Source organism: Lichenicoccus roseus (genome assembly GCF_005844085.1).
GTDB lineage: Bacteria > Pseudomonadota > Alphaproteobacteria > Acetobacterales > Acetobacteraceae > Lichenicoccus > Lichenicoccus roseus.
This window is the reverse complement of record NZ_VCDI01000011.1, coordinates 1-56,872: the sequence shown is the minus strand read 5'-3', so window position 1 is coordinate 56,872 and position 56,872 is coordinate 1. Positions and strand designations below refer to the sequence as shown.

Genomic DNA, 56,872 nt, shown 5'->3' with positions numbered 1-56,872 from the left:
CTGAGGATATTCCATATCGCTACATCCTGGATACTCCCCTGTGTTCGAGATGTCGCTCTTGGCGGTTACAGCGTAGCCGAAGAAACCTGCTTCGCTTCGCCACCGAAGTGGTTAGGTCATGGTGAGGCTACCATCGCGTCAACGGCGGCAATATCAGCCGCGTCGCCAGGGTGACCAGACCGCAGCCGACGCTGTACCATATGGCGATATAGAGCGGGTCGTCGGAGGGACAGGCGAATACGAAGACGAATGCTCCCCAGCTGGCCGAAGCAATTCCTACGGTCCACGCGCTGCCGTTGCGATCGGTGGGGGCGCCACCCCGCATGATTACGCCGAGGCCCAGCACGGGTGGGATCGCCAGCAGGACCATCTTGTAGACGCACTGGATCCCCTGGTGCCAGTCCAAACGGGCGGCCAGCACAGCCCATCCGAACCGCAGTTCATCGATGACCCATCCGGCCGCCAGCACAAACATCAGAAGCGCGATCACGAGCTGGAGGCCACGACGGGGCGAGTCCTGCGGCGCGAACGAGATGATGGCCGCGGCACCGCTCGCCAGGGCAATTGCCCCGGCGCCGGCAAGCTTCCACCAGAACGAAGGCTGGCCCATGGCGTGCGGCATATCGGGTCGCATGCCGCCAAGCAGCAGGAAAAGCACAAGCTCGATCACACAGATTGCACCGATAACAGCGGCGTTGAGGCCGCGCGTGCGCGCCCGTACCGGACGCAGCTTCTTCGACAACTGGTCGATGAGCGCTTCATTCGACATCGGCTCGGCTCCCGACCAGAGCGGACAAGCGGCTGAGACCACGGTGGATGTTCACCTTTACCAGAGGTTTGCTCTGGCCGGTTCGCAGTGCCGCCTCCTCGATACTCAGGCCCTGCAATTTGACCAGCCGGATCACTTCGGCCTGCGCCGGCTTCAGCTCATCCAGCAGCCGCTCCAGCGATCGGCCGCCTGCTACCCGTTCACCGTGATCCTCGACGGCGATGTCGTCGTTCAGCGGCTCGGACCGGCTCCTCTTCATCGCGCGCAGTCGATCGATCCATTTGTAGCGGGCGATTGCCGCCAGCCAGGGTGCGAAGGCCCTGGCCGGGTCGTAGGTGTGACGCTTCTCGTGCACTGCAAGCAGTGTGTCCTGCACGGCATCGTCGATCATCGACGGCGGCAGACGCCGCCTGTAGTACGCACGGAGCCACTTGTCGAGCTCAGCGAGGAGCGCCCGGTATTGCAACGCGTCGCCCGCCTGGGCGGCCACCATCATGCTGCTCCACTCCAGGTCCGACACCAAAGCCTCCGCCACAACATGCTGTTCATGTTCTGCGGGTCACTCTGGCCTGCAGCTTAAGGACCGACGATACGGTGCGCCTGTGTAAGACAGAACCGGACCTGACGCGTAACGCGCGGAGCCGCAGCGCCTCGGGAATATGGTGTGCTCTACAGCCGGGTGAGCGCTAACCGCCTTCCTCCCCGTAGTTCGACGGGAACAATGCGCGTCGGGTCGCTTCGTCGTTGACCTTCTTGAAGACGAATTCCTGTCCGACTTGCCGGGCGCGCGCAGCGGCGGGACGCGCGTCGACGGTCTCGAACAGTCGCTTGAGGTTAGGGTATTCCGCGAGTGGGTCCGCTTCGCCTTTGCGGACGCGGGAGGCACGATCCAGCCAGCCCCAGGCCGACATGTCGGCAATCGTGTAGCGCTCGCCGGCGATGAAGGTCCGCCCAGCAAGCTGGCTCTCCAGCACCTGATAATGCCGCTCTGCCTCGCGGCGGTAGCGGTTCCTGGCGTAGTCCAGGCCGTTCGGGGCCGCATATTGGAAGTGCACCGCCTGCCCGGAGAAGGGCCCCAAGCCTGAGGCGATGAACAGGAGCCACGAGAGCAGCTCCGGTCGGTCCCTCGGTGTGCCCAGAAACTGCCCGGTCTTCTCTGCCAGGTAGATCAGGATTGCAGTCGAGTCGAAGATGCGAACCTCCTCGTCATCCGGTCCCTCGGTGTCGATGATCGCTGGAACCTTGCCATTCGGGTTGACCGCGCGGAACGCGGCGGTGTGCTGCTCGCCCTTGCTGGTGTCGATGGGGATCGGCACAAACGAGAGACCCGCCTCTTCCAGAAAGAGCGAGACCTTGGCGGGGTTCGGTGTGGGATGGAAGTAGAAGCGGATCATGAATTTTCCCAGGAAAAGTCGAGGCCGAGGTGGTGGTTCGAGCGGCCGCTTCGACACTGTGTGGCACGGACGATGCGAAGACCGCCCATATGCCGGCAAACCATGGGAAGCCCTGCTTTTCCCAGTGGCCGCCCGGGTAGGTATTCGTCACCTCCATTGCCGTGATCCATTTCGGGTTTTGTAGCCGAGCTTGGTGGACATGCGCAGGCGCAGGCGCAGCGGGAAGCTGAATGGACCGGTGATCGTTTCATTTTAGCATAATCAAGGACCAGCGTCCGCGGCGCTCCAGGCGATGTCGCGGAACAATGCTGCATGAGGCTGCTTGACGCCGAGGATGTAGTAGCCGCCGTCCTCGGCAGGCCCAAGCACAACGCGATCGCCAGGCTCTGCCGGCAGGGCAGCCGCACGGATGAGAAATGCGGTGGGGAGGGTCGGGCCGTCGGAATTCAGGACGCAGGCGGACACGTAGCCGGCGTCCAGCAGGTCGCGTACTGCACCGAACAGGGATCGGCCGAAACCCTCCACGCCGTCGGGCATGACACCTTCACCATCGGCGAGCAGGAGCCCGGAGCCTGCTGCCAGGTATGGCTTGAGCTCCATTTCCTCGCCGGCGGGCGCATAGGCGACGCAGGCGGAGATCGGCGCCGAGGACGCCGCCAACGCAACATTGGTTGTGGTGTCCAGCAAAAAGGCCCCGCTCAGAGCCGCCGCAGCCTCCGCCCCTATGACGGCACCGAGGCGCGTCTTGGATCGACCCGCGCAAGGAACCTTGCCCATCGTCGCAGTGGCGCAGTGGCGCAGCCCGCGATGTCGGTATCAACAAATGGAATACGCAGGGGCCCGCTCCCGTCAAGGTCGATACCCATAGTTCGTCGGAACTGAGGTGAAGGTTACAAAGCCGTCGTCGCAGGGTGCGTCTTTGGCGGCTTTGCCGTTCCCCACCCGCTGCAACAGCCACTGGTAGTAGGCGACCGCCTGCAGCGAGGTATCGTTTGTCAGCGCATAGGAGCCGTTGAGGTTGGCCGTGATATAGCTGTTCGCGTTGGCAATTCGGCGCGGTGAATCGCGCCGCGCCGCGACCACGGGCACCTCGCCGTGGGCGAGGGTGACCGACACCAGGGTATGGCAGTTGGCATTCTTGCGTAGAGAGGTGGTGTATTGCGGGGCCACGCCTACCGAGTGGAAGACCTTCTTGGGCAGGGCGGTATCGTCGATCACCAGCACGGCGTCCGCACCGCCGACCAAGCGGTCCGCCTGCACGAGTAGCTCCGCCTCCAGGGGCGCGCTGTTCCAGGCGCTGGAGGCGACGAAGTGATGCAGCCGGTCCTACTCGCCCGGCGTGAACCGCTCCACCATCGGCTGCCCGCTCTTGCGATCGCCCGGACCGATCAGCTCCGCAATGTAGAGCGGGCACATGCGGCGGCGTTTCGCGTGCCCCAGACGGTCCAGGAACGGCGCAAGCCATTGCTCCAGCCTCTTCGTCCAGTCCTTGCTCGACGCGACCATGGTCGGCTTCCCGAAATCGACCTCCTATGATTTACCCAAACCCCGGCAAAGGATTCTTCAAAAACCAGGACGCTCATACGTTTCTGCCAAAGTAATGCTAGAAGTCTGAATTTTTTGGGACGTTGGCATCCTGTCGCGGCAGCCGTAGGAAATCCAGACGATATGCAAGGAAGATGCGGATACCCGGAGTTATGGATTATTGATTGCGGCAATAACACTGTGTTCTATCTAGTGACGTTGCTGATTATCGATCCGGGCCGAGATAGGTGGTCCAGTCATTGGAGGTCATCATGCAGCAATTAGACAATAAGGTCCGTTACCTTCTGGACCGCCTTGAAATACAGGACAAGATCGCGCTCTACGGACTCGGCCAGGACCTGCACCAGCCAGATGCCGACAACAAGAATATACTCGAGCAGTGGAACGAGCTGTTCACGCCCGATGCGACGATTGATGTCACGAGCCTGGGGCTGAAGGTCTTCACCCTTCATGACTACGCGGAGCTGATGCGGGGCAAGGACCTGAAGGGCGGTGGCCTCGAGACGCCGTTCAAGGCATGGCAGCACCTGGAAGGGCACGCGACGGTTAAGATCGATGGCGACACCGCGACGTCGCTGGCGCTCCACCACCATACGCATGAGACTCGCGACGGCACGGCCAACCTGGTCGATGCAGGATACTGGCATGACGACTGGGTGAGGACGTCCGAGGGGTGGCGGATCAAGTCCCGCCGGCACCAATCGCTCTACACCAACACCTTCCCGGTGATCCCAGGACCCAACTTCCTGAAGGCCTGACGGCTTCGTCGCGACACGGACATTGGCTCCCTGTCACCTATAAAGTGGACGCTGGCGCTCTGCCACCCATAGCTGAGGAATGAACCTTGGACCTACAACTCCACGGCAAGACGGCCATCGTGACTGGCGCCAGTATGGGCCTGGGTCGTGCGACCTCCAAGGCGCTGGCTGCCGAAGGTGTCAAGGTGTTCGCGGTGTCGCGGACGCAGGCGTTGCTGGATAGTCTTGCGGACGAGATACGGGCGGCGGGCGGACCCGAGCCCGTCTGCCTCGCCTGCGACTTCGTGGCGACTGACGGGCCGGACCGGATCGCGTTCGAGGCGGCCAAGGCGATAGGTGGGATCGACATCCTGGTCAACAACGCGGGGGGCAGCCGGCCGACGGCGTGGAACGCGACCGAGGCGGACTGGAACGAGGGTCACACGCTGAACTTTACGCGTCATCGACAGCTTACCCAACTGATGTTGCCGCAGATGATGGAGCGTCGGTCAGGCCGAGTCATCAGCATGAGCGGCTCGCTGGAACTCAAGCAGGTCAACACGGCCGCGGCGGCCAAGGCGGCGCTGGTCGTGTGGTCCAAGGGACTCTCGCACGAGATGGGTCGCTACGGAATCACCGTGAACTGCATTGAGCCGGGCCTGATCGACACCCAGCAGATCCGGCAGCTTTTTCCGGGCGAGGCGCGTTGGAACTATGCGGACCAGCATATCGCGATGGGCGACTTCGGAGAGCCGGAGGACGTCGCGGCGGCGGTGGCCTTTCTTGCGTCCGGCTCCGCGCGCTATATCACCGGCATCACCCTTGGCGTCGACGGGGGCATGCGCTACCGCTCGTTCTGATCCCGCATACGGGACGGGCGGTCGCGGAGGCGTTCTGGACCTTTTGCACGGGATGCGGGTGTTCGTCACGGTCGTGGAGACCGGAGGGTTCGCCTCGGCGGCCTCGGCCCTCGGGCTGACGCGCCCTCACGTGACGCTGGCGATCAGGAGGCTGGAAGAGACGGTCGGCGCTCGCCTGCTTCATCGCACCACCCGCAGCATGAGCCTGACCGCGGAGGGTGGACTTTTTCTCGATCGGTCGAGGCGACTTTTGACCGATGCGGACGATGCCCGCTCCCTCTTCGGAGGCGGTGCTGCGCGAGGAGGGCTACGGGTCGATCTCCCGGTCGCACTCGCCAAAGCGCTCGTGGCACCCCGGCTGGGCGAGTTCATACGCCGCTATCCCGAAATCCGGCTGAGCCTCGGCGTGAGCGACGCGACCGTCGATCTCGTCGCCGCCGGCGTGGACTGCGCCGTCCGGCTCGGCGAGCTGTCCGACTCAAGCCTGGTCGGCAAGCGGATCGCGTCCCTCGCAATGGTCACATGCGCGGCCCCGGCCTACCTCGAAGAGCATGGAACGCCGACGACTGTAGAGGATCTGCAGGCCCACCGTGCGGTGAGCTACTGTCACGGCTCCGAGCGCCGCGTCATGGAATGGCGGGTCAGGTGTGCCGGGGAGGAGCGGACGCTCCGGATGCGTGATGCGGTCCTCGTGAACGACACGGACGCATTCCTCGCATGCGGGCTGGCAGGCGTCGGGCTGATGCAGGCGCTCGGCATCACCGTGGCGCCTCACCTCAAAACCGGCGCCCTGTCGGAGATCTTGAACAGCTACCGGCCGTCGGCGCGATCCGTATGGGTTCTCCATCCCAGCCGACGGCTCCCATCGCCGCAGCTGCAGGCATTTGTCGACTGGCTTACGGAGATCATGTCGGAAGCTTCCAGTTCTTGGGTCAGCCGCGATGGTGGCGCAGATCGGAGGCGAGGCGATTGGTCACGTTCTGTTGACGGAGGCGCATATTCGGAATGACCGCTCGACCGTGACGACACTGGCGCTGGCGCCTTTGTCGGTGGTGCCCGAATTTCAATCGTAAGGCACCGGCAAACGCTTGATTGGCTCAGCTGTAAAAACTTGCGCGGATGCTGCCGGCGAGCCGACTTGAAAGATTCATATACGGCCATACATATAATCTGTGGGTCGGTCTTCCTATCGCGAGAAAATCCTGAGCGCCGGCATCTCCATCGCACACGAGCGTGGCTTCGCCACCTCCGGCGTGCGCGATTTCGTCCAGGCCGCTGCCGTGCCGCAGGGGTCGTTCATCAACAACTTCGGTTCGAAGGAAGCGTTCGGCATCGCTGTCCTCGATCGCTATTTCGAGGGTCTCGACGACATCATCGGCCAGACGCTTCGCGACGAGGCGCGTGGGCCGATCGAGCGCCTGCGCTCCTACTTCGACACCATCTCCGCCTCCTGCGAGCAGGCAGGTTGGCGGCTTGGATGCCTTATCGGCAACATGAGCCTGGAGGCGCCAAACCACAGCGACGCCATCCGTGAGCGGCTTGTCCGTATTTTCGCCGATTGGAAGCAACCTTTCGCAGAAGCCGTCCGGGCCGCGCAGGCGTGCGCCGACCTGAGCGCCGACCTCGACCCTGACGACGTAGCCGAGTTCCTGCTCGCCGGCTGGCACGGCGCCATGCTGCGCATGAAGGTCGACCGCAGCGGGGAGCCACTCGAACGGTTCAAGCGCGTCGTGTTCGCGACCGTCCTTGCGCGGCCTGCGTTTGCCTCAACCTCTACTGGAAAACCATGATGCATCAGCGTCCGATGAAGAAGCTCGAGGTTTTCGGTTCACAGATGGCCTATGTCGATGAGGGGAGCGGACCCGCGGTCCTGTTCCTCCACGGTAACCCGATGTCGTCCTACCTATGGCGCAACGTGATCCCGCATGTGGCGCCACATGCCCGGTGCATAGCACCCGACCTGATTGGTTTCGGCGACTCCGACAAGCCTGACTTGGCTTATCGCGTGCCGGACCAGGCGCGCTACCTCGACCAGTTCATCGAGATACTTGGCCTTGGTGACGTGGTGCTTGTGCTGCATGACTGGGGCTCGGCCCTCGGCCTGGACTGGGCGCGGCGGCATCCGCGCCGAATTCGTGGGTTGGCGTTGATGGAGTTCATCTGCCCACAGCCAACTTGGCTGGACATGAACCCAGTTGTCGCCCAACACTTCCAGGAGTTTCGCGACCCGGCGGGCAGCCGCAAGCTGCTGATCGACGAGAACGCCTTCATCGAGCGGATCGTCCCGGAAAACATCGTTCGGCAACTGCCACCCGAAGATCTCGACGCCTACCGGCGCCCCTTCCTCGATCCCGCAAGCCGTGAGCCGATCTGGCGTTTCCCGAACGACTTGCCGATCGCGGGTGAGCCGGTCGACGTTTATACCATGGCGGTGGCCTACCATGACTGGCTGCTCGAAACGGAGGTCCCAAAGCTGTTCTTCTGGGCCGACCCCGGTGCGCTGATCCCGGTCGAACGCGCCGCCTACTATCAAACTCGATTGAAGGCCTGCCACTCGGTCGCATTGGGCGAGGGAATTCATTACGTTCAAGAGGATCACCCCGACTTGATCGGGCGGGAGATCGCTGGCTGGCTTACCAACCTTCATTCCAGCGCGGAGCTGCGCTGAAACTCAGTTCAACATCCAGGCTCAAGTCAAGCCTACCTGCCCGGAGCACGGCAGCGTACACAAAGTCGACTGCAGGAACGGCTTGCGGCGGCTGAGGCGGAGAACGCTCGGCTGCGTTCCGGACAGCGGGCTGTCAGCCGTGGGCAGGATCGCCACGCTATCCTCGGTGAACTTAATCCCTAGCTTCTGTCCGAGGGGCCAATTTAAGGTTTATCAAGCCCCGTTTACGAACAGACCTAATACGTCCAGCCCTTGGGGAAAACATTAGGCGAAGAGCTAGCGTGCCAAGGTCGCTTTTGGGAGAACCAGCATGACACCGATCGCCAACTTCGGGCAAACCTCGCTCGAACGAATCGCCATCCACCCGCTGCGGCTTGCGATGGTGGTGATTTTCTTCTGGTTCGGGCTCCAGAAGTTCACAGCCTACGAGGCAATGGGCATTGCACCTCTTGTCAGCAACAGCCCGCTGACATCCTGGCTGAACGTGCTCGGCACGCAGGGTGCCAGCATGGTGATCGGGACATCCGAACTGACGTTCGGAGTGCTGCTCGCCATCGGCTTGCGCTGGCCCGGCAGCCTTGCCGCGATGCTCGGAGCGTTCGGATCATGCGTGACGTTCCTGACGACGCTCAGCTTCATGGTGACGACGCCGGGCGTATGGGCGCCAAGCGGACCGCCCCTTCTGTCCGGCACCACGGGTGTGTTCCTCATCAAGGATATCGTTTTGCTTGCCACGTCGGTCCTGCTGCTGGCGCAGGCTTTGGCTTACCGGCGGACGATGGCGACGATAGCGGAAGGTCGCTTCGCCCAGACCGCCGCGGTCACTATATCGCCGGCCCTGTAAGGGAGCGTCTTTCCCTTCTCGAACGAGTGACCGTGGTCGCGATACGTCTGGCCAAAGCAAAGAAAACCAGAGATGTTGCAGCGCATCACGACCATTCCCGACCCTTACGAGCCCTTTCTTCTGTCTCAAGGCATCCGCCTCGGCGACTTACTCTTCATCTCGGGTCAGGCCGGTTATGACGTAGACGGCCAGATCGTCCAGGGGACGGCGCAAGGCGAGCAGGCTTTCGCCAATCTGCGCCGCGCCCTAGTAGCAGGTGGCTCCAGCCTGGCCGATGTCGTCAAGGTGACAATCTTCCTGACCGACATGGGCGACTTCTCCAAGGTTGTCGATCTGCGGCGCAAGTTCTTTACCCCGCCTTATCCGGCCGACTCCATCGTCGAGGTCAAGGGGCTGTATTTGCCCGATGTAATGATCGAGATCGAAGCCATAGCGGCTGCCGGCGGCAATAGGAGGTCCGTTTGACGGTAACGCCGGGCACTGGCGGGAAGGCGGCTTTGCCGTCGCCTTTTCATCTCGGCACGTTAGCCCTGCGCAACCGCGTAGCCGTTGCCTTCATCACCCGCGTCAGCGCGAGCAAACATGCGCGCAAGTACCGATGATGTTGGTAGTCTTCCGTGACCTGAGTCGCAGCTTCTAATGGGCTGGATCTGGCTTCTGCTTGCGAGTGCGTTCGAGGTCGGCTTTACGACAACTCTTCGTCTAAGCCACAATTTTAAGAACTTGTATGCTGTTGCGGGCTTCGTTGTCTGCGTGGCTCTAAGCTTGCTTTTCCTTGAACTTGCGGAACGCCTGATCCCGCTTGGAACGGCCTATGCGATCTGGACCGGCATCGGCGCCGTGGGTACGGTAGCGATCGGCATTATATGGTTCGGTGAGCCTGCAACAGCCGTCCGCTTGCTGCTGATTGCCGGGCTGATTGCCTGCGCGATCGGCCTCAAGATCACGTCCGGTCGGTGATCGTTGCACCTACCGTTCTCTGCGGAGCACTAGCATGAGCGCGACTTGTAACGAAAACACCGACGGCAACCCTCAGCGCCGACTGCCCGGCTCAAATCTTAGGCGATGCTGACCACTGCGTCGTTGGTGGTGCTGGGAGGCGCCGTGGCAGGTAGTTTCGTCGCGGGACTTGCCGGCTTCCGCAATGGCCTTGTTGCGCTCGGCATTTGGCTGCACGTCATTGGGCCTGCCCCCGCGGCGACCCTTGTGGGGGTATGCTCGGTCGCTGGGCAAGTACAAACTAACCCGGCAGTCTGGCATGCAATCGACTGCGCTCGCATCTGGCCCATGCTCTTAGCTGGTCTCCTCGGCGTGCCGGTCTGGCACCTGGCTCTTAAGCCTACTTGGACGCAGACGACTTTCGCCTGTGCATGGGCATCCTGTTGCTGGTTTTCTCGGGTTCTATGCTGCTCGGTCGAGTCCAGACGCGCCTGGTTGGGGCGGTCGCACGGCCGACAGCGCGTTCGGCTTTACCGGGGGTGTCCTAGGGCTTGGCCCATTAGCGAGATTCCCAAAAGCCGCGGTCTGTGATCCTCGTGATGGGGAGGCGCGGATGGCGACGGAGTTCTGGCTGAGCGAGCGGCAATGGAAGCGTCTGGTGCCTCTGTTGCCGCGCAAGTCCCGGGGCGTGCCACGTGTTGATGACCGCAGGGTGATCAGCGGCGTCGTGCACGTGCTGAAGTCCGGTGGTCGCTGAGCTGATGCACCTGCGATCTACGGGCCACGCAAGACCCTCTACAACCGGTTCGTCCGCTGGGTATTACCGGGATATGGCAGCGCGTGTTTCAGACGCTCGCGACAGCAGGCGGTCCTCCTGTCGAGCTTCTCCTCGATAGCACCTACATCAAGGCGCACCGCCGCGCCGCCGGAGGAAAAGGGGGCGCCAGATCCAGGCCATCGGCGTCAGCCGCGGCGGCCGCACGACCAAGATCTATGCCCTGACCGACGGCCTCGGGCGCCTGGTCGCCTTCTGCCTTACCCCAGGCTATGTCGCCGACTGCCGGGCAGCCGAGGGCCTGTTGCAGGGACTGCCGCACAGCGCCTTGGTCATGGCTGACCGCGCTTACGACACCAACGTCATCCGCCCGCAGATCGACATGATCGTCAACTTTTCGTCATCGCTAATGCAAGTTAATATCTAAGTTAACACGAGTTCAATAACTTCCAGCGGGAGGCTTGCGAGACGGTGAGCCAGAACCACTCGACACGTGCTATAACGTTTCGGTATCAAACCTAAAGTACTTAGATGCATCCCGTATTGGGGCTGGCTGTCATGAACCACTTTTCCGAACTATCCCTGCCAACGAACGTCTGTGGGGCTTGCGTAGATGGGATCAAACCGCCGTTCCCCTTCACCATGGCGTTTCAACCTGTCGTAGATCTCGAACATCAGCGCATCTACGCTTACGAGGCGCTGGTCCGGGGGCTTAACGGGGAGTCCGCCTTCTCTGTCCTCAGCCAGGTCACGACCGATAACCGCTATGCCTTCGATCAATCCTGCCGAATGAAGGCTATCGAGCTGGCAGGCCGGCTCGGGTTGATGAAGACGGACGCCTCGTTGTCCATTAACTTCTTACCCGGCGCCATGTATCGGCCAGAGAACTGCGTCCGGGCGACGCTGGCGGCTGCGAAACGGCATCGCGTGCCTCTCAAGCGCCTCATCTTCGAGCTCACAGAAAACGAAGAGATTACCGATTACGAGCATCTGGAGAGCATTTTCCGGGTGTACCGCTCGAACAGCTTCCGGACGGCACTAGACGACTTCGGAAGCGGCTTCTCCGGGCTTGCCCTACTGGCCCGCTTCCAGCCAGACGTGGTCAAGATTGACATGTCTCTGATACGCGGCCTCGATAGTCATGCTAGAAAGCATGCCGTCGTAAGCGGCATCGTGGGAATCTGTCGGACTCTTGGAACAAAAGTCGTCGCCGAAGGCGTGGAGACGCAGGCTGAACTCGCAGCACTCCGTGTGATCGGCGTTAACCTCTTCCAGGGATACTTATTTGCCAAGCCGGGGTTCGAGGCACTTCCGAAAGTAGATTTATAGATCTGTCTTGTCACCAGCTGAGATCCACAAGCCGTGACTGCCACTGCGCAACAAATGAAGCCACTTGACAATGAATGCACAGGCGCTTTGATTTATGTCGGTCTCGTCCACAATAACGGTAGTGTAGCACGACTACAGAGAGGGTTCGTGACTGAATAGTCTTTCGAATGACGCTGAGTAGTGATGCAAGTAGCCTCAGAATTGAGACTCTTCTTCATGATTGAATCAAGGCTCTTGGGCATCTGGTCGATGCCTATCAGGTTGATCAATTCATCGCGGCGCTTGGAGCCTTACGCGAGAAGATGAACGATCCGATCCCATCGCTGCTCGATCCGGTCCCGCGCCTTGGCATCGCTCCGCACCCGAATTGGTGGGTATACGATCCGACAGTGCATGGGAGCGTCCTCGCACTACGCCACCCTCGTTTTGGATGGTTGGGGTTCTTGTTCTCTTCCAACACCGCAAAGGAAATGGCTACAGCGCTGATGCGAGATGTCTAACTGCAGCTCGTCCAGGCTAGGGTCCGGACCCTCTAGTCGGATCCCAACTGCCGAGGTCTGTGGTTCGCTTCCTGCGTTGGGGGGAAAGCCAGGGATGGTGACTGAGTTCTGGCTCAGCGACCGGCAATGGAAGCAACTGGCGCCTCTGTTGCCGCGCGAGTCGCGCGGCGTGCCGCGGGTGGATGACCGCAGGGTGATCAGCGGCATCGTGCACGTGCTGAAGTCCGGTGGTCGCTGGGCTGATGCACCTGCGATCTACGGGCTACGCAAGACCCTCTACAACCGGTTCGTCCGCTCGGGTGCCGCCGGGATATGGCAGTGCTTGTTCGAGACGCTCACGACAGCAGGCGGTCCTCCTGCCGAGCTTCTCCTCGATAGCACCTACATCAAGGCGCATCGCTGCGCCGCAGGAGGAAAAGGGGGCGCCAGATCCAGGCCATCGGCGTCAGCCGCGGCGGCCGCACGACCAAGATCCTTGCCCTGACCCACGGCCTCGGGCGTCTGGTCGCCTTCTGCCTTACCGCAGGCCATGTCGCTGACTGCCGGGCGGCCGAGGGCCTGCTGCATGGACTGCCGCACAACGCTCTGGTCATGGCGGATCGCGCCTACGACACCAACGCCATCCGCCAGAAGATCGAACAGCAGGGTGCCGTCCCGAACATCCCGCCCAGGCGCACCCGGATCTGGAAAAGCTGCTTCAGCCGCGTGCTCGACCTTCGACGCCCTATACTTTCCTGGTCTGCTCACGCCGAGCTTCCGAGGCGGAGCTATTGCGTGACCGCGGGCAAAGGTCTGTCCCGAAGACCTCCGTTGGCAGTACAACTCATAGAGCAAGGCATTTCCAAACCTCCAGCGATCCGAGGGCCCGGTCCGAGTGACGCTGCACCTGCGATCTCGTGAGTTTGGCCGCAAAATCTTACGGCCATCATCTCATCTCGTGTACGGTTTCCAATCGGCCGACAACTAAAGTCAGCTCGGGTCGATTAGGCCATAAGCGTAGCAGGTGTTGTGTCATCTAATTGATCGCGCAAGCTGTTGCGCCCTATAGGAGTAGAATGCGATGGCAAGAATTGCCTCTGCCAGAACGAGCACGTCAGTAGCAAGCCGCCGCAAGCCCGGGCGGCCCAAGGGGTCGACCAACAAGATCTTCACGGGTTCTAGGGAGCCTGCCGCTGAGGCCACGACGATGAAGCGCAAGCCGGGCCGCCCGAAGGGGTCGACGAACAAAGTGGCGGCCCAGTCGAAGCCATCATCACGGTCATCACAGCGGACGCCTAGGGCCACCGTAGCAAAGGCTGCAAAGCCGGTGCGTCGTGCGGCACCCGCCGTGCGCGCAGATGCGGTGCCGAAGGTGAGCAAGGATGAGCTACGCGCTCAGGTGCAGAAGCTGACGGCCTCCGTCGCAACACTGCGTGCGAAGCTGCGGGAGGCAACCAAGGCGGCAAAGCTTGCCGTGGCCCGGAGTGCCGATCTGGAGGAGCAGGTGGCGCAGCATGAGCGGAATGCAGGGCGGGAGCAAAGCAAGGTAAGGAAAATCACGCGTGCCAAAGGCACCAGAGGCAAAACGACCCGTCATGGCTCCGGCGACGCGGTTTCTCCGAGCGGTGCGGTCGAGGGATCGTTTCCGGTTGACGACGAGGCGGAGGCGGCGTGAGAGGATTCCAAGCATCATCTCGGCGTCGATAAGAGCTGGATCCCGCCCGACCTGGTCGCCCCTTTTGATGAAGAGCGGCTGGGTCGGAGCCCGGCGCTACGAGAGCGTCGGTAGCGTCCGCGGACGCTCGTGACAACCACCTGCATCGTGGCGGCTGACCAGAATCGCCTGCAACGCTTCCTCCTGATTCAGGGTCAGCTGACCGTCACGGGCAAGTTCCAGGCTGGCAGCGAACGTACTCGCCACAGCGGACCGGGCCCGAAAGCCGCCCACCTCCTCGACCTTCAGGTCCGGCAGGAAGGCCACCAGCGCGCTGCCATCCGGCAGGACCGCCAGACGCTCGCGGATGCGGGCGATCGACACCGGCACCGGCCACAGGGTGTGCGGCGGCAGCCGATAGGCCTCTGCCAGCTGGTCCGGCAGCGCCAGGGCTACCAGACAGGCCCGCATCAGCTCTGCAAGATCCCCGCCCTCGCCGGGGACACCCGCAACCCCCTGCTCCGACCTGCCTCTCGCCCAGACCTGTAGACCAAGCTGCTGCCGGCGCTCGAGCCAGTCGGCGGCGGCCTGGATGTGGCGCCGGCTGAGCAGCTGCCGCCGCAACTCGTCCGCCTCGCGGATGGCGGCCTGCGCCTCCGGCGTGCTGGTCGGCAGGATCAGCCGCGCGCGCAGCTGGGTCAGCGTTGCCGCCATCACCAGCCAGTCCGCCCAGCGCGACAGCGACGAGGCTGCCTGTCGGACACTGCCCTGCTGCAGCGCCTGCTCCAATGCAGCGGCAAAGGCCTCGACTAGCGCCACGATCGACAACCGCGACAAGTCGAGACGGTGTGTCCGCACCAGCTCGAGCAACCAGTCGAGCGGCCCCTCGAAACCGTCCACCGACAGCACCGGCGCCTCGCTCTCCCGCCGGAGTGCACACGGCGCCTGCTCCCACTCGGCTTCGTCGGGCTGACCATCCTCCACTGCCAGTGGCTCCACGAAGTCGGTCATGCCGCCTGGTCGTAGAGCGACCGGGTCTTGAAGCGCAGCCGCGGCCAATTGTGCGCCATCACCGACAGCGCCCGCCACGGCGTCCAGTCCGCCGACCAGAAGCCGAGCCGCCACGTCGCCTCGGCCGCCTCCTGGTCACGCGGCTCCCCGAGCACAACGACATGCCGCAGCGCCTGGGTGGTGCCCCAGTGCTGCCAGAGCCAGGCCAGCGCCCGCGGGTGGTCAGGCCCAAGTGCCAGAATGCTGCCGGGCACCGGCTGCAGCGCATACAGATCGAACAGGCAAGCCCGGCTGCGCCCGACCTGCGCCACCGCCAGTCCATGCCGCCGTTCCGACGCCTCACGCAGCTGTTGCGCCAGGATACGGGCTCCCTGGGCGCTCAGATTGCGGGACGTTGCTCCCATCAGCCGGTGGAACCAGTCCTCTTGCAGCTGCTCGAAGTCGATCTGCCACGGGATCATCCCGGCGCCGGCTGCCCCCGTGCGGAAGCGCCTCAGCTCCTCCACCGGCCCGCTGATCGTCAGCCGATGCTGCAGCCAGTCGGTGTCGGGCAGACAGGGCGCTCCTGCCGGCTCTGCGATCTCCGGCGCGGCAGGATCGGCTGCAACTGAGTTGGTCACGACGCCGGCTTCTTCGGGCGCAGCCGACGCAGGCTGCGCCGGACAAGGATGCGGCGCAGCGCGTCGGTGCCGAGGCGCTGGTGCTCGAGGTTGCTCCAGCGATCGATCTTGCGGAACACCGGCCCAAACCGGGTCTCCGAGCTGCGCAGCCAGTCCTCCAGCACCCGCGCCGGACACAGCCGGCGTTCCGCCGCACGCGGCAGCGTCACCGCCTGCGTCGCTCCGTCCACCGCCACGATCTGCAGGGTGACGCCCTGGTGGCCGAACTCGATGTGCTCGACATCGAGCCCGACCAGCGCGCCGCGACCAAGCCCGGCGGCGGCCAGCAGCAGCAACGCACGATCGCGCAGTCCGGCGAGATCACCGGGACAGGCGCCGGCCATGCGGGTCAGCTGCGCCGCACTCGGCGCTGGCCGACGTCGCGGCCGTGCTTCCCTACGGGCCTCCCGCAGCACCGCCCGCACGACCGGATCCCGCGCCGGAGCCTGCAACCCGCACCTGCGGTGCTGGTTGACGATCGCCGCCAGCCGTCGCGCCAGCGCCCCCAGGCCAAGTCGCGCCGCCTGGTCCTGCAGGTAAGCCGCCAGCGTGGCCGCATCGGCCGGCAGTGCCGTCTGGTTGCCGTTCCGGCACCAGAGCGCGAATGCGGCCCAGTCGGTGGCATAGAGCCGCCGGGTCTCCGGCTTCAGCACCGTGGGCGCCAGATCGTCGAGCACGGCGACGCGCAAAATGTGCTGCCCGTTCTGCGGTCCGGCCGTCGCTGCCGTCATATCCGCCCTCCCCCGCGCTTGCTTCTATCCAACGGCAGGATTCTGCAGCTTCCAGGCAATTAGGGCAAGGCAGTCTAAGGCGCGGTAAAGGGCCTTAGCTTTACGTATGCCCGATAACTGCGCTTGTCGGGCATACAGTCAAACAGCTAGTCTGGAGTCACAAATCTTCGTCAATCGCCGGATGCCCGGCCTACGGAAGCGCCCTGTCCGATGCCCGAGACCATCACCCTCCCGCCGGTGCAGCTCGAGACCAGGACCAGGCGGCCGCCGCTGCATAAGGTGATGCTGGTCAATGACGACTTCACGCCGCGCGAGTTCGTAGTCCTAGTGCTCAAGGCGGTGTTCCGCATGGATGAGGGACAGGCGAGCAAGGTGATGATGACAGCGCATCAGCGCGGCGCCTGCGTGGTGGCGGTCTTCACCCGGGATGTGGCGGAGGAGAAAGCGACGCTAGCCACCGACCTGGCCCGCAAGCGGGAATTTCCATTGTTGTTCACCACCGAGCCGGAGGAATAGGGCCGGGAGCGCCTCCCGATGCTCGATGACGTCTCGCTTCCCCCGCTGCCTGTGCGGCCGCCGCAACCGGCGCCGGTCGGACACCCGCCGGCGCTGATCCAGGCCTGGTTCGACCATATCGTCGACGCCGTGGTGCCCCAGGCTGACGGCAGCCTGCCCACCGCCCGGCGCGCCGCCGATGCCTACGCCCGTCGCGCCAAGGCCGACAACACCCGGCGTGCCTATCGGGCCGGGGTGCGGGCCTGGTGCGACTGGTGCGACCGCCACACCCTGCCCTGCCTACCGGGACGTGCCGCCGACGTGGTGGCCTTCCTGGCGGCCGAGCGCGGGCGCGGCCTCAGCGTCAACACCATCGACCTGCGACGGGCCGCGATCCGCTACCTGCACTACGTGGCTGGACTGCCGGTGCCGACGGCGGAGGCGCAGGTCACCGAGACCCTGGCCGGCATCCATCGCGAGGCCGCGGACCTTGGCCAGCTGCCGGTGCAGAAGCTCGCCGCTACTGCGTCGATCCTGCGCGAGATCTTGGTCCTGATCCCGGATGACCTGGCCGGGCTGCGTGACCGGGCGCTGATCCTGGTGGGCTTTGCAGGGGCGCTGCGGCGATCGGAACTGGCGGCGATCCGGGTCGAGCACTGCGTGGCGCGTGAGCGCGGCATCAGCCTGACCCTGCCGCGCTCCAAAGGCGAGCGCGCCGGCAAGGCGGTGCCGGTGGCGCTGCCCTATGGCACCACCAGCCTGTGCCCGGTGAGAGCGCTGCGGCGTTGGCAGGACGCCGCCGGGATCAGCGAAGGAGCGCTGTTCCGCAGGCTGTATCTGCCGCCGACCCGGCGCGAGGGTGGGGCCGGGGTCCGTCCGGGTCTTGTCGTGGGCATCGAGGCGTTGGACCCGGGGTCGATCGCACGCATCCTCAAGCTGCGCGCTGCCGCTGCGGGCTTTGATCCGGATCTGGTCTCGGGCCACAGCCTCAAGCGCGGCGCGCTGAGCACCGGGATGGAGCGCGGCGTGCATCCGACCCGGCTCAAGCAGCTCGGGCGGCACCGAAGCTACGCCGTGCTCGATACCTATCTCGAGCTGGGAGATCCGTTCGAGGGGCATCCCTTGAACGGGGTCTTCTGAACGAACGTCAAAGCTAAAGACAATCCAAAAGCTGTGTTAGCCACTTCTCATTTAGGACGACCCCTGCGTCTAGCAGGCTTCTGAAGAGCCTCGCAACTGACGCTTGATCGTGATTTGCTGTGAATGCGCAGCGGAGAGGGTCGATGCGCGGATCGGATGGTCAGTCGGGAGCATTGTTCAGCTATGTAGGCTGCGAGGCTCGGGTGCCGGCCGGCCATCCTCTACGGTTGATCCGTGCGGTGGTAAACGAGGCGCTGGACGCACTTTGCGGCGACTCTGATCGCCTTTATGCCCGGATCGGCCGACCTGGCATTGCGCCCGAGAAGCTGCAGCGGGCATTATTGGTGCAGGCGTTCTACTCGATCCGGTCGAACCGGCAATTAATGAAGCAGCTCGACTACAACCTGCTATTCCGCTGGTTGGTCGACCTGTCGATGGATGCACCGGTTTGGAATGCAACGACGTTCAGCAAGAACCGCGAGCGTCTGTTGTATGGCGACGTGGCCCAACGCCTGCTTACCGCCGTCGTAGCCCAGCCGCAGATGGCGCCCCTGATGTCGAACGAGCACTTCTCGGTGAATGGCATCCTGATCCAGGCGTGGGCCAGCCACAAGTCGTTCCAGCCCAAGCCCGACGACGATCATGGCGACACGCCCCTGGTCTCACCGCTCCGCCGCCAGGGCGTAATGCCGAGCAGGACTGGCGCGGGCAGAAGCGGAGCAACGAGACGCATCGCGACACGACCGATCCAGATGCCAGGCTCGGCCGCAAGTCAGACGGGCAATCCAGCATCCTGGCCCATGCCGGGCATATTCTCATGGAGAACCGCAGCGGCCTGGTAGCGCAGGTCTGCCTGACGCAGGCGAGCGGCACGGCTGAACGGGGTGCGGCGTTGGTACTGGTGGATCGGCTAGCGCACCGGCAGCAGATCACGCTCGGTGCAGACAAGGGCCACGACGTGTTGAGCTTCGTCTTTGCGTTGCGCAAGTGCCGGATCACGGCGCACATCGCAACAGACCGCCAGATCAGCAAGCTGAGTGTATTACGGCGATCAGGGGTGGATCACCGCACCCAGCGACACCCAGTCGTGTTAACAGCTGGCACCCAGCGCACGGAACCCGCCGCAGAAACACCAAGACGCTCCGCAGCCTGACGGCGGGACACGCCTGCCGATGCCGCGGAAATCAGCCGAGAACAAAGGTCGGTGGACAGTGGCTTCACCATGCATGCTAACCCGCTGCCCAGCCTGCATGGTGAAACACAGTGCGGCCGCGTGGGGAACCCCTAACGATATTGGACGGCTTCCGCTCTTACTTATGCGAACACGGCCAAGCGAACTGAAGTAGATGCGTGGTAAACCGCACTGGGGCTACTCAAGGATCTTTCCGACGCTTGGTCCTGGCCTTAGAGGCGCTCGCCATCAGAAAATCGTCGTCGGCACAAGGTCAAGGTATCAAGCGTGACAAGATCCTTATCTACCATTACCCGTAGATACTCGCTTAGGTGCATTCGGCATAACCGGCGCAACAACATGAGATTAGACACTGTCTAATTTGCGCTCTCTAACTGTCGGTATAGACATAGGATCCAGCCTCATGCCACGAAACAGCAGCCGAGCCGGGAGTGTCTTATGGGAAAGATCGTTCTAGTCTCTTCGCCAAAGGGCGGCAGTGGCAAGTCTGTTCTCGCGCGACATCTTCTTGTCAGCGCTCGACAGGCTGATATTGAGGCCATTGGAATCGATTTCGATAGTCAATGCACCTTCGATAAATGGAGTAGGCGTAGAGACATCACCCGCCAGATGTTTCCAGACTTTGTGAAGGCTCCGGTAGAGCAAGCCCGCTTGCAAGACTGGCGTGCAGGATTACGCGTAGCAAAGGCATCGCCGTTCGCTGTCATAGATACTCCTCCCAGCGTCGAAGATCATTTAGCGGCTGTCTCACAGCTCGCCGAGGCGGCCGATATCATCGTCGTCCCGGCCGTTTGTACACAAGACGATATCGATAGCGTCGCCCCCTGGGTGGAGGCGCTGAAGAAACGGCAGCAGAAACTAGTCATCGTTTTGAACCGAGCGAATCGTCGTACGACATCTTTCGCTCGCATGAGGGGTCGCTTAGTCAAGATAGCCGACGTCTGTCCGGTCGAGATCCCGCAGCTTGAAGATGTACACGTACCGAGTAGTAAAGGCCTTACTCTCCTAGATTACACGAAAAGCCGAGGACAAGAGCCATTTGAAGAGGTGTGGGCTTATATCCGGCGGCAGGTGAGAATATGACTGTTAAACAAACCCGACCTAAGAAATCGCTGAAGCAGTTCTTGGCCTCTGATGAAGACATGGGGCTCATCGATGTAAGATCGAACGATCTTGCTCAGCAGATAGTTGTTGACCCTGCTGTTCTGGAGGCCCTTCGAGAGATCTTTGCTGGTACAGAAGTCATAGAAGACCAGGTAAAGATTAAGCGAATCTTGGATGTTCGTGCGGAGATCCAGCGTAATTGGTCTGATGCGAGAGATGCCTTCTTGAATATTGGACGCGCACTACTCTCATTAGAATCAACGTTGTCCAAGAGCGAGTTTCAAAGGCTTCGGTCCAGTAACGACCGTCTGTTTCCATTCTCTGATGCCACCGCAACACAGTTTAGACAGATCGCGCGCGCCGTGGACAGTGGTCGAATTCCGTATGAGGCCTGCCCTGGAAGCTACGGTACGGCGTACCAAATCACGCTACTTGATGATGATCAATTGACCATCGCTCGGGACAGGGGGCTCCTCAGGTCAGACGTCACCAGACGAGAGATCAGCCTTTTGAGGAGCGAGACGAAAGGGTCCGTCTTCTCGACCGGACGACTGGATAAGTCGCAGTTGCAGGACGAACGACGGCGCTTGAACAAGCGCGAGCAACAACTTCTCTCCGAACTGGATACCCTGCGCCGAAGGGTGGCCGAGTTGGAGAGGCTGCTAGATCCAAGCCACTCTGATTAGCTGTAATAGGTTAACTATTCTGTCCGTGTTTGACAGGAATATGGTTCCCTTTGTGCAAAGACTGAGCCGGCCTTGCAGACGACGTCTGCGCCGGCTCTCAGAGCGGTGTTCAAAATTGCGGTTCTTGGCGTTCCTGTTCATCCCGCTCGCTGCTGTTACCTGCCCCCCCCGTCCTCAGTTCGGGCGAGGGTCTCGACCCAATAGCGGGATTCTCAACAGCCGCGGCCTGTGAATCGCTCCTCGTGAGGGGGAGGCGCGGATGGTGACGGAGTTCTGGCTGAGCGAGCGGCAATGGAAGCGTCTGGCGCCGCTGCTGCTGCGCAAGTCGCGCGACGTCCCGCGTGTAGATGACCGCAGGGTGATCAGCGGCATCGTGCACGTGCTGAAGTCAGGCGGGCGATGGGTCGATGCACCCTCGGTCTACGGGCCGCGCAAGACCCTCTACAACCGGTTCGTCCGCTGGGTGCCGCCGGGGTATGGCAGCGCCTGTTCGAGACGTTCGTGGCAGCAGGCGGCCCTCCTGCCGAGCTTCTCCTCGACAGCACGCACATCAAGGCGCACCGCTGCGCCGCTGGAGGAAAAGGGGGCGCCAGACCCGGGCTATCGGCATCAGCCGCGGCGGCCGCACCACCAAGATCCATGCCCTGACCGACGGCCTCGGGCGCCTGGTCGCCTTCTGCCTTACCGCAGGCCATGTCGCTGACTGCCGGGCGGCCGAAGGCATGCTGCAGGGACTGCCGCGCAACGCCCTGGTCATGGCGGATTGCGCCTACGATACCAACGCCATCCGTCAGCAGATCGAATAGCAGGGTGCCATCCCGAACATCCCGCCCAGGCGCACCCGGATCTGGAAAAGCTGCTTCAGCCGCGTGCTCTATCGCCGCCGCAACGTCATCGAGCGCATGTTCTGCCGGCTTAAGGACTACCGCAGGATTGCTACCCGATACGACAAACTCGCTACCAACTTCGCCAGCAGCGTCTATCTCGCCGCCGCCATCAGCTTCTGGTTATGAGTCCAGACCCTAGCGCGCCAGGCAACACGACCTGGCTGCCGCACGTGACGCCGGAGGCGCGGAACTCGCCGTTGCCTGGGCCAAGGCGTCGGCGGGCCTCGCCATGATCGCGCACCAGAAGCTGCGGATTGTCAGGCTGCGCGCCAGCTCTACGGCCCCCGCTATAAGCAGTCCTTCCAGCTCATCGACCAGTAAACGCTGCAGCTGGAAGAGCTGACGGCGAGCGCCCGCGAGGATAAACAGGCAGCCGAGATCGCCGTCGTCAAGGCCACCTATGGTGGCACTGGTCAAGCGCAAGCGCCCCGACCGCTATAGCTTCATCGAACACCTACTTCGCCAGCGCGTGGTGATCGATCCCTCAACCGCTTGACCTTTCCGGGAGCAGTCTTGATCCCATTCGTATTCCAGGACGGTGGGTTACTGGTATGAGGAGTATTCACGCCAACTAATCTTGAGGAGAACGCCCGACGACGGTTACGACCAAAAAGACAATCATCCGCTCGCCCATCGCGATCGAGGTCGTACGTCGCATCGACGCGCTAGTCAATATCGAGAAAGGTATCAACGGAAAGAGTGCCGAGGGGCGGCGCACAGTTCGGCAGGACCTGAACAGGTCGCTCGTCGCTGAGCTCCAACTTTATCTGCGCAAGCAACGCCCCACTCTCCTTAGCTCACGACCTTGCAAAGGACATCGACTACATCCTGAAGCGTCTGGCCGCCTTCACCCTGTTCCCGAGCGATGGGCGTGTCTGTCTATTAAACAATGCCGCCGCCGAATGCGCCATACCTGGCATGGCTCTCAGCCGGAAGTCATGGATGTTCTATGGACCCGACCGGGGCGGTCAGCGAGATGCTGCCATGTACAGCCTTGTCCTCACGGGAAAGATGAGCGGCATTGATCCTCAGGCGTGGCTGGCGGACATCCTGGGCTGGATCACCAGCCATCCGGTCCATTGTCTTGACGACTTGTTGCCCTGGAACTGGAAACCCGCGACATCCGCTGCCGCCGTCGCAGCTTGAATGGCGCCGGTCAACAAGGTCCACCAGGTCTATACGATCGGTCGCGTCGCCGAGATGCCCGGTGAGGACGAGGACTGGTTGTGAGACGTCGCCATCGAAATAGACTAGGACGACGGCTACGGTCGGCTCAGGGACGATCGACGCATGGCTCGATTGAAACGAGCACTAGTTTAAAGGCCTGGCTACCGCAGGTTGAATCGTCGAGGCATGAAAGATAGACTGCGACTGCACACACCTGCACACGAGCCTCAACGGGCTCGAGCTGCCTTTGTAACCCACCGCGAGCAGCATCATACAGATCAGGATCCTGCTTGTGAACGACGGCACGTGCGGAGCAGCGCCACCACCGCCAAGAACGGACGAACGTTGGTCAAGCCTGAGCCTATGGTGATGTGTCGAAACCGAAGCCCTCTGTTATCCCTGCTTTAAGCTCGCACCAATGTTACGCCGCGTGGTCGTGGAGGCAGCGGGTTGGGTGGTGTGGACTCCGGCGGGTCCACACACGTTTGATCGAACCTGTATTAGCCTCGTAGTTTAAAGGTGTGGACTCCGGCGGGGCTGAGGTTGTTTAGCTGCTTTCCGCTTGTGCCCACTCACTACCCCAAATCTCAGCGTTACCTTACTTAGGAATTCGTGCCTATAGTCGAGGCAGAGTGGGGCGACTTGATGGCCTTTCAAGCATGAACCTCTCCATGCTTGACGAGTCGTGACGGTGTGGACTTTGGCGGAGCCTTCGGAGTCGGACGTGAAGGCAGTCGGAGTTGTCCACATGACTGCGTGGACTAGGGCGGAGCTAGGTGTGGACTCTGACGGTTCAGAAGAATTTAGAATTCTTTAAGTTCAGGGCGTTGCGCTGTCTATCCCGTGGACTTTGGCGGGACAAACTATTAGTAAACCTATTAGCCTTCACTAGTAGCTCAGACCCGCCAAAGTCCACAGCGACAACTTCTTCAAAACATTCCATATTCAGATCCAGATGCTTAAGAAGCTGTGGCTCGGGGGTTGGTTCAGTGGCGGAGATCCATGATCTGCTAGAAGCACGTGGCCGGCAGCATGTACTCCAGCTCGACATTGATCGGCGGGTGATTGACGCCGCCAGTGGATACCTGAGTGATGAAGATGCCTCCACTGCCTACATTTATTCCGGATGGGCTCAAGCGGCGCTTCCACATAAAAGGCTGCCAGACGATCAGCCATGGCAGGTGCGACACGATCGTGCCAGTTTGCTTGTCGAGCCCGGGAGAAAGACACTCGCCGACGGAAGCCTCAAATGGGTCGGCGTTCCTTACGGGTCACGAGCACGACTGATCCTGCTATATCTGCAGACAGAGGCCTTGAGGACACAATCCCGAGAAATCGAGCTCGGAAAGTCTCTTCGTAGCTGGCTCAAGAAGCTCAACATTTCGGTTGGGGGTAAGTCGGCAGCCGACGTCCGTGAGCAGGCAGAGCGTCTTACACGATGCCGCCTAAGCTTTGAGGTGCAGCAAGCTGGGAGAAGTGCCCTCGTCCAGCAACTCATTGTAGATCAAGCTCTATTTACAGATGAGGACTCTGGCGGGGGACACTTCCTAGAGCGGACAAAGCTATCAGAAGTTTTCTTCGAACAATTAAAGCGCCATCCTGTACCGATAGAAGAAGCAGCTATCAGAGCAATTAACAGGCATTCGATGGCATTAGATATCTATTGCTGGTTGGCCTATCGCTTACATATACTTAAGGCTCCTACTCCCGTTACATGGCGAGCTTTGCATGCCCAGTTTGGAGGCGGCATTAGGCGTCTCGACCATTTCCGAGAAACCTTCGGCGATCAGTTGGCTCTCGCGGCGGCAGTTTATCCAGCTGCTAAGCTTCAAGTGACTGCGCTGGGAGTGACACTCAATCCGTCAGCTCCTCCTGTAGCTAAAAGGACGGTAATTTCGCTCGTCAGATAGGTTACCCGCCGGAGTCCACAGGTGGTCGGATGCATCCAATAGGTGGCGCCACCCAGTCCGTCAGAAAGTGTTGGGGTCCGTAAAATTCGAGAGGCACGAGAATGCTCTGCAAAAGAGTTCAGGTTCAAATCTTGTCCCCGCAACCACTTTCGCCGAACGATTGAACAGAGATGGAACGCCGGCCACTTGGGCCGGCTCTTTTGCGTTCGGACACCCATCACCCGCCATGCATAGAGCGAGCATTGCCGCGATCTCACCGGTGATGTCGACCTCCAGGCCATCACCGTCCACAGCCGGCGTCAGCGTGATGCGCTCGATCAGACCACGTACCACCTCTAGCGCAGCCTGACCGTCCGTCCCGTGCCTCAGCGCCTCGTGCAGGGCCGCGACCCGGTCCCGATACAGGTTGGCTAGATTGGGACGCAGGCGAGGGGCTGACTGTGCTGGCGCGGCTAGTAAGGCAGTCAAGTCGGTCTTACAGGCCTCGAGCTGATCGAGCTGTGCCTTGATGCCACCCCCTCGTAGCCCATCCGCGATAGCGTCGATCAGGCCAGATAACTTGCGCTCGATCTGGGCCAGCTCGCGCTTTTGCTGCGCGCGGCCGGCCAGCATCGGCTTGCAACCGGTTCCACTCGACAGTGAACTCGCTAATGAACAGCGCCACCAAGCTCGGCTCCATCAGCCGGGCGCGCAGCGCATCCAGCACGATGTCCTTGAGCACCTGCCGGCGGATGGTGCGGTGGTTGTCACACACCGCCTGCATTTTGGCGGCGTTGGAGGCCAGGTAGTCCCGGCCGCTGTTGCCGAACACCCCGCCGCAGCTCCCGCAGAACAGCTTGCCGGTCTGAATGTGCTGCGGGCGGGGCTTGGTGCAGAAGTCGGGGCGGTGCGGGTCGTTGGCGCCCGAGGCGTCGCGGATGGCGCCCAGGCGGCCCTGCACCTGCTGCCGGGTCTCCCTGATCAATGATGCGCAGGTCGGGCACGTCGCGCGTGATCCAATCGCCTGGGGGGGTCATGCGCGACACCCGCCTGCCGCTCACCGGGTCGCGGATGAAGCGCATGCGATTCCAGACCAGCCGGCCGATATAGAGCTCGTTGCGCAGGACCCCAGTACCGCGACCGGCATGGCCACGGATCTAGTGTCCTGCCACGCCTTGCCGCCTGGGTCCGGGATGCCCTCGCGGTTCAAAGTCTTGGCGCTGGCAACAGGGCTGGAGCCGGCGACGAACAGGCTGAAGATGCGCTGCTCGACCTGCGCTTGGTCGGGGTCGTCACGATGCCGCCCACCGCTTCTCCAGGGAGCACGGCGAACTCCGAGATCTCCTTCGTTCCCGCCCTCGTCACAACCAGCCCGTCCCCGCCTCCCGCCGCCGCTTCCGGTTCCGGTTCGCAAGAGGCGCCCAAGTTGCGCTCGGGATCATGCAGAACGCGTAATCTTCCAAGTCCTCATGAAGACTAATCGAAATCCTGGCGCTAGAGCTGACAGAACCCTCTAAATGGGCATTGCGAGGGTCTGCCCGCGGGCCCGCAGGCCCGCTGAGACGGCTCAGGACGTTGTGCTGGAGCGCGTCGATCATGATGACCGCTGGGACCGACACGTCAGAATGCCCCTGTGGCCTGAACCTGCGACGCCGGCGTCGAAAGCCGCATGAAGCTCGTGAACGAGCGCCGGACCAGATCCGGGTCCAGATCCTCGACTATGAAGACGATGCGGGACTGGCGGTCGTCCGAGGGCCAGTCCGGCAGGTGCTCGGGCGGGTGGATCACGTGCTGGACGGCGTGGATCGCGACCGGGGAAGTGCTGCCGGCGACGTCGAGCAGTCCCTTGACGCGCAACAGACGGCCGCCGTGCCGGTGCACCAGCAGGCTGAACCAGAGGCCGAAGGCGCTCCATGGAACCGGATCGGCGCTGGACAGGCAGAAGGAGCGGATCGCGCCGTGGCTTGCGGAGGGATCGTCCTCGGCGGATTGCGCGATCCATCGACGGGGTGTCGTCGTGTCGTCGGGCTGCAGCAGAGCCGGATCGATCGCGCCGTGCGAAGCCTGGGCGATGTCGGCCTGCGGGTTGAGTGCGGAGAGCCGGCGCAGCAGCCGCGGTGTGGTCCCCTCCAATGCGAGGTCGGACTTGGTGACGATGAGCCGGTCGGCGGCGGCGACCTGGCGCAGCATCTGCGGATAGCGCTTGAAACCGGCTTCGGCATGCACGGCGTCCACCGTCGCCACGATGACGCCGACCACGAAATGATGGCGGATCACCGGGTCGGCGGCGATGGTCGACAGGATCGGCGCCGGGTCGGCGAGTCCGGTGGTCTCGATGATCAGTCGGCGGAAGCGCGGGATCTCGCCGCGCTGGCGGCGGTCGTGCAGGTCGCGCACCGCCCGGCTGAGATCGCCGCGTATGGTGCAGCAGATGCAGCCGCTGGCCAGCAGCACCGGCTCCCGGTCGAGCGCGCCGACCAGGACGTGATCGAGCCCGACCTCGCCGAACTCGTTGATGAGCACGGCCGCATCGGAAAACGCCGGGTGGCGCAGGACGTGACGGAGGATCGTGGTCTTGCCGCTTCCAAGGAAGCCGGTGAGGACGATGACCGGGATTCTGGCGTCACCGCCCGGCGGCATCGAGCGTGTCCAGGAAGTCCGGGTCTAGCGGATCGATGATGCGCCCGGACAGGCGCTCCGCCTTCGGCCACAGGTCGGTCAGCGTGCCGACCATGGTCGTGGCCCCCGTGCGAGCCCGCAGCAAGAACTCGCTGCCCTGCCAGTCGGACAGCGTGAGCCCGATCGGGTGCAGGACCGCATTGCCGAGGGCGACACGCTCGCGTCTTGCCTGTCGCCGCAGCCAGGGCACCGCGGCGGCCTGGCCGGTGCCGACGCCGTCGGTCCAGTGGCCGCCGCCGCCGAGGATGCCGCAGAGGCCACACATGGCTATGTCCGGTTTCGCGGCCGGCGGCGGGCGAAGTCGTCCGCGATCTCGTCCATCGTGCAGAACCGCACGCCTTCATGCGAACTGATGTAGGCATGCAGGCGCTCGAGCATCAGCAGCACCTGCGGCCGTCCCGAGACATCCGGATGGATGGTGATCGGGAACACGGCGTAGTCGTATTCGCGGTATACCCAGTCGAACTGGTCGCGCCAGATCTGCTCGATGTCGCGCGGGTTGACGAAGCCGTGGCTGTTCGGCGCCTTCTTGATGAACATCATCGGCGGCAGGTCGTCGAGGTACCAGTTCGCCGGGATCTCGATCAGGTCGGTTTCCTGGCCGCGCACCAGCGGCTGCATCCATTCGTGCGGTTGCCTGGCGTAGTCGATCTTGGTCCAGCTATCGCCGACGCGCACGTAGTACGGCTCGAAATCGCGATGCATCAGGCTGTGGTCGTACTTGATGCCCTTCTTGAGCAGCAGCTCGTTGCTGACCTGGCTGAACTCCCACCAGGGCGCCACGTAGCCGGTGGGCCGCTTGCCGGAGAGTTGCGTCACCAGCTCGATGCATTTGTCGAGCACGGCCTCTTCCTGCTCGGGCGTCATCTCGATCGGGTTCTCGTGGCTGTAGCCGTGGATGCCGATCTCGTGCCCTGCGGCGGCGACCGCCTGCATCTGTTCCGGGAAGGTCTCGATCGAGTGGCCGGGAATGAACCAGGTGGTCTTGATGCCGAGGCGCTCGAAGAGTTTCAGCAACCGCGGGCTGCCGACTTCGCCTGCAAACAGGCCGCGCGAAATGTCGTCGGGCGAATCCTCACCGCCGTAGGAGCCCAGCCAGCCTGCCACCGCATCCACGTCGACGCCGAACGAGCAGAGGATTTCCTTTGCCATGCCTGTCTTCTCCCCGAATGGTTGTCAGCCCGCGATGTCGCGCACCGCATCCGCGATGTTCGTCTCGCCGGCGCCGAGCAGCAAGGCCAGCAGGACGCGCGCCTTGATGCCGCTGAGGTCGCCTGCAAATATTGCCCCGGCCGCAGCCACCCCCTTGCCGCCGCTGCCGCCATAGAGCGGGGTGACACGCCCCTGCGGGCAGCGGCTGGTCATGAGCACCGGGACACCATCCCGCACCGCATCTCGGATCGGCGCCAGCAGGGCTGGCGTCACGTTGCCGCGACCGAATGCTTCCAGCACGATGCCGCGGGCGCCGCTTGCCAGGGCGCAGCGCATGAAGCGTTCATCGCTGCCCATCGCGAGGCGGATCAGGTCGACGCGGTCCTCGATCGCCTCGGTGCGCACGCTGCGGCGCAAGGCCGTGCAGCGCTGCAGGATCACCTGTCCCGCATCGATCTCGCCCAGCTTGCCGTGTTCGCTGGAGGCGAAGGTGCCGACACGCGAGGCATGCACCTTGGTGACGTCGCGGGCCGCGTGGATCTCGCCCTCGAAGACGATCACGGCGCCGGTGCCGCGCATCGCCGGCGATGCCGCCACCAGGATCGCATCTGCAAGGTTGCGCGGGCCGTCCGCGTCCGGCTCGGCGGCGTGGCGCTGAGCGCCGGTGAAGATGACGGGCTTGTCGCCCGACTGCACGAGGTCGGCGAGGAAGACCGCCTCCTCCATCGTGTCGGTACCGTGCGTGACCACGACACCCGCCACGTCGGGCCCGGCGAGGATGGCGTCGATCCGGCGCGCAAGCCGGAACGAGATCTGCAGGTCCATCGCGAAGCTGCCGATGTTGCAGAATGCCTCGGTCGAGACAGGCACCTCCGGCCGCAGCGTGCCGAGCGCTGCCAGCAGGTCGTCGCCCGATGCCGTGCTGAGCAGGGCGTCGGCGTTGCTGTCGGGGAGGGAGGCGATCGTGCCGCCGGTGCTGACCACGACGACCCTGGTGGCAATATCGGACATGATCGGCGATACGTCCCCTGGTGCGGTCGGACCAGCCATCGCCGGTCAAGCCCGCTAACATTGGCGGCGGGCAGCGTCAACTTCGAGACCAATAGTGTCTTGACGTCATCCGGACGGTCGATGCTACCGTAGGATTGTAACATCCGGTGGCATCTGGTCAGACCAGATGCTTACCGGTTCCTGCCGCCACAAAACAGGGAGGCGGCATGTCCGGCCACTCGCATCCAGTCGGCGAACATCCGGGCACAGTAAAAGCGGCAGGCTGGCAACCACGTGCCTTGCTGGCCTCGGAGGTCCGCTTCGGGACCTGGATCGCGTTCTTCGCCTGGGTATTCGCAGTCTATGACTTCGTGCTGTTCGGGACCTTGCTGCCGAAGCTCGGCGCCGAGTTCGGCTGGAGTGCCGCGCACCAGGCCGCGATCGCCACCTGGATCGCCACCGGCACGGCGGTCGTGGCGCTCTTGATCGGGCCGGTCGTCGATAAGGTCGGCCGACGCCAGGGCATCATGGTCACTGTCGGAGGAGCCGCGATCTGTTCGGCGCTGACAGCGGTGGGGGGTGCGGCCGGCAGCGTGGTTCTGGTGCTGATCCGGTCTATGAGCGGTCTTGGCTATGCCGAGGAGGCAGTCAATGCCACGTACCTGACGGAGCTGTATGCCGCGACGGACGACCCGCGGCTCGCGCGGCGGCGCGGCTTCATCTACAGCCTGGTGCAGGGTGGCTGGCCGGTCGGCGCGTTGCTGGCCGCGGCGCTCACCGCCATCCTGCTGCCGCTCATCGGCTGGCGCGGCTGCTTCGTGTTTGCCGCCGTGCCGTCGCTGGTGATCGCGTTCCTCGCGCGCAAGCTGCGCGAGAGCCCGCAGTTCGAGTTGCAGCGCGAGATCGGCCGGCTGCGGAAATCCAGGCAGGAGAACGCCGGTCGCGCGCTCGCGCAGCGTCACGCCGTCGATTACGAGGGACATGCATCGGCCGGCTTCGGCGCGGCGTTCCGTGGTCCCGCCCTGCGGGCGACGCTCACGCTGGGCGGCGGCTTCCTGCTGAACTGGTCGACGATCCAGATCTTCAGCGTGCTGGGCACCACGGTGATCACCAGCGTGCACCACATCTCGTTCAACAACTCGCTGCTGATCCTGATCCTTTCGAACCTCGCCGGCTACTGCGGCTATCTCACGCATGGCTATTTCGGAGATCGTATCGGGCGTCGCAACGTGATCGCGCTGGGGTGGGTGCTCGGCGGCATCGCCTTCACCGCCATGCTGTACGGCCCGGATGATATCGTCTTCGTCGTGGCGTTCTACAGCCTGGGCCTGTTCTTTCTGACAGGTCCGTATGCGGCATTGCTGTTCTTCATGGGCGAGAGTTTTCCGACCGAGATACGGGCGACCGGTGGTGCCGTGATCCATTGCATGGGTCCGGTCGGAGCGATCCTCGCGGGGAGCGGGGCAACCCGGTTCCTCGCCACGGGAGCCGGCTGGCAGAGTGCCGCCTTCTGGTTCGGCGCGGTGCCGTGCGTAATGTCCGGGGTGCTGATGCTGGCCGCGCGGCATGTCGATCCCGCCGAGGTGAAATAGGCCACTGGCCCGAATGGAGGCGCCATGAGCGAACGGAAGGTGGCACTGGTGACCGGTGCGGCGAGCGGCATCGGACAGGCGGTGGCGGTCGCGTATGCGCAGGCGGGTGTGGCGGTGGTGGGCGGGACCTTCAAGGGCGATCCGCACGATCCGGACCGCACCGGCGCGCTGGCGGCGCAGGCCGGCGGCATCTGCGTCATGCAGGAGCTCGATGTCGCGGACACGGAGTCTGTCGAGCGGTTCGCGCAGCTTGCGATCGATCGGTTCGGCCGGATTGATCATGTCGTGGCCAATGCCGGGATCCTGCGTGCATCGCCACTGGTCGACATGACCGACGAGCAATGGCGGCAGATGTTGGAGGTCGATCTCACCGGCGTCATGCGCACCTTCCGGGCGGCGGCTCGACGCATGCGGCAGGGCGGCGGCATGGTGGCGATCTCCTCCATCGCCGGCGGTGTGTATGGCTGGGAGGAGCATGCCCATTATGCCGCCGCCAAGGCCGGTGTGCCGGGGCTGTGCCGCTCGATCGCGGTCGAACTCGCCGGACGTGGCATCCGCTGCAACGCGATCATTCCGGGCCTCATCGAGACGCCGCAGTCGCTCGATGCGGTGAACTCGCTCGGGCCGGTCGGACTCGCCGCCGCGGCGCGGATGATCCCGCTCGGACGGGTCGGCACACCGGACGACGTGGCGCGGCTGGTGCTGTTCCTGGCTGGCGAGGATGCAGCCTATATCACCGGGCAGAGCGTCGTCGTGGATGGCGGGCTGACCGTCCGCTGGCCGCAATAGGGAGCCGCGGATGATGGATATTCTCGCGGGGCGCCGCGCGGTGGTCACCGGAGCGGCCGGCGGTATCGGCGGCGCGATCGCGCGTGCCTACGCCAGGGAAGGTGCGAGACTGCTGCTGGCGGATCGCGACGGGGCGCGGCTCCAGGCGGTGGCGGATGAATGCGCGTCCCATGGCGCCGATGTCGAGAGTGTCGAGGCCGATCTGGGCGAGGTGGCGGGCGCGGATCGCTGCATCGAGACCTGCGTACGGCGCTATGGCGGGATCGATATCCTGGTCAACAACGCCGGCCTGCTGACGCAGGCGCTCTGCACCGACCTGACCGTGGAGATGTGGGACGACATGCTGCGGGTCGACCTGCGCAGCGTGTTCCTATGCACGCGCCGCGCGTTGCCGGGGATGGTCGCGCAGCGCTGGGGACGCGTCATCAACACCGCGTCGCAACTCGGTATCAAGGGCGGTGCGGAACTGTCGCATTACGCAGCTGCGAAGGCCGGCGTGATCGGCTTCACCAAGTCGGTGGCGCTCGAGGTTTCGCAGCATAACGTGCTGGTTAATGCGATCGCGCCGGGGCCGATCCGGACGCCGATGGTGGACGGCATCAGCGAGAGCTGGAAGCAGGCCAAGGCGGCGGAACTGCCGCTGCGTCGGTTCGGCGAGCCGGACGAGATCGCGCCGACGGCGGTGCTGCTGGCCTCGGATCCGGGTGGCAACCTGTATTGCGGGCAGACGCTGGGACCGAATTCCGGCGATGTGATGCCCTAGGAGCCGGACGACCGGCCTACCAGGAACTGCAACGGGCTTCGTCCAGGCCGGAGCGGCCCGCCGTGCGGATAAGGTGCAGGCGCATGTAGTATGCGGCACTGTCGGGATCGCGCAGGTCGAGCGCCTTGATCACGTTGTCATGTTCGATGATCGGCTCCCATCGCCGTGACGGTTCGCCGAGCGGCAACAGATGACTGGCCAGCATGGTCTTCTGCATCGTCTCGTGGATATGCGTCAGGACGCCGTTGCAGCCCGCTTCGATGATGATGCGGTGCAGCAACAGATCCGACTGCGCAGCCCGGTCCAGTTCGCCCGCACGAAGAGCGGCGCGCATGTCATCGTTGATCTGGCGCAGGCGCTGCATCTGCTCGGCGGTGACCTGCGCAGCGGCGAGACGCGTCGCGTAGGTCTCGAGCAGCAGGCGGGTCTGGAAGACGTCGTCCAGGCTGTACTGGTCCAGGCGCGGCAGGTCGATCCGCGCAGCCACGTCCGGCTCGGCGTTCACGATGGCGCCGCGGCCGGGCTCGATGCGGATCAGGCCGGTCGTCTCGAGCACGCTCAGCGCCTCCCGCAGCGATGCACGGCTGATGTTCAGCGTGCTCGACAGGCTGCGTTGCGAGGGCAGCTTCTCGCCGGCCCTGACCCGGCCGTCATCGATCATCTGCCGGATCTGGCGCACGACCAGTTGCGGAACCGCCTCGCGTTCCCTCGGTCGCCCGCCGGGCCGCGTCGTTACGGCCGGTCTGTGCAGCACGGTCGGCTGCCTCCTAGATCATGACGTCGCCGCCGTTCGGGGACAGGGTTTGGCCGACGTAGAAGGATCCCGCGTCGGATGCAAGCAGCAGCGCGGTCGGTGCGATTTCCTCGACGCGGCCGAAGCGCCGCAGCGGCATTTCCCGGCGCTTCATTTCGTGCCATTCGGCACTGAGGCCGGCGAGCAGCTCCGTCTCGACCGGACCCGGGGCGATGGCGTTCACCAGCACGCCGCGCGGCGCCCCCTCGAGCGACAGGGCGCGGGTGAAGCCGACGATGCCGGCCTTGGCGGCGCAGTAGTGGGCGAGGCCCGGCGATCCCTTGTAGGCGAGCTGCGAGGCAATGTTGATGATGCGGCCGTCGCCGCGCGCCAGCATGCCCGCGAACACGCCGTGCGTGACCAGGAACGTTCCGCGCAGGTGGACCGCGATCATGCGGTCCCAGGCTGCGACCGTCATGTCGGTGAATGCCGTCTCGCCGCCGATACCGGCGCAATTCACGAGGATGTCCACCTGTCCGAGCCGGCCGGTCGCGGTGTCCAGCATGCGCGCCACTGCCGCCTCGTCCGAGACGTCGCATGCCATATGCGACGCATCCGGGCCGCTTCCGGCGATCCTGCGGACGAGCCTGTCGGCGCGTTCTTCGTCGCCGAGGTGACAGAAGAACAACTCGGCGCCGTTGCGCGCGAACAACTCCACGATCGCGGCGCCGATGCCTCGGCTGCCGCCCGTCACCACGGCCTTGCGGCCTTCCAGCATACCCTGCATCGAATGCTTCCTACTCCAGCTACTGAACCGGCAATTCCAGAACCGGCTTCAGGCGAACGCGCCGTCCCGGCGTGCATCGAGCCATTCCGCGTAGCCCCTGATGCCGTCCTCAAGGCTAATGGCGGGCATGAAGCCGAGGTCCCGCTGGGCGGCGGCGGTATCGAATTGTGCCTGATCGTCGTCCAGTGGATCCGGACCCGCTTCAAGAGCGATATCGGCGCCGGGCAGCAGGTCGCGGACGATCCCTGCCAAGTCCCCCAGGGTGAGGTAGCGCTCGCCGGTGATGGTGTAGACGCGGCGTGGCAGCGGCGGCGCCTGCAGCGCCAGGACAAGTGCCCTGGCGGCGTCGTCGACATGCAGGAACTGCCGATGGAAATCCTGGCCCCAGGCCAGGCGTGTGATGCGGCCGTGCAGCGCGTCGGTGAGCATGGTGCGGATGACGCAGTCGGTGGTGCGACCGGGGCCGTAGATCCAGGACAGGCGCAGGGCGACGCCGTCCACGCCGTGCTGGCGTGCATAGCCCGCGACCAGGGGCTCCAGCGCCGCCTTGGTGGCGCCGTAGACACTGCTCGGTGCCAGCGCGACGTCCTCCGGCACCGGCCCGGGCACAACCGGCGCGCGTGGCGTCGGGCCGTAGGCGCTGGTGGACGAGCAGCAGACGATACGGCGGCACTTCCGGATCCTGGCCAGCTCGAGCAGGTTCACGGTGCCCATGACATTCACCGAGACCAGGCGGTAAGGATTGTCGATCCCCACCATCGGTCCGGAAAAGGCGCCGCAATGGACGATGCCGTTCAGCGGACCGTCGGCTGTGATGGCGTGCAGGCGGTGTATGTCGGTGAGGTCTGCCAGCAGCACTGCGCGCGACCCACTCGGGGAGGCGACCAGGTCGGTGGCGATGACCCGCTGGCCATCCTGTCGCAGGCGGTCGCACACCGCCCTGCCGAGCAGTCCGGCGGCTCCCGTCACCAGGATGGTCTGGGTCATGCGCTGTGCTCCGATACCGGATTCGCCACGGTCGCGGCTCCTGCGCGGCGTGACGCCGACCACTCGATCGGAAGCTCGGCCGCGAGCAGCGTGCGCGTGTATCGCTGCTGCGGGCTCGCAAAGATCGCCTCGGTCTCGCCGCGCTCGACGATGCGGCCGCGATTCAGCACCACGACGTTGTGCGCCAGCGATCGTACCGAGTTCAGGTCGTGCGTGATGAACAGGGCGGACAGGCCCATGCGCGACTGCAGCGAGCGGATCAGGTCGATGATCTGCGCGCGCACGCGGATGTCGAGCGCGGTGGTGGGTTCGTCGAACACCACGAAGTCCGGCTCGGTCGCCAAGGCGCGTGCGATCCCGATCCGCTTCTGCTCGCCCGCGGTCAGCTCATGCGGGTAGCAGCGTGCAAGATCGCGTGAGAGCTGCACCATTTCCAGCAGCTCCTCGACCCGTTGCAGCCGCTGCGAGCGCGAGTGGTGGCCGAGCAGGGCGAGCGGCTCGGAGACCAGGTCGAGCACGCTCCATCGCGGATTGAGCGCCACGTAGGGTTCCTGGAACACCATCTGCATGCGCCGCCGCAGCGGCCTGAAGTGCGCCTCACTGAGGCCCGCGATCTCCTGGCCGTCGAAGCGCACGGAGCCGCCGGTGGGTGCTAGCAGGCGCAGCAGGCACTGGCCGATGGTGGTCTTGCCGGACCCGCTCTCGCCGACCAGGGCTAGGGTCTCGCCACGCTCGAGCGAGAAGCTCACATCGTCGACCGCGCGCACCGGCGGTTGCGTGCCGCCGACCTGGAACAGCTTTAGCAGGTTCTCGACGACCAGCAGCTTGTCGGCCTTGCCAGCGTGCCGCTGTTCCGCCGGGACCGGGCGGGCCCTGGCGGCTGCAAGCAGGCTTTCGCTGTACGGCGTGTCGGGCCGGCCCAGGAAGCCCTGCACCGGCCGAAGCTCCTCGATCCGGCCAGCACGCATGATCGCCACCCGGTCGCAGTAATGCGCGACGATGCCGAGGTCGTGGGTGATCAGGATCACCGACACGCCGAGCATGCGGCTGCGCTGCACCAGGAGGTCGAGGACCTGCACCTGCACGGTCGCATCCAGGCCGAGGGTGGCGTCGTCCGCCAGGATGATACCGGGGCGGGTGATCAGGGCCATGGCGATGACGACACGCTGCGCCATGCCGCCGGACAGTTCATGCGGGTAGGCGCGGGCGCGGGCGGCAGGATCGACGATGCCGACCTGGCCTAGCAGCTCCACGGCTTGCCGCCACGCCTGGCGGGCCGGGCAGGGCCGATGCGTGCGCAGCACGCGCGCGATCTGCGTGCCGACCCGCGCGACCGGATCGAGCAGGGCCTTGGCGTTGGTGCCGATCAGGGAGATGGTGCCGCCACGCAGCCGCTGGCGTTCGCGCTGGCTCATATCGGCGAGTGCCCGGCCCTCGAACCGCACGACGCCGTCGGTCACCCGGCCGTCGCCTGGCAGCAGGCCGACGAGCGCGTGCGCCAGCACCGACTTGCCAGCGCCGGTCTCTCCGACGATGCCCAGGATCTCGTTGTGCTCGAGCCGGAACGAGACGTCGTGCAGGACTTGCCGGGGCGCACCGGAAGGGCCGAAGCTGACGCCGAGGCGCTCGACTTCGAGTGTGGCGGTCATCGTGCCTTCCCCGGTGCGCGTTTCGTCGGATCAAGGAAGATGCGGAGCTGGTCGCCGAGCAGAGCGAAGCACAGCACCGCAAGCACGATGGCGATGCCAGGGAACAGCGAGACCCACCACACGCCGAGTATGAGCTGCTGCGCCCCGGAGCTGACCATCAGGCCCCATTCCGGGGTCGGCATGCGCACGCCGGCGCCGATGAAGGACAGCCCGGCGGTGAGCAGGATCGCCATCCCGATGCTGATCGAGAGCTGCACCAGGGCCGGCGTCATCGCGTTGGGCAGGATATGGCGGAACATGACGGAGATATCGCCGGCGCCCGAGCAGCGCGCGGCGCTGATGAACGGGCGCTCGCGCAGCGACAGCACCTCGGCGCGCACCAGCCTGGCGAACACCGGCACGAACAGGATCGCCAGCACCAGCGCCACGTTCCAGATCTCCTGGCCGAGCACCGACACCAGCGCCATGCCGAGCACGAACACCGGGAACGACTGGATGAAGTCGAACAGGCGCATCACCAGGGTGCTGGCGATGGTGCGATAGAAGCCGATGAGCAAGCCGACCGGAACGCCGATGAGAAAGGCGGCGGCGACTGCGGTGATGCTGACGAGGAGGTTGATCCGGGTCGCGAAGATGATGCGCGACAGCACGTCCATCCCGGAGACATCGGTGCCCAGCGGATGCTGCCAGGACGGCGGCTCCAGCGAGTGCAGCGGATCGGCCATCGTCGGCGAATACGGCGCCAGCATGCCGGCGAACACGATGGCGATGACCTGCAGCAGCAGCAGCGCCGCACCGAGAGTAGCGGCCGGGCGCCGGAGCCAGAACCGGAACGTCATATTCGTATTCTCGGATCGACGAGTTCGTAAAGCACGTCGACCACTAGATAGACCAGCAGGACGAAGACCGCGGCCAGCATCACGAAGCCCTGCAGCGCCGGATAGTCGCTGTTGATGACCGCCTGCACCGCATACTGGCCAAGGCCGCCCCAGGCGAAGATCGTCTCGACCAAAACCGCGGCACCAAGCAGGAAGCCGAACAGGAAGCCGGCGGTGGTGATGATGGGCGGCAGGCTGTTCTTGAGCGACATGGCGACGATCCGGCATTGCGGCAGGCCGCAGGCGCGCGCATGGCGGATGAACGGGCTGTCGTAGATCCCGGCGAAGGCCGTCTGCGTCATCTTCATCACCCCGCCGGCATTGACGATGGTGATGGTGGCGACCGGCAGGACGAGGCGGCCGGCCGAGGAGGTGAAATCCGACCAGTTGCCGGTGAGCAGACTGTCGAGCGTGTAGAAGCCGGTGATGGTGGGTGGCGGGGTCAGGTAGGTGTCGATGCGGCCGAACGGTGCCGGTGCCCAGCCCGCGATGTGAAACAGGAAGTAGATCATCAGCAGGCCGACCCAGAAGTCGGGCAGCGCGCCAGCTGCCATTCCGTAGAGACGCGTCAGGTGGTCCGCCACGCCCCCGCGTCCGATGACGGCGAGGATGGCAAGGCCGACGCCGATCACGATCGTCAGGATCATCGCGTAGGTGATCAGTTCCAGGGTCGCGGGAGCGCGCTCGATCAGGTCTTGTACGACCGGATGCGAGGTGAAGATCGAGGTGCCGAGATCGCCGTGCAGAATACGGCCGAGATAGCGGACGAACTGTACCGCGACGCCCTGGTCGAGCCCGAGCTTCTGCCGCAACGAGGCCACGGCTTCGGGCGTCGCCATGTTGCCGAGCAGCAGCAGCGCAGGGTCGCCGGGGAGCAGCCGGACCAGCACGAACGTCACCAGCAGGACGCCGAACAGTTGCGGCGGGATGAGCGCCACACGGGCGAGCACGATGCGCGCCGGCCGCGGCAGGGCGCGCCAGGACCGCACGACCGGACCCGCAAGCTTCGGCGTCATTGCCGTCAAGGCGTGGCGCTCTTGGAGAAGTCGTACCAGGTGTTGCCGTTCGGCGTGTACCAGGAATATCCGTGCACCGTGCTGCGGGTGGCGAGCTGGTAGCCGGGATTGAACAGGAACACCCAGGGCGCCTGCTGCATGACGATCTGCTGCACCCGGGTCATCTCGGCGATCCGCTTGGTCTCGTCGGTCGAGGTGAGCGCCTGGTTGATCAGGCTGTCGACCTCGGGATCGTGGAAGTGCGAGTAGTCGATCAGGGACGCGCTGTTCAGCCACAGGTTGGCGACATAGGCCGCGTCCGGCACGATCGCCATGTCGCGGAAGAAATACATCGGCATCGTGCCCTTGGTGTAGCGCTCGACCAAGGTGGAAGCCGGCAGCTTGTCGAGCTCAACATCGACCCCGGCGCGCGCGAAGGCGGTCTTCAGGATGACCGCGACCTCCTCCTCGACCTCGTCGCCGGTCGGGTAGCCCAGGGTGGTCTTGAAGCCGTTCGGATAGCCTGCCGCCGCAAGCAGCGCCTTCGCCTTGGCGACGTCGTCGGAGTAGTTGAAATAGGCGGGCGTGTAGCCCGGGTAGATCTCGGAGATCGGGCTCTTGGTGATGCGGGCGGTGTTGAAGAAGACGCTCTTCAGGATCTCGTCGCGCGGCACCAGGTCGTTCAGGGCCTGCCGGACGCGCACATCGGTGAACGGCTTGCTGGCATTGTTCATCTCGACGCGTGCGATGTAGTTGCCGAACACCTTCCAGATGCGCACGCCAGGCATGTTCCGCAGCAGGTTGAGCTCGCGCGGTTGCAGCCATTCGGCGACATCGACGGAGCCGGCTTCGAGCGCCGCGGTCCGGTTGGAGGAATTCGGCATTTCGCGAAATACGATGCGGGCGAGGTGGGGCGTGCCGCGGTAGTAGTTCGGGTTGGCCTGGTAGATGACAGTCTGGCCCGGCGAGAACTGGGTGATGCCGTATGGGGCGAAAGAGGCGGAGTGGGTCGCGAGCCAGCGCGATCCCCACGGGTCGTCGGAGGTCACGTGCTTCTTCATCTCGGTCGCATCCAGGATGCCGAGATCGTTGTTCACCCAGAGCCGGGCCAGCAGCGGCGAGGGCTGCGGCAGCGACACGCGCACGGTGTAGTCGTCGATCTTGTGGAAGGCCTGGTCGGGGTCGGTGATCTTGAGCACCTGCGTCATGTACCAGTGGAAGGTGGCCTTCAGGTTCCAGCCGCGCTGGAAGGTCCACATGACGTCGTCTGCGGTGAGCGGATTGCCGAGGCTGCTCTTGACCCCGTGGCGCAGGTGGAAGGTGATCGAGGTGTCGTCGGGGGCGAGGTCGTAGCTTTCGGCGAGCCTGCCCTCGATCTTTCCGAAATCCTCCACCGAGATGCCGCCCGGGCCGGGCTTCATGCCGTAGGCGAGCAGGCGCTCATAGATGTTGCGCCGGGCTTCGTGCGTCGCCTCGGTGGGCGGGTATTCCTGGTCGAGGGATTCTGGGGTACGCGGCCCGGCCACGACCAGTGTGTTGAGCGGGCTCTGCGCCAGGGCCGGTGCGCCGACGCGGAGGGTCGCGCCCAGACAGAGGGAGACGGTCGCTGCAGCCAGTAGCCTGTCACGCACGAAAATTCTCCCTGCCGATTGGATGCCAGGCGGTGCAGCATGAATCGTGCCAGCGAGGGCGACCGGTCAGACCAGTCGCAGGTGAAGCTCCAGGACGAGAGGAATGCTCGCTTCGGCGCCATTCGCTCGCGTTTGCGCTTCGCTATGCCTACAAAGTAGACGAGGCAGCCCTGTCCTGGGACGCAAGTACGTGAAGGAAAGAGCCGACTGGGAACGACAACGCGGTCTGTCCGGCCAGACCAGAGTTTACGGGACGGCACTGGTCTGCTTCCTGCATCAGGGGCGGCAGCGGCTACGGCGGCGAAGACCGGGAGGAATTGGGATGGACGGCTTGGACCTCGTGCTGCGTGGCGGCACTGTCGTGACCTCCTCGGACACGACACGCTGTGATGTCGGCGTACGCGATGGACGCATCGTCGTGCTTGGCAGCGACCTGCCTGCCGGCGCCCGGGTGATCGACGCGAGCGGACTGCTGGTGCTGCCGGGCGGCATCGACAGCCATGTCCATATCGCGCAGCCAAGTGGGCCGGAGGTGGTGCAGGCCGATGATTTCCAGTCCGGCACGCTGTCGGCGGCGTTCGGCGGCAATACGACGATACTGCCATTCGCCCTGCAGCAGCGCGGGCAGGCGCTGCGCGATGCGGTGCGCGACTACCATGCCCTGGCGGACGGGCAGTGCTATGTGGATTACGGCTTCCACCTGATCGTCAGCGATCCTACCGACCAGTTGCTGGGGCAGGACCTGCCGGCGCTGGTGCAGGACGGCTACACCTCGTTCAAGGTCTTCATGACCTACGAGGATCTGCGTCTCGACGACCTGCAGATCCTGCGCGTCATGGCAGTGGCACGCGAGCAGGGTGCACTGGTGATGGTGCATGCGGAGAACTTCGACGCCATCCGGTATCTCACCGAGACGCTGGAAGCGGCCGGCAAGACCGCGCCGTTCTTCCATGGCCCGTCGCGGCCGATCGCGGTCGAGCGCGAGGCGACGCACCGGGCCATCTCGCTCGCGGAGCTGGTCGATGTCCCGATCATGATCGTGCATGTGTCCGGCCGTGACAGCATGGAGCAGATACGCTGGGCGCAGTCGCGCGGGATGCAGATCTATGGCGAGACGTGTCCGCAATATCTGGTGCTCACAGAGGCGGACATGGGACGCATCCATGGCGAGGGTGCGGAGATGGAGGGGGCGAAGTTCGTCTGCTCGCCGCCGCCGCGCGACGAGGCGAGCCAGCAGGCGTGCTGGGAAGGACTGCAGACCGGCGTGTTCCAGTTGTTCTCGTCGGATCATTGTCCGTTCCGTTTCCGCGACACGGCGGGAAAGCTCAATCTGAAGGGCCGGTCTTCGTTCCGCTGGGTGCCGAACGGCATTCCCGGGGTCGAGACGCGGCTGCCGATCCTGTTCTCGGAAGGCGTGGCGAAGGGCCGCATCAGCCTCAACCGCTTCGTGGCGCTGACCGCGACCAACCACGCGCGAATGTACGGCCTGTATCCGCGCAAAGGCACGATCGCGGTAGGCTCGGACGCCGACCTGGTGTTGTGGGACCCGGAGCGGCGGGTGACGATCAGCCAGTCGCTGATGCATCATGGTGCGGACTACACGCCGTACGAGGGGCTGGAGGTCACCGGATGGCCGGTGACGACCATCGTGCGTGGGCAGGTGGTGATCGAGGACGGCGTGCTGCGTGGCGCGCCGGGGCAGGGGAAGTTCCTGGTGCGGGGACTGTCCGAGCATGCGCGCCCGCACGCGCCGGCCGCCTTCTGAACCAACCCTCCTGCTGCAGGATCACGTCATGACTTCCGGGCTTTCCGACGCTCTCGCTCGCGCCGTCGATGGCGACCGGCAATGGGACCGGCTGATGCAGATGGCTGCCATCGGAGCCGTCGAGGGGACCGGGGTGGACCGGCCGTGCCTCGGCGAACGCGACCGGGCTGCGAGGCGGTTGCTGATCGGCTGGGCCGATGCAGCAGGCGCCACCGTGTCGGTGGATGACGCGGCCAACCTGTGGCTGCGGCGCGAGGGCACGGTGCCCGGTGCGGCGGCGGTGCTGACCGGCAGCCACATGGACAGCCAGCCGCGCGGGGGACGCTTCGACGGCATCTGGGGGGTGATCGCCGGGCTCGAGGTGATGACGGCGCTGCAGGCGCTGGATCTGCGTACGCCGCATCCGATCGAGCTGGTGGCGTGGACCAACGAGGAGGGCGGCCGGTTCGCGCCGGGCTGCATGGGCAGCATGGCGTGGTCGGGTCACACGCCGCTGGAGCGGTTCCTCGAGGTTCGCGACGCGGCCGGCATCAGTTTCGGCGCGGCGCTCGACGAGCACCTGGCCCTGGAGCAGGACCTGCCGCGTCGCCCGCTCGGCGGTGTTCCGCACGGTTATGTCGAGGCGCATATCGAGCAGGGGCCGCTGCTGGAGGCGGGCGGCCGCCGGATCGGCGTGGTCACCGGGATACAGGGCAGCCGCTGGTTCAGCGTGACGGTCATCGGCGCTTCGGCCCATGCCGGCACCGCGCCGCTCAGGCTGCGCCGGGACGCGCTGCAGGACGCGGTGCGGGCGATCGTCGCGCTGAACGAACTCACCCGCGATCCGGAGGATATCCTGCGCTTCACCGTCGGTCGCATGACGGTGTCACCGAACAGCTTGAACTCGGTGGCGGGGCAGGTCACCTTCACCATCGATCTGCGACATCCCGATGCCGGCGTACTCGGCAGGATCGGCGACGCCATCGAGGCGACCGTGCGCGGCGCCTTGAGCGGCACGACCGCGCGCGTCACCGAACTGTTCAGCGCCATGCCGGTGCGGTTCGCGGGCAATGTGGTCGATGCGGTGGAGCGGGCGGCGGCGGCGGAAGCGCTTTCACATGTGCGGATGCCGTCGGGCGCGTTCCACGACGCACAGTTCGCGGCGGGTGTTTGCCCGTCGGGCATGGTGTTCGTGCCCTGCCGCGACGGCGTGAGCCACAATGTCATCGAGTTCGCATCGCCGGCCGACCTGGCGGCGGGGGCACGCGTGTTGGCGCGAACATTGCTGTCGCTGGCCGGGGGATGACCAGCGACTTGGCACGCGCATTGCTGGTCCGACCAGTGCCTGGGCCGATTTGGCCGGCACACCTGGGAAGGGCATCACCATGGCTGGCGCCAGCGCAGACCCCGCCTATGGACTAGACTTCGGCACCGGAGCAGCCGCTCCGGATCCCGGCCTCTACAACGAGGATCTGGCACCGGTTCCCGCATCGCGGCGCGACTGGAGCTGGGTCAACATGTCCACGGTCTGGATGGGCATGGTGCACAATGTCGTTGCGTACGAGGCCGCCGCCGGATTGATGGCGCTCGGGTTGAACGCGGTGCAGTCGCTGGCCGCGGTGGCGGTCGCGTACGTGCTGCTGTTCCTGGCGATGTGGTTCAACGCGCGGCCGGGCACGCGGTACGGGGTGCCGTTCTGCGTGCTGATCCGGTCGTCGTTCGGGCCACGCGGCGCGCAGATCCCGGTCGTGCTGCGCGGCTTCTGCGCGATCTTCTGGTTCGCGGTGCAGGGCTATGCCGGCAGCATGGCGATCGATGCGGTGCTGGGCACGTTGTTCCCGGCCTGGGCGCACCTCACCACCCCGATCCTGGGCATGCCGTTGAAAGGCTGGCTGGCGGTGGCGATGTTCTGGGTCCTGCACGCCTGGATCGTCTCGCACGGCGTGCACCGGATCCGGAACTTCGAGCTGGTCGCGGGGCCGCTGGTAATCGTCGTCGGTATACTGGCGACCGCCTGGGGCCTGCATGTGGCGCACGGGCCGGGGCCGCTGTTCGACCAGCCGTCGCGGCTGCATGGCGCGCATGCGTGGCTGACCTTTGCCGTCGGCGTCACCGGCATGATCGGGATCTGGTCCACCTTTGCGGTCAATATCCCGGACCTCTCGCGCTTCGTGCGGTCCGAGCGCGACCAGGTGATCGGGCAACTCGTCGGGCTGCCGATCACCGCGGTGGTATTCACCGCCATGAGCGTGATCACCACGTCGGCGACGATCCTGAAGTTCGGCCATCCGATCTGGGATCCGGTGGCGCTGCTGCTGGCGCTGCATCAGCCGTGGGTGCTGCTGCTGGGCGGGGCCACGATCATCATCGCGACCCTTTCTGTAAACGTTGCCGCCAATATCATGCCGGCGGCGTACGACCTGGTGAACCTGATGCCGGCGCGGCTGAATTTCCGGTCGGCGTCGCTGCTTGTCCTGGGGATTGGGTTGCTGTTCGCGCCGTGGCTCTGGTTCAAGGACGCGGACAGCATCTTCAAGGTGCTCGGCGCCATCGGCGGCTTGCTCGGACCGGTCACCGGGATCATGCTGGCAGACTTCTACCTGGTGCGCCGCCAGCATCTCGCCGTTGCAGAGCTGTACACCTACTCCGGACGCTACCGTGCGACCGAGGGCTGGAATTTTACCGGCATCATTGCATTCCTGCTGGGGGGCACCGCCGCGCTGATCGGCAACGTCATCCCAGCGCTGTCGATGCTCGGCGCGTTCTCGTGGTTCATCGGCATCATCGTCGGCGCCAGCGCCTACGCGACGTTGGCCCACCTGTTAGCGGCGCCCGAACCCAACGCGAGCCGCAGGGTCGCCGGGGACGCGGCCTGATGGAGCTTAGTCGACGCTGACCCGACCGAGCTGATGATCGCGCGAAGGGGCATGGTCATGACCGGTGCAGCTGGCGAATGGGAAACTGGCTTTGGTGACGGGCTGAACCTGGCTAACATTGTTCTCGTCAGCGCTCGCGACCTCGATCCTAGCGAACAAACGCGGGTCGACGTTGGACAAATCACCCTCGTCTCGATCGGGCCAGCCTTAGAGCAACGGCTCCGACAAGCTATCGTTGGGCGGTGGATTTATATCCACCTGGGTTCGGACCCATTAGCGGGATTCCCGACAGCCGCGGTCTGTGATTCGCTCCTCGTGATGTGGAGGCGCGGATGGTGACGGAGTTCTGGCTGAGCGAGCGGCAATGGAAGCGTCTGGCGCCGCTCTTGCCGCGCAAGTCCCGGGGCGTGCCACGTGTTGATGACCGCAGGGTGATCAGCGGCATCGTGCACGTGCTGAAGTCAGGTGGTCGCTGGTCGCGTGCTACAATGACCCGAGCGCGGATTTTCGGTTTGCGATGGCCGGCGCGTATTCGGAGGTGCTGGTTCGAGAGGATGAGGGAGGGCGCATAACGGGCAGCGTCATGGTTGGGCGTGACGGCCATCGGAGCTGGCTCAATTACGTCGCCTGCTCGCACGACTCGCGCGAGATCGGCATTGGGCGACAGATGGTTTAGGCGGCGGAAGAATGGCTGCGGCAGCGCGGTGTCGTAAAAGTCCAGCTACTGGTTCGCAAATCGAAGACTAGGGTGGCCGGCTTCTACGAGCACCTCGGTTTCGAAGTTACACCACGGATTTTCATGGGGAAATGGCTATCCATGGCAATGCAGCCTAGCCCGACCTGTCGGAAGCTTGGCAAAGCAACCGCCGTGTCTGCGTCCACGAGCAATTCACCCTGCTTGGCCATCTCAAGACGCGCCAGGAGCGTGGTAGCCCAGGCCAAGCGGTGCCTAACTCAATGAGCCGGCTGCTCCTGCTCCTGCTCCTGCTCCCGCTCCGCCAAGCAGCATCGCACACGCTCGCGGGCTTCCTTGACTGAAAACAGGTCCATGGCACCGGGAAGGTAGACAGCCTCCTGCTCAAGAGGCGCTCGCGACCAATCTTCGCCGAAGAGGCGGGGATACATGCCAACACGAATTCAATGCGGTCCAGCGCCGCCTGATCGCCCTGCGCGGCATGCGCCGGCTCTGGCATGCCGCGGCCAAACACGTCTCGACCGAGCTGCTGCTGCTGATCCAGCCAACTCGCGAGCGCCCGCACATCCTGCGCAACCAGTCCAGCCATGCAGGGCAGGACGCAACGTTGGTACGGTAGTCGTAAAATAGGTCTGTCTGGATCTCCCGTCGCCCGGGGCGGGAGAGGTCTCTGGGGCGGGTTACCGGCGATTCCTTACCAACTTGACCAACTTATCGAAATTGCCTACATAGGGTTCTTGATGGAGGTTGGACATGGCAGCTCCAAAGTCTAGTTCGCGCGCTTCCAGCGGAGCCGATCAGCGGGACCGGCGGGCTGGCAAGGCGTCGACCGCGACCGCCATGCTTGTCGGTCCGGATCAGACCCTGTCCGCGGGTGCAGACGGCTTCAAGCTGACTGTTCCGAAAAATGCTTCCAGGATGCTCATCAGCCGCTCCAAGCAGGTAGGGGTGCTTCTCCAGAGCTATGGAGAAGCGATCGCCAGGAGCCGAACCGCCGGTCGACGCGTCAGCTTCCGGGTTGAGGTGGACGCTCGTGGGGCGACGGTCGTCTCGGCCGTCGAGGATGCCGTTGCCGCACGTGATCCGGCGGTGGTGGCCGCGGCTCCCGATGCCGAGCTCGAAGCGGCTCTCGCCGCGGCACGCCAGCGCGGGCGCCTTCGGGCCGCCGAGATCCTGAGCCACGACGACATGCTGAGCGCCGACGCGTTCGCCAAGACGCTCGGTACAAGCCGTGTGACCGTCAACTCGAAGCGCCAGAACGGCCAGGTTCTTGGCCTTGACGGTGCAAAGCGCGGCTATCGTTTCCCGGTCTGGCAGCTCGACACCGAAGGCAGGCCCTATACCGAACTAGTGACCCTCCACGAGTTGCTGGGCGGCCCGTGGGCGGTTTATCGGTTCCTTGTGCAGCCGCATGGCCAACTCGACGGATTGAGCGGGCGCGAGGCTCTCGAGCGTGGGAGGGCCAAGGCTGCACTGGAGGCCGCTGAAAGCATCGGGAGAGATTTGCGCTGAATGGCGGCGGTCCTCCCGTCCCGCCGCTTTGCGGAGACCGACCTTCGAATCTATAAGGTGCCCGTCGGCCAGCGCTTCAGTCGCATCTACCTGGGCCGGTATCCGGATCCCATCGGCTTCGGCAAGACGCCGAGCCGCTTCAGCGATCCAAGGCGGCGTGTCGCCGCCAGCCGGTTCGGGTTAGTATATCTGGGGGAAACGCTGAAGGTCTGTTTCCTTGAGGCGGTACTGCGGGATCAGCGCGATGGTGCCATCGGGGATCTACCGATGGAAGAGGCTGAGCTTTACGCTCGCCATTATGCGGTAATCGAGGTTGCTGCACCGCTTTGGACGGTCGATCTTCGTGATGACGGCGGCGTCGTCATGGGTGTTCCGACCGACGTCGCGAAGGCCTCAAACCAGAGGCTTGCCCGAGCTTGGTCGTTAGCCTTCCACGAGCACCCGGAGGAGCCGGACGGGATCATCTATCCGTCGAGGCTCAATGGGCACACGAACCTAGCGGTGTTCGATCGTTCCGTCGAGAAGCTGAGGGTGGTTCAGACTGGGAAGTTGATCGCTGCAACAGGACTTGCGACGGTTCTGAACGACCTGAAGGTCAGCCTCGTCGTGCCGGACCCCTGATCACGCGATATCCTTAGGGCTCGGAGATCAAGGCGGCTGATCGTGTCGCCCGAGGCTGACGGCACCAAAATCACCCACGGCAACCGATTTGCCGCGGAGGCTGGGATCATAGCTCCGCTCCCGCGAACGCGAAGACGGCCTCCATATCGACATGGATGATCTTGCCTTTCTCAAAGGAGGCGACTGCGTCGTGATTAGTTCCTACGGACGTGGGGACGGCGGATCCTTTGATAACATCAGTTGTGCGGACCTAAATCCCAGACCTTCAGCTTCCGCCTGCCTGGATCCGAATATTACGCAGCATCGATTTCGAGGGTCGAAAGGTCGATCGCTTGGATGGAGAACCATACAGCATCGGAGCTCCGCGCGGCCGCCCGTAGGACCGGCTTGATGGCCGCCAGTAAATCGTCCAGTGACCGGAACGGCGTCATGCTCTCGTCACCATCCGCAGTGCGCATAGCCAGACCAAAGCCGCTTTTAGAACTTGAGCTGCCACTACCCGCTTGGCGTATTTCATTGCCGCCGGAGGGCGTCTTCACCAGGTTGAGGTCTGTTCTCCCGTGATACAGGGGGCATGCCGTCTGCGCCTTCAGGTGCGCGGTAGCGGCTCCAGTAGCAAGCCTGCGGACACTGGAAGATGCGGGGAGCTGCGAATGGGGCTTGTGAGACAGGTCAAACGCGGCCGCCGTAGGCGCCGCCGGTGCCGGAATTTCTTCACGCTCGATGCCCTCCGGGCCAGTGCCGTCGTACGCAGCTGCAACCGCAGGTTCTGAGATCGTGTCTGCTGCAGTGACTTGATACGCCATTGGCTCCGGCTCGGGCCTTAGCGGTTGGGGCGATCTTGGCTTTGACCTCAGCTCTGCAAAGGCGATCGCAGCTGATGGTGGGGCAGGACAGCTGGCTTTTTCGACGAACGCACGCCTCATCTTTCCCAGAATTATATAGATGTTCGCAGTGCTACAACCGTATTCCGCAGCTACGGCTGCCACCTTGCGGCCTTCGACATCAACTAGGTTTAGAATACGAGACTGATCATCCTTGCTGATCCGTGCCATCGAACCCTCACAGCCTCCTGCTACACAGCCTAGAACAAAACATGAACATAAAGTAGTCGACCTACTCTGTGGGCGCCATTCAAAATTTGCTAAATTTGGTTTGGGCTAAGCGCCGTGGCGCTCGGACATACGTCCGTCGACTATCACGTCGTGCGGCCGGCAAGATGCCCGAGTTCACCGTCCTGCCAGTGGATCTGATTGGCCGACAAGAAGAGCGTCCTTATCCTGTGAACTCAAAGACGGTATCCAGTTGGCATAAGATAAATTATACGACAAGTCTAGCAGGGCGATTGACCGCCGATCGATTCCGTTGACAGGCAGGTTCCTATTCACGACCGCTCCAAGGTACTCCTTCGCCAAGTTGGTCCACCTCACCTTCCACGGGTAGCCGAACAGCATCGTGGTTAGTCTGCTGAGCGACGCGTCCAGCACGCCGACAAGCGGACACGGGCACAGGCAAGGCCGCAATCAAGTCAATCCTAGGCGGGAGAAGTCTACCCGCCGGAAACAGCTGCCTGGCTTCTCAGAAGAGTAAAAGCTGGGACTATCCTCGAATGTGGCCCGTGAAGACCGCGTGGAAAGCACGTCCCAGTTCTTGTTGTGGGTCAAGTTCTGGTAGACTTAGGTGACATTCAATATCAGGCAGCTCTAGCCACCCGCGGCCGACCAATTGGCTTCTTCCCAGCTGCCAAACGGGCCTTCTGGCGAGCCTTTGCTGCCTTTTCGCGCTCGGCCTTTAGATCATCACGGATTGAGGCGAGAGCAGCTCTAACGACCTCAGCGCGTTTATCTTCCGGTATATCATTTGCGGCGGCAAAAAATGCCTTCTTCAGATTGCCGGTCCCGCGCGGGGCACGAGTATTCTGCACAATTAAACCTTTCCTGCTTCGATGCACCTATATCGTGACTACTTCGGATCAGGCAAGTCGCGATCGGCTTTGTTGCTGAAATAATACGAAGTCGAGACCTGTATTGAATTTAGGCTCGGCTAAAATCCCCCCAATCAACAGCCAACGGCGTGGTTCTTCGAGTGCAACCCAGCCAAAAAAGAGCTCGGGCGGTTACTTTATGTCGCTGCCTTAGGTTGGCACAGCCGGCATATCGTCGAGCCTCGAGGCTTTTCCGATGGGAGGTTCAGTCGAAAATCTCGATGCTGCTATATATATTCGGCAGTGCGCGGACACCTGTGCTTCCGTCGTCATAAATTGGCGCTGCACGCTGACCTTGAGACCGAGCCCTCCCCTGCCTGCGGCACAGGAGAGCTCAATCATGGTGATGGAACCGATGGCAAGTTAGAGTTCTAGCGGCTTGGAGTCTTGCTTGGCATTCCATCTGCCGCCCTTTCGTCGAGAGGCTTGCACCCACGCGGAGTTGAGCCGGCGGCAGGTGTTCCGCTTTCTGGTGGACCAGCGGGATGATGCCGCGCCCTAATTCGATGCGTGGAGAAGCTGATGCGTGACCGTTCAGCTGACCGTGGACCAGCTTGGCGTCCAACAATTGGTCGTCCAGAGCAAGCGGCGCGCTCTGGCCAAAAGCTGCCGGTCCGGTTCGGAGGAGACGGTGGCGAAAAGCAGACGTCCACAGGGTGTTATGGTGGTTCGGTGCTGTCTACCCAAACCAGACATGGACCTTGCGGCAGGGCTTGGCTTATATTTGGTGTCGGAATGGCAGCGGACACCCTTGACCGGCTTCTGACGGCACTGGCCGTTCGGCTACACGCCTTCTCCGTCTGCGAGATCCAGCAAGGATGGCGTCTTGCCTATCCCTCCTTCGAGGCGATCACGGTCCACTACGTCCTCAAGGGTGCCGGGGCCTTCTGCGTGGGCAATGGTCCGTGGCTGCCATTCGCACCCCAGAGCGTCATTGTTGTTCCTGTTCGCCAGTCGCACGTCTTGGGTGAGGCCGGGGCGACGGCGCAGACACTCCCCGCGGGGGATCATTGTTCACTACTGGCTGACGGCTTGGTCAAGTTCACGGCCGGCGACGGCAGCCGCGATATCCTGCTGCTGTGTGGCGCCATTCCCACCGCTCACGGCAACGCCCTCGGGCTATTCGACCTGTTGCGCGAGCCGATGGTCGAGAGCTTCGCCGCGAGCGGCCTGTTGCGCCACGCCTTTGAGCTCATGCTGGCAGAGGTTGCCAACCCAGGCCTGGGCACACAGGCGATGACGGAAGTGCTGATGAAGCAGTGCCTGATCGCTTTGCTGCGCCAGCACCTGCTGCACGACGGTTCGAGCTCGCCGCTGTTCACCGCACTCCACCATCCTCGCCTCGCACGCGCCGTCCTGGCCGTCATAGAGGACCCCGCCGCGCCGCACAGCGTCGAGAACTTGGCCGCACGGGCCGGGATGAGCCGTGCTTCCTTCGCCGACCACTTCTCGCGGGCGTTCGAGCAGGGACCGATGGACTTCGTGCAGAAGACCCGCCTGCGCGTGGCCGCGCGTCTCCTCACGACCACGGACCTGCCGCTCAAGGTCGTTGCTCAGAGTGTGGGCTACGCAGGTGCGACCCCATTCTCCCGGGCGTTCCGTGGCGCATACGGGGTCGATCCCACCACCTACCGAAGCCTTGGCGACCGTGACCCGGCGCCTGGACGTTACCTGGGGCCGGCGGGTCTGACCCTCGAATACCGCGGCAATGAACCGGACGTCGTTCTGACAGCGGACCGCGACGCCTAGGCGTCCAGATCAGCCGCCCATTCGTCCAGGATCGGCCCGGTTCATGGAACACGGCCTTCGTGGAGCCTTTCGTCTGCCGCGCAACCTGTTAGCCCTCGTTCGACGCCAGGAATACGTCTTGGCGAAGCTCATCCCAATCTCTGACCGGAGGAACAATGTCAGCATATAAGGGCGATCGGCCTCCCACCCCTCTGCGCTTCACACCTTCCATGGAGGCGCCGGAGGAGAACGAGGCCGAGACCAATACCGGCCTGATCGAGCAGCTCGGCAAGATCAGCCAGACGACGTTCGAACATTCCGGCCGTGCCACCCGCAGCGTGCATGCCAAGAGCCACGGCGTAGTGCGCGGTGAGCTGACCGTGCTGGACGCCCTGCCGCCGGAGCTGGCGCAGGGCCTGTTTGCCAAGCCCGGCTGCTACACCATTGCCATGCGATTCTCGACCCTGCCAGGCGACATCCTGGACGACAGCGTTTCTACCCCGCGCGGCCTCGCGGTGAAGGTGATCGGTGTCGAAGGTCTCCGCTTGCCCGGCAGCGAAGGCGACGTCACCCAGGATTTTGTGATGGTCAATGGCCCGGCCTTCAGCGCGCCGACGGCTGCGAAATTCCTCGGCAACCTGAAGATGTTGGCCGCAACCACGGACAAGGTCGAGGGGCTCAAGAAGGTGGTCTCCGCCGTGGCGCGCGGCACCGAGTCCGTGATTGAGGCGTTCGGCGGCAAGAGCCCGACGATCACCACCATGGGCGGTCAGCCGGAGACGCACATCCTGGGCGAGACGTTCTACTCCCAGGTGCCGATCCTGTACGGCGACTACATCGCGAAGTTCTCCGTCCAGCCCATCTTCGATGTCTCGCTGCTGAAGGATACACCGATCGACGCGAATGGTCGCCCCAACGCGCTGCGAGATGCAGTGGCGGAGTACTTCGCGACCAAGGGCGGCGAGTGGGAGTTCCGCGTCCAGCTCTGCACCGACCTGGATACGATGCCGATCGAGGACGCCTCAGTCGTCTGGCCAGAGGATGCGAGCCCCTACATCCCCGTCGCGCGGCTTCAGGTCGAGCCGCAGCCTTCCTGGGACCCTGCGACAGTGGCGGCGATCGACGAGGGGCTGGCGTTCAGCCCATGGCACGGCCTGGCGGCCCATCGCCCGCTCGGTTCGGTGATGCGGGCTCGGAACACGACCTACACAAGCTCTGCGGAGTTTCGGGGCAAGCACAATGGCTGCCCGATGCACGAGCCGAGGACAGCGGCCGGCTTGAAAGGCTGAGGCATCTTAGCGTGGTGGTGGATCGGGCTGAGCTGTTCCACCACCATATCAATCCCACCAAGCGGTCCCTCAATACTCGGCCACAACGGTGGTCGTGTTCAACAAACGGGCGGCCAGGCGCGATCGGCAGCCAATCCGTCCTGGAACTGCTCGCGAGTCACCTCCGTATGTTCAGCTCCGCACACTTCAGCTTGCATCGGCGGATCAACGTCCGCTCCGGAGGCCGCCGAAGAATCGGCTGAACGGCCAGGATGAGCGCAAAGCAGCCGGGGAGAGCCGGACGGGCTAGGACCGCTTTCCACCATATGCAGACAAGCGGCTGGATCACGTAGCGAAACTCCAACCTCTGTCACCGCCGTGAGAGAGCGGTGTCCTACCAGCGGATCGACACCACCAACCGGACTAGCAGCGGCGCGATCTCGTTCAACCGGACGCGATGGTCGGGATGGCCCTTCGCAATCGCCGTGCGCGGCATGCTCGGAGCGACCGCCTCGTCGGGCTCCTGGACGATCCCGACGCCGCCCGCGGCATGGATGGCCTTTAGTCCTTCGGCCCCGTCGCTCAGTTCCCCGGTTAATATGATTCCGATCGCTTGCGCCCCATAGACCGCGGCTGCGGACCGGAAGAGGGGATCAGCGGCGGGACGGGTGAAATGCTCCCGGGGACCGCCATGCAGCCCCAAGTAACCGCGAGACGTGATCGTCGTATGCAAGCCGGGTGGCGCGATATAGAAACGCCCGCGCTCGATTCTGTCGCCCTGTTCCGCATAGGTCACGCGAAGGGGCATATCCCGACCAAGAATATGGGCCAGTTCCATTGGACTCGCGAGCGACGTGTGCAGGACGGCAACCAGCGCGGCAGGGAAATCAGCCGGGAGACCTCGCGCGATCGTCCGCAGGGCCTCGAGCCCGCCCCTCGAGGTGCCGATGACGATCAGGGTTTCCGGGGTTGCCACGCCCCCTCTACGCGCGGGAGGAGCCTGCGGATCATCGAGTTACGCGTAAGCGACTGATCCGCGCAGTCGGACGACCTCGACCCGACCCTCACACGTCGACGGTTTGCTTTGCAGGACGATCGCCGCGGGCGGCTGTCGGCAGCGCGAGCAGCGCAGCCGCTCGATCGTCTCCGCGACCGTCCGTCGACCGTGCGCCTCGAGCAGCCGCGCGACCGGAATTTCCGCCTCCGCCGCACAGTCGCGACAGGCGCAGATCAGGACCCATTCGCCATTGCGGTATTGCGATAGGGGCGTCCCGGAGGACGACCCGGAGCCGCTGCGAGATGGAGAGGTTCGCGCCCATGATGAGAACGAACATAGAACATAGAACATAGTGTCGCATTGCGGTATCCGGGACGTCGTCCGACAGGGTGACGCGCATTCAGTCGGACCAGGGAGAGCGGTGGATCAGCGTCGCGACCGCGAGGACCTGCCGCTCCCGACGGTCCGGATGACCCTCGAGGCCGGTCACGGGGTATGGGTGACGTGCGCCGCGTGCCATCGCAGCGTCCCGCTCGATTTGCCCGACCTGGTCGCCTCAGGACGCGGCGACGTCGCCTTGCGCGAACTGCCCCTCCGATGCCTCTGCGGGTCGAGGGGCGAAGACATTAGTGTCCAAGCGGGACGGGCGTATGTCGGCTCTGTGACGCACTAAGCCGCCGCGGTCGATCGTCCTATGAACGACCGACCGGGTCGAAACGCTAAAAGCGGGTTGAGACTGAAGGTGAGACGAGTATGACCAGCTACCCCGCCCTGATCCGCAAGGATGCCTCGAGCGGCGTTTACGGAGTCGAGTTCCCCGACCTCCCTGGATGCGTGACGTTGGGAACAGACCTCGACGACGCCCGCCGCATGGCGAGTGAGGCTCTTGCGCTGCACATTCAGGGGCTCGTCGAGGACGCGGACGGGGTTCCGATCCCCTCGACCCTGAAAGCTGTCGCTCAGGACCCCGAGACCGGAAACGCGGTGGCGGTCCTGATCGACGTGCCGTTGAGCGTGACGAATGCCGTCCGGATACACGTCACGCTCCCGAACGACCTGATCGCGGCGATCGACCGGGTCAGTTCCAACCGTTCTCGTTTCCTTGCGGCTGCGGCGCGTGCCGCGCTTCGGGAAGGCGCGTCCGATCCGGCAGACGCGTCCGGTTAGGACGCCTTCCGACGGCTCCGGGGTGCCTGCGCCCGAACGACCTCGACGGTCTTGGTGGGTGCCTCGATCGCCCGCGGGGTTCTGTCAGCGCTCGCGCCAGAGATGATCTGGTGGCCAGCGGAAGGCTGACGTAACGTGCTGGTGGGGGCGGCTGGCGGAATACCGGGATGAACTGCGTGTTCTGTGGGTCTGCGGCCGTGACCGAGCGGCCGGAGGTCACCGCTCGCGGCTACCGGCGGTTCCGCTGCCGCGACTGCGGGCGGCAGTTCAACGAGCGCAGCGCAGGCGCGCTGAACCGGACCTGCCTGCCTAGCGACATCATCGCCTTCGTGGTGTTCTGCCGACTGCGGTATCGGCTGACCCTGCGCGACCTCAGCGAGATCATGGCGCTGCGCGGGATCGAGGTGAGCTATGAGGCTGTTTGCGACTGGGAGACGAAGCTTCTGCCGATCATGGGCGACGTGCTGCGCAAGCGCCGGCACGGCACACGGCGTGGTCCCGGCGTCAGTTGGTTTGTCGACGAGACGTACCTGAAGGTCCGCGGTCGCTGGGCCTACCTCTATCGGGCGATCGACCGGGACGGAAACCTGGTCGATGCGATCCTTAGCGAGCACCGCGACATGAAGGCGGCGAAGGCATTCTTCCAGACGGCGCGAGCGACCATGGGATATCGTCCAGATCGGATCACAACGGACGGCCATGGATCCTACCCAAGGGCGATCCGCAGCATGCTGGGTACAACGGTCCGGCACCGGACCAGTGCCCACCTGGGTGCTAGAACGCCGCTTCCACTTTGCAGACGCGCTCGGCCTCGATCTGGTGGACCTGTTACGGGATGCGCAGCATCCGCGCGCCGGGACAAGCAAAATATGATACGAATTAACAATGTCTAGCCGCCGCACCGCGCAATCCCGTCAACCTGCCAGTCCTCCTGCCAATGCCGAGGACGGCACCGCGCATGTCCGGGCCGCCCTGGTCAAGCTGTTCGACTGGAGGGACGGCACGGGCGCGGATTGGAAGCTGATGTTGGAAAGTCTTTACCGGGCGGGCTTTAAACTGGCTGACGACCAGCTTGCCGATGATGCGCCGGGTCCATGAAGGCGCGGAAGTGCGCCTGACTGGCGGCTTTGCCGATGGATCGCCGGCCAGCGATCCATCTTCGTCCGAAACACCTTCACCGCATGCGGAGAAATCTGGATTAACATCACCGCAGCTGAAAGGGCCTCGTTAGCCGAATACCCGCACAGGAACCCGTTGTCGATCATAGAATGGATGACCTCACGGGTTATCTGGATTTGATCGTCGAGCCGACGTTTCTCGATTTTCAGCGCAATCCGGACCCCCGGCATGCCTTCCTTGCCTGCGTCGCCGTTTTCCACTCCATCGATCGGCTGCCGAACCATAAGAACCTGCGGAAACAATGGCGCGACGAATGTATCGAGTTTCTAGTCGTCGATATGTTCGCGCACCATCTGAAGCACGTCAAAAGCAGCGACGAAAGACGCGTTTCGACTAAGCCAGGCTTGCCGCTGTCGTTCCTGGTCGAGACGATGGAGATGCACAACATGTATTTCGCGGTGCGTGACGCGATCAAGTTTATCCGCCAGCAGGCCGACAAATGAAACGCGCCTAGAGCGGAATCCGATCAGTCTGGTTCATATCCGGCTGCGGTGAAGTAATTGGCGCAATCTTGTGGCGAGAA

At 64.0% G+C, this 56,872-nt stretch carries 54 protein-coding genes and 6 pseudogenes (1 of these 60 cut by a window edge); 35 read left to right on the top strand and 25 right to left on the bottom strand.

All coding sequences use genetic code 11. From position 1 onward, the window contains the following. The 6 genes and pseudogenes from FE263_RS20485 to FE263_RS20455 all read right to left on the bottom strand — a co-directional run. On the bottom strand, positions 1 to 15 hold the 5' end (the start) of the coding sequence (locus tag FE263_RS20485; protein ID WP_138327902.1) for a lactonase family protein. It extends 1,239 nt beyond the left edge of the window; only the first 15 of its 1,254 coding nucleotides appear in the window; it begins with the start codon at positions 13 to 15; its stop codon lies beyond the left edge, outside the window. A 112-nt stretch (positions 16 to 127) separates the two neighbouring features. Continuing rightward, positions 128 to 769, bottom strand: coding sequence for an NrsF family protein (locus FE263_RS20480; RefSeq protein WP_138327901.1), 642 nt, complete (start codon positions 767 to 769; stop codon positions 128 to 130). Continuing rightward, the gene (locus FE263_RS20475; RefSeq protein ID WP_138327900.1) at positions 759 to 1,289 is read right to left on the bottom strand and encodes a sigma-70 family RNA polymerase sigma factor; all 531 of its coding nucleotides are present in this window, start codon (positions 1,287 to 1,289) and stop codon (positions 759 to 761) included. Before FE263_RS20475 ends, FE263_RS20480 begins: the two co-directional genes overlap by 11 nt. 166 nt (positions 1,290 to 1,455) lie before the next feature. Then, on the bottom strand, positions 1,456 to 2,163 hold the full coding sequence (locus FE263_RS20470) for a glutathione S-transferase family protein (RefSeq protein ID WP_138327899.1): 708 nt from the start codon (positions 2,161 to 2,163) through the stop codon (positions 1,456 to 1,458). Positions 2,164 to 2,424: 261 nt separating this feature from the next. Beyond that, on the bottom strand, positions 2,425 to 2,850 hold the full coding sequence (locus FE263_RS20460; RefSeq protein ID WP_171034256.1) for a TIGR04282 family arsenosugar biosynthesis glycosyltransferase: 426 nt from the start codon (positions 2,848 to 2,850) through the stop codon (positions 2,425 to 2,427). A 378-nt stretch (positions 2,851 to 3,228) separates the two neighbouring features. Continuing rightward, a pseudogene (locus FE263_RS20455) lies at positions 3,229 to 3,669 on the bottom strand (transposase); the annotation flags it as partial. 290 nt (positions 3,670 to 3,959) lie between these two features. Between FE263_RS20455 and FE263_RS20450 the strand changes: the two are divergent. The 12 genes and pseudogenes from FE263_RS20450 to FE263_RS20385 all read left to right on the top strand — a co-directional run bounded on the left by FE263_RS20450 (position 3,960) and on the right by FE263_RS20385 (position 14,014). Then, the gene (locus FE263_RS20450) at positions 3,960 to 4,466 is read left to right on the top strand and encodes a nuclear transport factor 2 family protein (RefSeq protein WP_138327897.1); all 507 of its coding nucleotides are present in this window, start codon (positions 3,960 to 3,962) and stop codon (positions 4,464 to 4,466) included. Positions 4,467 to 4,585: 119 nt separating this feature from the next. Then, a complete protein-coding gene (locus FE263_RS20445; RefSeq protein ID WP_205880476.1) occupies positions 4,586 to 5,305 on the top strand; it encodes an SDR family NAD(P)-dependent oxidoreductase in 720 nt (239 codons plus the stop codon). A gap of 52 nt (positions 5,306 to 5,357) precedes the next feature. Next, the gene (locus tag FE263_RS20440; RefSeq protein ID WP_205880475.1) at positions 5,358 to 6,314 is read left to right on the top strand and encodes a LysR family transcriptional regulator; all 957 of its coding nucleotides are present in this window, start codon (positions 5,358 to 5,360) and stop codon (positions 6,312 to 6,314) included. 163 nt (positions 6,315 to 6,477) lie between these two features. Next, positions 6,478 to 7,095 carry a TetR family transcriptional regulator C-terminal domain-containing protein gene (locus FE263_RS20435; RefSeq protein WP_138327895.1) on the top strand — a complete coding sequence of 206 codons (618 nt, stop codon included), beginning with the start codon at positions 6,478 to 6,480 and terminating at the stop codon, positions 7,093 to 7,095. Further along, on the top strand, positions 7,092 to 7,973 hold the full coding sequence (locus FE263_RS20430; RefSeq protein WP_138327894.1) for a haloalkane dehalogenase: 882 nt from the start codon (positions 7,092 to 7,094) through the stop codon (positions 7,971 to 7,973). Before FE263_RS20435 ends, FE263_RS20430 begins: the two co-directional genes overlap by 4 nt. Positions 7,974 to 8,283: 310 nt before the next feature. Beyond that, positions 8,284 to 8,817, top strand: a complete 534-nt coding sequence (locus tag FE263_RS20425; protein ID WP_138327893.1) for a YkgB family protein — start codon at positions 8,284 to 8,286, stop codon at positions 8,815 to 8,817. Between the two features lie 72 nt (positions 8,818 to 8,889). Continuing rightward, on the top strand, positions 8,890 to 9,282 hold the full coding sequence (locus FE263_RS20420) for a RidA family protein (RefSeq protein ID WP_138327892.1): 393 nt from the start codon (positions 8,890 to 8,892) through the stop codon (positions 9,280 to 9,282). Between the two features lie 174 nt (positions 9,283 to 9,456). Beyond that, positions 9,457 to 9,777, top strand: coding sequence for a DMT family transporter (locus FE263_RS20415; protein WP_138327891.1), 321 nt, complete (start codon positions 9,457 to 9,459; stop codon positions 9,775 to 9,777). 592 nt (positions 9,778 to 10,369) lie between these two features. Next, positions 10,370 to 10,913: pseudogene (locus FE263_RS22700) on the top strand (IS5 family transposase); the annotation flags it as partial. 176 nt (positions 10,914 to 11,089) lie between these two features. Next, complete coding sequence (locus FE263_RS20400) at positions 11,090 to 11,860, top strand: EAL domain-containing protein (RefSeq protein WP_171034255.1); 771 nt, start codon at positions 11,090 to 11,092, stop codon at positions 11,858 to 11,860. A 597-nt stretch (positions 11,861 to 12,457) separates the two neighbouring features. After that, a pseudogene (locus FE263_RS22695) lies at positions 12,458 to 13,071 on the top strand (IS5 family transposase); the annotation flags it as partial. Between the two features lie 640 nt (positions 13,072 to 13,711). Next, positions 13,712 to 14,014 carry a hypothetical protein gene (locus tag FE263_RS20385; protein ID WP_138327888.1) on the top strand — a complete coding sequence of 101 codons (303 nt, stop codon included), beginning with the start codon at positions 13,712 to 13,714 and terminating at the stop codon, positions 14,012 to 14,014. A gap of 96 nt (positions 14,015 to 14,110) precedes the next feature. On the opposite strand, the gene FE263_RS20380 is transcribed toward FE263_RS20385, so the two are convergent. From FE263_RS20380 to FE263_RS20370, 3 genes are read right to left on the bottom strand one after another with little or no spacing between them, the layout of a single operon-like run. Next, positions 14,111 to 15,004 carry a segregation and condensation protein A gene (locus tag FE263_RS20380; RefSeq protein WP_138327887.1) on the bottom strand — a complete coding sequence of 298 codons (894 nt, stop codon included), beginning with the start codon at positions 15,002 to 15,004 and terminating at the stop codon, positions 14,111 to 14,113. After that, positions 15,001 to 15,624, bottom strand: a complete 624-nt coding sequence (locus FE263_RS20375) for a hypothetical protein (RefSeq protein WP_138327886.1) — start codon at positions 15,622 to 15,624, stop codon at positions 15,001 to 15,003. The genes FE263_RS20380 and FE263_RS20375 overlap by 4 nt, the downstream gene beginning before the upstream one ends. Continuing rightward, positions 15,621 to 16,394 carry a site-specific integrase gene (locus FE263_RS20370; RefSeq protein ID WP_138327885.1) on the bottom strand — a complete coding sequence of 258 codons (774 nt, stop codon included), beginning with the start codon at positions 16,392 to 16,394 and terminating at the stop codon, positions 15,621 to 15,623. The genes FE263_RS20375 and FE263_RS20370 overlap by 4 nt, the downstream gene beginning before the upstream one ends. Before the next feature lie 210 nt (positions 16,395 to 16,604). On the opposite strand from FE263_RS20370, the gene clpS reads away from it, so the two are divergent. The 8 genes and pseudogenes from clpS to FE263_RS20325 all read left to right on the top strand — a co-directional run bounded on the left by clpS (position 16,605) and on the right by FE263_RS20325 (position 24,975). After that, positions 16,605 to 16,910, top strand: a complete 306-nt coding sequence (gene clpS / locus FE263_RS20365) for an ATP-dependent Clp protease adapter ClpS (protein ID WP_138327884.1) — start codon at positions 16,605 to 16,607, stop codon at positions 16,908 to 16,910. An 18-nt stretch (positions 16,911 to 16,928) separates the two neighbouring features. Then, a complete protein-coding gene (locus FE263_RS20360) occupies positions 16,929 to 18,029 on the top strand; it encodes a site-specific integrase (protein ID WP_138327883.1) in 1,101 nt (366 codons plus the stop codon). 143 nt (positions 18,030 to 18,172) lie between these two features. Continuing rightward, a pseudogene (locus FE263_RS20355) lies at positions 18,173 to 19,113 on the top strand (IS5 family transposase); the annotation flags it as partial. Positions 19,114 to 19,659: 546 nt separating this feature from the next. After that, positions 19,660 to 20,304 (top strand): ParA family protein, encoded by a 645-nt coding sequence (locus FE263_RS20345; protein WP_138327880.1) that lies wholly within the window; start codon positions 19,660 to 19,662, stop codon positions 20,302 to 20,304. Further along, positions 20,301 to 21,011, top strand: a complete 711-nt coding sequence (locus tag FE263_RS20340; RefSeq protein ID WP_138327879.1) for a hypothetical protein — start codon at positions 20,301 to 20,303, stop codon at positions 21,009 to 21,011. Before FE263_RS20345 ends, FE263_RS20340 begins: the two co-directional genes overlap by 4 nt. Positions 21,012 to 21,270: 259 nt before the next feature. Then, positions 21,271 to 22,024, top strand: a pseudogene (locus FE263_RS20335) (IS5 family transposase). A 624-nt stretch (positions 22,025 to 22,648) separates the two neighbouring features. Continuing rightward, on the top strand, positions 22,649 to 23,044 hold the full coding sequence (locus tag FE263_RS22845; RefSeq protein WP_338086751.1) for a transposase domain-containing protein: 396 nt from the start codon (positions 22,649 to 22,651) through the stop codon (positions 23,042 to 23,044). A gap of 1,010 nt (positions 23,045 to 24,054) precedes the next feature. After that, entirely contained in the window at positions 24,055 to 24,975 is a 921-nt protein-coding gene (locus FE263_RS20325; protein WP_138327877.1) for a replication protein RepA, read from the top strand. A gap of 60 nt (positions 24,976 to 25,035) precedes the next feature. Here the strand turns inward: FE263_RS20325 and FE263_RS20320 are convergent, their stop codons facing one another. From FE263_RS20320 to FE263_RS20290, 7 genes are all read right to left on the bottom strand, one after another. Further along, on the bottom strand, positions 25,036 to 25,308 hold the full coding sequence (locus FE263_RS20320; RefSeq protein WP_138327876.1) for a hypothetical protein: 273 nt from the start codon (positions 25,306 to 25,308) through the stop codon (positions 25,036 to 25,038). Positions 25,309 to 25,450: 142 nt separating this feature from the next. After that, entirely contained in the window at positions 25,451 to 25,915 is a 465-nt protein-coding gene (locus FE263_RS20315; RefSeq protein ID WP_171034253.1) for a zinc ribbon domain-containing protein, read from the bottom strand. A 96-nt stretch (positions 25,916 to 26,011) separates the two neighbouring features. After that, complete coding sequence (locus tag FE263_RS23005; protein ID WP_138327874.1) at positions 26,012 to 26,368, bottom strand: recombinase family protein; 357 nt, start codon at positions 26,366 to 26,368, stop codon at positions 26,012 to 26,014. A gap of 206 nt (positions 26,369 to 26,574) precedes the next feature. After that, positions 26,575 to 27,594 carry a CobW family GTP-binding protein gene (locus FE263_RS20305; protein WP_138327873.1) on the bottom strand — a complete coding sequence of 340 codons (1,020 nt, stop codon included), beginning with the start codon at positions 27,592 to 27,594 and terminating at the stop codon, positions 26,575 to 26,577. After that, on the bottom strand, positions 27,578 to 27,898 hold the full coding sequence (locus FE263_RS20300; RefSeq protein ID WP_138327872.1) for a hypothetical protein: 321 nt from the start codon (positions 27,896 to 27,898) through the stop codon (positions 27,578 to 27,580). Before FE263_RS20300 ends, FE263_RS20305 begins: the two co-directional genes overlap by 17 nt. 2 nt (positions 27,899 to 27,900) lie before the next feature. Further along, a complete protein-coding gene (locus FE263_RS20295; protein ID WP_138327871.1) occupies positions 27,901 to 28,785 on the bottom strand; it encodes a polysaccharide deacetylase family protein in 885 nt (294 codons plus the stop codon). 24 nt (positions 28,786 to 28,809) lie between these two features. Next, positions 28,810 to 29,796: an asparaginase gene (locus FE263_RS20290; RefSeq protein ID WP_138327870.1), complete on the bottom strand. Its 987-nt coding sequence runs from the start codon at positions 29,794 to 29,796 to the stop codon at positions 28,810 to 28,812. Positions 29,797 to 30,074: 278 nt separating this feature from the next. On the opposite strand from FE263_RS20290, the gene FE263_RS20285 reads away from it, so the two are divergent. From FE263_RS20285 to FE263_RS20275, 3 genes are read left to right on the top strand one after another with little or no spacing between them, the layout of a single operon-like run. Continuing rightward, on the top strand, positions 30,075 to 31,367 hold the full coding sequence (locus FE263_RS20285; RefSeq protein WP_205880474.1) for an MFS transporter: 1,293 nt from the start codon (positions 30,075 to 30,077) through the stop codon (positions 31,365 to 31,367). A 24-nt stretch (positions 31,368 to 31,391) separates the two neighbouring features. Continuing rightward, positions 31,392 to 32,156 carry an SDR family NAD(P)-dependent oxidoreductase gene (locus FE263_RS20280; protein ID WP_138327868.1) on the top strand — a complete coding sequence of 255 codons (765 nt, stop codon included), beginning with the start codon at positions 31,392 to 31,394 and terminating at the stop codon, positions 32,154 to 32,156. 10 nt (positions 32,157 to 32,166) lie between these two features. After that, a complete protein-coding gene (locus FE263_RS20275; protein WP_240759994.1) occupies positions 32,167 to 32,919 on the top strand; it encodes an SDR family NAD(P)-dependent oxidoreductase in 753 nt (250 codons plus the stop codon). 16 nt (positions 32,920 to 32,935) lie between these two features. Here the strand turns inward: FE263_RS20275 and FE263_RS20270 are convergent, their stop codons facing one another. From FE263_RS20270 to FE263_RS20240, 7 genes are read right to left on the bottom strand one after another with little or no spacing between them, the layout of a single operon-like run. Beyond that, positions 32,936 to 33,673, bottom strand: coding sequence for a FadR/GntR family transcriptional regulator (locus FE263_RS20270; protein ID WP_138327867.1), 738 nt, complete (start codon positions 33,671 to 33,673; stop codon positions 32,936 to 32,938). Positions 33,674 to 33,686: 13 nt separating this feature from the next. After that, on the bottom strand, positions 33,687 to 34,439 hold the full coding sequence (locus FE263_RS20265) for an SDR family NAD(P)-dependent oxidoreductase (RefSeq protein ID WP_138327866.1): 753 nt from the start codon (positions 34,437 to 34,439) through the stop codon (positions 33,687 to 33,689). 48 nt (positions 34,440 to 34,487) lie between these two features. Then, the gene (locus FE263_RS20260; RefSeq protein WP_138327865.1) at positions 34,488 to 35,426 is read right to left on the bottom strand and encodes an NAD-dependent epimerase/dehydratase family protein; all 939 of its coding nucleotides are present in this window, start codon (positions 35,424 to 35,426) and stop codon (positions 34,488 to 34,490) included. Then, positions 35,423 to 37,075: an ATP-binding cassette domain-containing protein gene (locus FE263_RS23000; RefSeq protein WP_138327864.1), complete on the bottom strand. Its 1,653-nt coding sequence runs from the start codon at positions 37,073 to 37,075 to the stop codon at positions 35,423 to 35,425. The genes FE263_RS20260 and FE263_RS23000 overlap by 4 nt, the downstream gene beginning before the upstream one ends. After that, complete coding sequence (locus tag FE263_RS20250) at positions 37,072 to 37,914, bottom strand: ABC transporter permease (RefSeq protein WP_138327863.1); 843 nt, start codon at positions 37,912 to 37,914, stop codon at positions 37,072 to 37,074. The genes FE263_RS23000 and FE263_RS20250 overlap by 4 nt, the downstream gene beginning before the upstream one ends. After that, positions 37,911 to 38,969, bottom strand: coding sequence for an ABC transporter permease (locus FE263_RS20245; RefSeq protein ID WP_138327937.1), 1,059 nt, complete (start codon positions 38,967 to 38,969; stop codon positions 37,911 to 37,913). Before FE263_RS20245 ends, FE263_RS20250 begins: the two co-directional genes overlap by 4 nt. Positions 38,970 to 38,974: 5 nt before the next feature. Further along, positions 38,975 to 40,579 (bottom strand): ABC transporter substrate-binding protein, encoded by a 1,605-nt coding sequence (locus FE263_RS20240; protein ID WP_138327862.1) that lies wholly within the window; start codon positions 40,577 to 40,579, stop codon positions 38,975 to 38,977. 322 nt (positions 40,580 to 40,901) lie between these two features. Here FE263_RS20240 and hydA point away from each other — a divergent pair, with 322 nt between their 5' ends. The 6 genes and pseudogenes from hydA to FE263_RS20205 all read left to right on the top strand — a co-directional run bounded on the left by hydA (position 40,902) and on the right by FE263_RS20205 (position 48,026). Then, a complete protein-coding gene (gene hydA / locus FE263_RS20235) occupies positions 40,902 to 42,344 on the top strand; it encodes a dihydropyrimidinase (RefSeq protein ID WP_138327861.1) in 1,443 nt (480 codons plus the stop codon). A gap of 28 nt (positions 42,345 to 42,372) precedes the next feature. Continuing rightward, positions 42,373 to 43,629: a M20 family metallo-hydrolase gene (locus FE263_RS20230; RefSeq protein WP_138327860.1), complete on the top strand. Its 1,257-nt coding sequence runs from the start codon at positions 42,373 to 42,375 to the stop codon at positions 43,627 to 43,629. Positions 43,630 to 43,708: 79 nt separating this feature from the next. Further along, entirely contained in the window at positions 43,709 to 45,199 is a 1,491-nt protein-coding gene (locus FE263_RS20225) for an NCS1 family nucleobase:cation symporter-1 (protein ID WP_138327859.1), read from the top strand. Between the two features lie 332 nt (positions 45,200 to 45,531). Further along, positions 45,532 to 45,684: pseudogene (locus FE263_RS20220) on the top strand (transposase); the annotation flags it as partial. A gap of 962 nt (positions 45,685 to 46,646) precedes the next feature. Then, entirely contained in the window at positions 46,647 to 47,405 is a 759-nt protein-coding gene (locus FE263_RS20210; RefSeq protein ID WP_138327858.1) for an XRE family transcriptional regulator, read from the top strand. Continuing rightward, the gene (locus FE263_RS20205) at positions 47,406 to 48,026 is read left to right on the top strand and encodes an RES family NAD+ phosphorylase (protein WP_138327857.1); all 621 of its coding nucleotides are present in this window, start codon (positions 47,406 to 47,408) and stop codon (positions 48,024 to 48,026) included. It begins immediately after the preceding gene. 293 nt (positions 48,027 to 48,319) lie between these two features. On the opposite strand, the gene FE263_RS20200 is transcribed toward FE263_RS20205, so the two are convergent. Beyond that, entirely contained in the window at positions 48,320 to 49,081 is a 762-nt protein-coding gene (locus tag FE263_RS20200) for a hypothetical protein (protein WP_138327856.1), read from the bottom strand. 1,664 nt (positions 49,082 to 50,745) lie between these two features. On the opposite strand from FE263_RS20200, the gene FE263_RS20195 reads away from it, so the two are divergent. Next, positions 50,746 to 51,759: an AraC family transcriptional regulator gene (locus tag FE263_RS20195; protein WP_171034252.1), complete on the top strand. Its 1,014-nt coding sequence runs from the start codon at positions 50,746 to 50,748 to the stop codon at positions 51,757 to 51,759. Between the two features lie 209 nt (positions 51,760 to 51,968). Beyond that, entirely contained in the window at positions 51,969 to 53,027 is a 1,059-nt protein-coding gene (locus tag FE263_RS20190; protein ID WP_240759990.1) for a catalase family protein, read from the top strand. Positions 53,028 to 53,400: 373 nt separating this feature from the next. Here FE263_RS20190 and FE263_RS20185 read toward each other — a convergent pair whose 3' ends face one another. Continuing rightward, entirely contained in the window at positions 53,401 to 53,982 is a 582-nt protein-coding gene (locus FE263_RS20185) for a chemotaxis protein CheB (RefSeq protein ID WP_138327853.1), read from the bottom strand. A 774-nt stretch (positions 53,983 to 54,756) separates the two neighbouring features. On the opposite strand from FE263_RS20185, the gene FE263_RS20180 reads away from it, so the two are divergent. The 4 genes from FE263_RS20180 to FE263_RS20165 all read left to right on the top strand — a co-directional run bounded on the left by FE263_RS20180 (position 54,757) and on the right by FE263_RS20165 (position 56,792). Beyond that, positions 54,757 to 55,170: a type II toxin-antitoxin system HicB family antitoxin gene (locus tag FE263_RS20180; RefSeq protein ID WP_138327852.1), complete on the top strand. Its 414-nt coding sequence runs from the start codon at positions 54,757 to 54,759 to the stop codon at positions 55,168 to 55,170. Positions 55,171 to 55,337: 167 nt separating this feature from the next. Then, positions 55,338 to 56,063 carry an IS6 family transposase gene (locus FE263_RS20175; protein WP_138327851.1) on the top strand — a complete coding sequence of 242 codons (726 nt, stop codon included), beginning with the start codon at positions 55,338 to 55,340 and terminating at the stop codon, positions 56,061 to 56,063. Continuing rightward, positions 56,056 to 56,268: a hypothetical protein gene (locus FE263_RS20170; RefSeq protein ID WP_138327850.1), complete on the top strand. Its 213-nt coding sequence runs from the start codon at positions 56,056 to 56,058 to the stop codon at positions 56,266 to 56,268. The genes FE263_RS20175 and FE263_RS20170 overlap by 8 nt, the downstream gene beginning before the upstream one ends. A 170-nt stretch (positions 56,269 to 56,438) precedes the next feature. Further along, on the top strand, positions 56,439 to 56,792 hold the full coding sequence (locus FE263_RS20165; protein ID WP_138327849.1) for a hypothetical protein: 354 nt from the start codon (positions 56,439 to 56,441) through the stop codon (positions 56,790 to 56,792). Positions 56,793 to 56,872: the final 80 nt, after the last annotated feature.

Coding starts and splice junctions, on each gene's coding strand:
- FE263_RS20480 (WP_138327901.1), bottom strand. CDS start 769: ATGTCGAATGAAGCGCTCATCGACCAGTTGTCGAAGAAGCTGCGTCCG.
- FE263_RS20470 (WP_138327899.1), bottom strand. CDS start 2,163: ATGATCCGCTTCTACTTCCATCCCACACCGAACCCCGCCAAGGTCTCG.
- FE263_RS20450 (WP_138327897.1), top strand. CDS start 3,960: ATGCAGCAATTAGACAATAAGGTCCGTTACCTTCTGGACCGCCTTGAA.
- FE263_RS20440 (WP_205880475.1), top strand. CDS start 5,358: ATGCGGGTGTTCGTCACGGTCGTGGAGACCGGAGGGTTCGCCTCGGCG.
- FE263_RS20430 (WP_138327894.1), top strand. CDS start 7,092: ATGATGCATCAGCGTCCGATGAAGAAGCTCGAGGTTTTCGGTTCACAG.
- FE263_RS20425 (WP_138327893.1), top strand. CDS start 8,284: ATGACACCGATCGCCAACTTCGGGCAAACCTCGCTCGAACGAATCGCC.
- FE263_RS20420 (WP_138327892.1), top strand. CDS start 8,890: ATGTTGCAGCGCATCACGACCATTCCCGACCCTTACGAGCCCTTTCTT.
- FE263_RS20415 (WP_138327891.1), top strand. CDS start 9,457: ATGGGCTGGATCTGGCTTCTGCTTGCGAGTGCGTTCGAGGTCGGCTTT.
- FE263_RS20400 (WP_171034255.1), top strand. CDS start 11,090: ATGAACCACTTTTCCGAACTATCCCTGCCAACGAACGTCTGTGGGGCT.
- FE263_RS20380 (WP_138327887.1), bottom strand. CDS start 15,004: ATGACCGACTTCGTGGAGCCACTGGCAGTGGAGGATGGTCAGCCCGAC.
- FE263_RS20370 (WP_138327885.1), bottom strand. CDS start 16,394: ATGACGGCAGCGACGGCCGGACCGCAGAACGGGCAGCACATTTTGCGC.
- clpS (WP_138327884.1), top strand. CDS start 16,605: ATGCCCGAGACCATCACCCTCCCGCCGGTGCAGCTCGAGACCAGGACC.
- FE263_RS20360 (WP_138327883.1), top strand. CDS start 16,929: ATGCTCGATGACGTCTCGCTTCCCCCGCTGCCTGTGCGGCCGCCGCAA.
- FE263_RS20345 (WP_138327880.1), top strand. CDS start 19,660: ATGGGAAAGATCGTTCTAGTCTCTTCGCCAAAGGGCGGCAGTGGCAAG.
- FE263_RS20340 (WP_138327879.1), top strand. CDS start 20,301: ATGACTGTTAAACAAACCCGACCTAAGAAATCGCTGAAGCAGTTCTTG.
- FE263_RS20305 (WP_138327873.1), bottom strand. CDS start 27,594: ATGCCGCCGGGCGGTGACGCCAGAATCCCGGTCATCGTCCTCACCGGC.
- FE263_RS20300 (WP_138327872.1), bottom strand. CDS start 27,898: ATGTGTGGCCTCTGCGGCATCCTCGGCGGCGGCGGCCACTGGACCGAC.
- FE263_RS20295 (WP_138327871.1), bottom strand. CDS start 28,785: ATGGCAAAGGAAATCCTCTGCTCGTTCGGCGTCGACGTGGATGCGGTG.
- FE263_RS20290 (WP_138327870.1), bottom strand. CDS start 29,796: ATGTCCGATATTGCCACCAGGGTCGTCGTGGTCAGCACCGGCGGCACG.
- FE263_RS20280 (WP_138327868.1), top strand. CDS start 31,392: ATGAGCGAACGGAAGGTGGCACTGGTGACCGGTGCGGCGAGCGGCATC.
- FE263_RS20275 (WP_240759994.1), top strand. CDS start 32,167: ATGATGGATATTCTCGCGGGGCGCCGCGCGGTGGTCACCGGAGCGGCC.
- FE263_RS20265 (WP_138327866.1), bottom strand. CDS start 34,439: ATGCAGGGTATGCTGGAAGGCCGCAAGGCCGTGGTGACGGGCGGCAGC.
- FE263_RS20260 (WP_138327865.1), bottom strand. CDS start 35,426: ATGACCCAGACCATCCTGGTGACGGGAGCCGCCGGACTGCTCGGCAGG.
- FE263_RS23000 (WP_138327864.1), bottom strand. CDS start 37,075: ATGACCGCCACACTCGAAGTCGAGCGCCTCGGCGTCAGCTTCGGCCCT.
- FE263_RS20250 (WP_138327863.1), bottom strand. CDS start 37,914: ATGACGTTCCGGTTCTGGCTCCGGCGCCCGGCCGCTACTCTCGGTGCG.
- FE263_RS20245 (WP_138327937.1), bottom strand. CDS start 38,969: ATGACGCCGAAGCTTGCGGGTCCGGTCGTGCGGTCCTGGCGCGCCCTG.
- hydA (WP_138327861.1), top strand. CDS start 40,902: ATGGACGGCTTGGACCTCGTGCTGCGTGGCGGCACTGTCGTGACCTCC.
- FE263_RS20230 (WP_138327860.1), top strand. CDS start 42,373: ATGACTTCCGGGCTTTCCGACGCTCTCGCTCGCGCCGTCGATGGCGAC.
- FE263_RS20225 (WP_138327859.1), top strand. CDS start 43,709: ATGGCTGGCGCCAGCGCAGACCCCGCCTATGGACTAGACTTCGGCACC.
- FE263_RS20210 (WP_138327858.1), top strand. CDS start 46,647: ATGGCAGCTCCAAAGTCTAGTTCGCGCGCTTCCAGCGGAGCCGATCAG.
- FE263_RS20205 (WP_138327857.1), top strand. CDS start 47,406: ATGGCGGCGGTCCTCCCGTCCCGCCGCTTTGCGGAGACCGACCTTCGA.
- FE263_RS20200 (WP_138327856.1), bottom strand. CDS start 49,081: ATGGCACGGATCAGCAAGGATGATCAGTCTCGTATTCTAAACCTAGTT.
- FE263_RS20195 (WP_171034252.1), top strand. CDS start 50,746: ATGGCAGCGGACACCCTTGACCGGCTTCTGACGGCACTGGCCGTTCGG.
- FE263_RS20190 (WP_240759990.1), top strand. CDS start 51,969: ATGGAGGCGCCGGAGGAGAACGAGGCCGAGACCAATACCGGCCTGATC.
- FE263_RS20180 (WP_138327852.1), top strand. CDS start 54,757: ATGACCAGCTACCCCGCCCTGATCCGCAAGGATGCCTCGAGCGGCGTT.
- FE263_RS20175 (WP_138327851.1), top strand. CDS start 55,338: ATGAACTGCGTGTTCTGTGGGTCTGCGGCCGTGACCGAGCGGCCGGAG.
- FE263_RS20170 (WP_138327850.1), top strand. CDS start 56,056: ATGTCTAGCCGCCGCACCGCGCAATCCCGTCAACCTGCCAGTCCTCCT.
- FE263_RS20165 (WP_138327849.1), top strand. CDS start 56,439: ATGGATGACCTCACGGGTTATCTGGATTTGATCGTCGAGCCGACGTTT.